58 protein-coding genes and 1 riboswitch (2 of these 59 running past the window's edge) are annotated in these 57671 nt (G+C 62.3%); of the genes, 34 read left to right on the forward strand and 24 right to left on the reverse strand.

Annotated elements, in window-relative coordinates:
• The 4 genes from GN300_RS03755 to GN300_RS03770 all read right to left on the reverse strand — a co-directional run.
• A protein-coding gene (locus tag GN300_RS03755; RefSeq protein ID WP_063315894.1) for an ABC transporter permease crosses the window boundary here: on the reverse strand, nt 1–799 show its 5' portion. The gene continues 11 nt to the left of window position 1, outside the view; 799 of the gene's 810 nt are visible here — the first part of the coding sequence; its start codon is at nt 797–799; its stop codon lies beyond the left edge, outside the window.
• Entirely contained in the window at nt 796–1605 is an 810-nt protein-coding gene (gene modA, locus GN300_RS03760) for a molybdate ABC transporter substrate-binding protein (protein WP_042451258.1), read from the reverse strand. Before modA ends, GN300_RS03755 begins: the two co-directional genes overlap by 4 nt.
• A 25-nt stretch (nt 1606–1630) precedes the next feature.
• The gene (locus GN300_RS03765; protein ID WP_003940157.1) at nt 1631–2026 is read right to left on the reverse strand and encodes a molybdopterin-binding protein; all 396 of its coding nucleotides are present in this window, start codon (nt 2024–2026) and stop codon (nt 1631–1633) included.
• 125 nt (nt 2027–2151) lie between these two features.
• Nucleotides 2152–2730 (reverse strand): carboxymuconolactone decarboxylase family protein, encoded by a 579-nt coding sequence (locus GN300_RS03770; protein ID WP_007733549.1) that lies wholly within the window; start codon nt 2728–2730, stop codon nt 2152–2154.
• Between the two features lie 135 nt (nt 2731–2865).
• On the opposite strand from GN300_RS03770, the gene GN300_RS03775 reads away from it, so the two are divergent.
• Both GN300_RS03775 and GN300_RS03780 read left to right on the forward strand, forming a co-directional pair.
• Nucleotides 2866–4056 carry a pyridoxal phosphate-dependent aminotransferase gene (locus GN300_RS03775; protein ID WP_003939670.1) on the forward strand — a complete coding sequence of 397 codons (1191 nt, stop codon included), beginning with the start codon at nt 2866–2868 and terminating at the stop codon, nt 4054–4056.
• A complete protein-coding gene (locus GN300_RS03780) occupies nt 4053–5063 on the forward strand; it encodes an AraC family transcriptional regulator (RefSeq protein WP_030535335.1) in 1011 nt (336 codons plus the stop codon). Before GN300_RS03775 ends, GN300_RS03780 begins: the two co-directional genes overlap by 4 nt.
• On the opposite strand, the gene GN300_RS03785 is transcribed toward GN300_RS03780, so the two are convergent.
• Together GN300_RS03785 and GN300_RS03790 are read right to left on the reverse strand one after the other, a co-directional pair.
• On the reverse strand, nt 5060–5485 hold the full coding sequence (locus GN300_RS03785; protein ID WP_003940409.1) for a VOC family protein: 426 nt from the start codon (nt 5483–5485) through the stop codon (nt 5060–5062). The two genes, GN300_RS03780 and GN300_RS03785, sit on opposite strands and share 4 nt — an antisense overlap.
• A gap of 57 nt (nt 5486–5542) precedes the next feature.
• Nucleotides 5543–5983 carry an Lrp/AsnC family transcriptional regulator gene (locus GN300_RS03790; protein ID WP_020970517.1) on the reverse strand — a complete coding sequence of 147 codons (441 nt, stop codon included), beginning with the start codon at nt 5981–5983 and terminating at the stop codon, nt 5543–5545.
• Between the two features lie 79 nt (nt 5984–6062).
• Between GN300_RS03790 and GN300_RS03795 the strand changes: the two genes are divergently transcribed.
• From GN300_RS03795 to GN300_RS03805, 3 genes are all read left to right on the forward strand, one after another.
• A complete protein-coding gene (locus GN300_RS03795) occupies nt 6063–6800 on the forward strand; it encodes an AzlC family ABC transporter permease (RefSeq protein WP_003940360.1) in 738 nt (245 codons plus the stop codon).
• On the forward strand, nt 6793–7122 hold the full coding sequence (locus GN300_RS03800; protein WP_003940007.1) for a branched-chain amino acid transporter permease: 330 nt from the start codon (nt 6793–6795) through the stop codon (nt 7120–7122). Before GN300_RS03795 ends, GN300_RS03800 begins: the two co-directional genes overlap by 8 nt.
• Before the next feature lie 140 nt (nt 7123–7262).
• A complete protein-coding gene (locus GN300_RS03805) occupies nt 7263–8408 on the forward strand; it encodes a HoxN/HupN/NixA family nickel/cobalt transporter (protein ID WP_007733551.1) in 1146 nt (381 codons plus the stop codon).
• A 22-nt stretch (nt 8409–8430) separates the two neighbouring features.
• Here the strand turns inward: GN300_RS03805 and GN300_RS03810 are convergent, their stop codons facing one another.
• Nucleotides 8431–8799, reverse strand: coding sequence for a hypothetical protein (locus tag GN300_RS03810; protein WP_050654738.1), 369 nt, complete (start codon nt 8797–8799; stop codon nt 8431–8433).
• A 136-nt stretch (nt 8800–8935) separates the two neighbouring features.
• Here GN300_RS03810 and GN300_RS03815 point away from each other — a divergent pair, with 136 nt between their 5' ends.
• Nucleotides 8936–9310, forward strand: coding sequence for a hypothetical protein (locus GN300_RS03815; protein ID WP_063315893.1), 375 nt, complete (start codon nt 8936–8938; stop codon nt 9308–9310).
• A gap of 53 nt (nt 9311–9363) precedes the next feature.
• Here the strand turns inward: GN300_RS03815 and GN300_RS03820 are convergent, their stop codons facing one another.
• Together GN300_RS03820 and GN300_RS03825 are read right to left on the reverse strand one after the other, a co-directional pair.
• Nucleotides 9364–9828 carry a hypothetical protein gene (locus GN300_RS03820; RefSeq protein ID WP_042921731.1) on the reverse strand — a complete coding sequence of 155 codons (465 nt, stop codon included), beginning with the start codon at nt 9826–9828 and terminating at the stop codon, nt 9364–9366.
• Nucleotides 9829–9911: 83 nt separating this feature from the next.
• A complete protein-coding gene (locus GN300_RS03825) occupies nt 9912–10703 on the reverse strand; it encodes a MerR family transcriptional regulator (protein ID WP_063315892.1) in 792 nt (263 codons plus the stop codon).
• Nucleotides 10704–10951: 248 nt separating this feature from the next.
• Here GN300_RS03825 and GN300_RS03830 point away from each other — a divergent pair, with 248 nt between their 5' ends.
• Nucleotides 10952–11179: a hypothetical protein gene (locus GN300_RS03830; protein WP_020970523.1), complete on the forward strand. Its 228-nt coding sequence runs from the start codon at nt 10952–10954 to the stop codon at nt 11177–11179.
• 94 nt (nt 11180–11273) lie between these two features.
• Here GN300_RS03830 and GN300_RS03835 read toward each other — a convergent pair whose 3' ends face one another.
• Nucleotides 11274–11690, reverse strand: a complete 417-nt coding sequence (locus GN300_RS03835) for a hypothetical protein (protein ID WP_007733561.1) — start codon at nt 11688–11690, stop codon at nt 11274–11276.
• A 147-nt stretch (nt 11691–11837) separates the two neighbouring features.
• Between GN300_RS03835 and GN300_RS03840 the strand changes: the two genes are divergently transcribed.
• The gene (locus tag GN300_RS03840) at nt 11838–12470 is read left to right on the forward strand and encodes an alpha-ketoglutarate-dependent dioxygenase AlkB (RefSeq protein WP_007733562.1); all 633 of its coding nucleotides are present in this window, start codon (nt 11838–11840) and stop codon (nt 12468–12470) included.
• Here GN300_RS03840 and GN300_RS03845 read toward each other — a convergent pair.
• Nucleotides 12463–14001 carry a class I adenylate-forming enzyme family protein gene (locus GN300_RS03845; RefSeq protein ID WP_063315891.1) on the reverse strand — a complete coding sequence of 513 codons (1539 nt, stop codon included), beginning with the start codon at nt 13999–14001 and terminating at the stop codon, nt 12463–12465. The two genes, GN300_RS03840 and GN300_RS03845, sit on opposite strands and share 8 nt — an antisense overlap.
• Nucleotides 13998–14825: a crotonase/enoyl-CoA hydratase family protein gene (locus GN300_RS03850; RefSeq protein WP_063315890.1), complete on the reverse strand. Its 828-nt coding sequence runs from the start codon at nt 14823–14825 to the stop codon at nt 13998–14000. The genes GN300_RS03845 and GN300_RS03850 overlap by 4 nt, the downstream gene beginning before the upstream one ends.
• A gap of 105 nt (nt 14826–14930) precedes the next feature.
• Between GN300_RS03850 and GN300_RS03855 the strand changes: the two genes are divergently transcribed.
• Nucleotides 14931–15704, forward strand: a complete 774-nt coding sequence (locus GN300_RS03855; protein WP_063315889.1) for a hypothetical protein — start codon at nt 14931–14933, stop codon at nt 15702–15704.
• Nucleotides 15705–15726: 22 nt separating this feature from the next.
• Here the strand turns inward: GN300_RS03855 and GN300_RS03860 are convergent, their stop codons facing one another.
• Nucleotides 15727–16419: an SDR family NAD(P)-dependent oxidoreductase gene (locus GN300_RS03860; protein WP_063316053.1), complete on the reverse strand. Its 693-nt coding sequence runs from the start codon at nt 16417–16419 to the stop codon at nt 15727–15729.
• A gap of 134 nt (nt 16420–16553) precedes the next feature.
• Between GN300_RS03860 and GN300_RS03865 the strand changes: the two genes are divergently transcribed.
• From GN300_RS03865 to GN300_RS03900, 8 genes are all read left to right on the forward strand, one after another.
• Nucleotides 16554–17471, forward strand: a complete 918-nt coding sequence (locus tag GN300_RS03865) for a LysR family transcriptional regulator (RefSeq protein WP_054831264.1) — start codon at nt 16554–16556, stop codon at nt 17469–17471.
• 139 nt (nt 17472–17610) lie between these two features.
• Entirely contained in the window at nt 17611–18987 is a 1377-nt protein-coding gene (locus GN300_RS03870) for an MFS transporter (protein WP_063315888.1), read from the forward strand.
• Nucleotides 18988–19050: 63 nt separating this feature from the next.
• Nucleotides 19051–19932 carry a shikimate dehydrogenase gene (locus tag GN300_RS03875; RefSeq protein ID WP_003939669.1) on the forward strand — a complete coding sequence of 294 codons (882 nt, stop codon included), beginning with the start codon at nt 19051–19053 and terminating at the stop codon, nt 19930–19932.
• A 44-nt stretch (nt 19933–19976) separates the two neighbouring features.
• The gene (locus tag GN300_RS03880) at nt 19977–21929 is read left to right on the forward strand and encodes an FAD-dependent oxidoreductase (protein WP_063315887.1); all 1953 of its coding nucleotides are present in this window, start codon (nt 19977–19979) and stop codon (nt 21927–21929) included.
• Nucleotides 21926–22750, forward strand: coding sequence for an aldo/keto reductase (locus GN300_RS03885; RefSeq protein WP_063315886.1), 825 nt, complete (start codon nt 21926–21928; stop codon nt 22748–22750). The genes GN300_RS03880 and GN300_RS03885 overlap by 4 nt, the downstream gene beginning before the upstream one ends.
• Nucleotides 22750–23844 carry a Gfo/Idh/MocA family protein gene (locus GN300_RS03890; protein WP_063315885.1) on the forward strand — a complete coding sequence of 365 codons (1095 nt, stop codon included), beginning with the start codon at nt 22750–22752 and terminating at the stop codon, nt 23842–23844. Before GN300_RS03885 ends, GN300_RS03890 begins: the two co-directional genes overlap by 1 nt.
• Nucleotides 23841–25568, forward strand: coding sequence for an FAD-dependent oxidoreductase (locus GN300_RS03895; RefSeq protein ID WP_063315884.1), 1728 nt, complete (start codon nt 23841–23843; stop codon nt 25566–25568). The genes GN300_RS03890 and GN300_RS03895 overlap by 4 nt, the downstream gene beginning before the upstream one ends.
• Nucleotides 25565–26368 (forward strand): sugar phosphate isomerase/epimerase, encoded by an 804-nt coding sequence (locus GN300_RS03900; protein WP_042921750.1) that lies wholly within the window; start codon nt 25565–25567, stop codon nt 26366–26368. Before GN300_RS03895 ends, GN300_RS03900 begins: the two co-directional genes overlap by 4 nt.
• Before the next feature lie 54 nt (nt 26369–26422).
• Here the strand turns inward: GN300_RS03900 and GN300_RS03905 are convergent, their stop codons facing one another.
• Entirely contained in the window at nt 26423–27511 is a 1089-nt protein-coding gene (locus GN300_RS03905) for a 3-deoxy-7-phosphoheptulonate synthase (protein ID WP_063315883.1), read from the reverse strand.
• A 355-nt stretch (nt 27512–27866) separates the two neighbouring features.
• Here GN300_RS03905 and GN300_RS03910 point away from each other — a divergent pair, with 355 nt between their 5' ends.
• The 3 genes from GN300_RS03910 (at nt 27867) to GN300_RS03920 (ending at nt 29888) form a co-directional block, all read left to right on the forward strand.
• Entirely contained in the window at nt 27867–28934 is a 1068-nt protein-coding gene (locus tag GN300_RS03910; protein WP_082845737.1) for an ABC transporter substrate-binding protein, read from the forward strand.
• 166 nt (nt 28935–29100) lie between these two features.
• Nucleotides 29101–29391: a CD225/dispanin family protein gene (locus GN300_RS03915; RefSeq protein WP_003940575.1), complete on the forward strand. Its 291-nt coding sequence runs from the start codon at nt 29101–29103 to the stop codon at nt 29389–29391.
• Nucleotides 29392–29441: 50 nt separating this feature from the next.
• The gene (locus tag GN300_RS03920; protein ID WP_054781706.1) at nt 29442–29888 is read left to right on the forward strand and encodes a DUF2752 domain-containing protein; all 447 of its coding nucleotides are present in this window, start codon (nt 29442–29444) and stop codon (nt 29886–29888) included.
• Nucleotides 29889–29899: 11 nt separating this feature from the next.
• Here the strand turns inward: GN300_RS03920 and GN300_RS03925 are convergent, their stop codons facing one another.
• From GN300_RS03925 to GN300_RS03935, 3 genes are read right to left on the reverse strand one after another with little or no spacing between them, the layout of a single operon-like run.
• Nucleotides 29900–31000, reverse strand: coding sequence for a hypothetical protein (locus GN300_RS03925; RefSeq protein WP_063315882.1), 1101 nt, complete (start codon nt 30998–31000; stop codon nt 29900–29902).
• The gene (locus GN300_RS03930) at nt 31000–31317 is read right to left on the reverse strand and encodes a nuclear transport factor 2 family protein (protein WP_007733586.1); all 318 of its coding nucleotides are present in this window, start codon (nt 31315–31317) and stop codon (nt 31000–31002) included. Before GN300_RS03930 ends, GN300_RS03925 begins: the two co-directional genes overlap by 1 nt.
• Entirely contained in the window at nt 31314–32984 is a 1671-nt protein-coding gene (locus GN300_RS03935; RefSeq protein WP_007733588.1) for a CdaR family transcriptional regulator, read from the reverse strand. The genes GN300_RS03930 and GN300_RS03935 overlap by 4 nt, the downstream gene beginning before the upstream one ends.
• 195 nt (nt 32985–33179) lie before the next feature.
• Between GN300_RS03935 and pruA the strand changes: the two genes are divergently transcribed.
• Both pruA and GN300_RS03945 read left to right on the forward strand, forming a co-directional pair.
• Nucleotides 33180–34841: an L-glutamate gamma-semialdehyde dehydrogenase gene (pruA, locus tag GN300_RS03940; RefSeq protein ID WP_030535314.1), complete on the forward strand. Its 1662-nt coding sequence runs from the start codon at nt 33180–33182 to the stop codon at nt 34839–34841.
• A complete protein-coding gene (locus GN300_RS03945) occupies nt 34841–35806 on the forward strand; it encodes a proline dehydrogenase family protein (protein ID WP_063315881.1) in 966 nt (321 codons plus the stop codon). The genes pruA and GN300_RS03945 overlap by 1 nt, the downstream gene beginning before the upstream one ends.
• Here GN300_RS03945 and GN300_RS03950 read toward each other — a convergent pair.
• A complete protein-coding gene (locus GN300_RS03950) occupies nt 35803–37101 on the reverse strand; it encodes an NtaA/DmoA family FMN-dependent monooxygenase (RefSeq protein ID WP_058226146.1) in 1299 nt (432 codons plus the stop codon). The genes GN300_RS03945 and GN300_RS03950 overlap by 4 nt on opposite strands.
• A 113-nt stretch (nt 37102–37214) precedes the next feature.
• Complete coding sequence (locus GN300_RS03955; RefSeq protein WP_003939872.1) at nt 37215–37760, reverse strand: CGNR zinc finger domain-containing protein; 546 nt, start codon at nt 37758–37760, stop codon at nt 37215–37217.
• A gap of 68 nt (nt 37761–37828) precedes the next feature.
• Here GN300_RS03955 and GN300_RS03960 point away from each other — a divergent pair, with 68 nt between their 5' ends.
• From GN300_RS03960 to metE, 7 genes are all read left to right on the forward strand, one after another.
• Nucleotides 37829–38776, forward strand: a complete 948-nt coding sequence (locus tag GN300_RS03960) for a DMT family transporter (RefSeq protein ID WP_063315880.1) — start codon at nt 37829–37831, stop codon at nt 38774–38776.
• Between the two features lie 45 nt (nt 38777–38821).
• On the forward strand, nt 38822–39778 hold the full coding sequence (locus GN300_RS03965; protein WP_003940598.1) for an ABC transporter ATP-binding protein: 957 nt from the start codon (nt 38822–38824) through the stop codon (nt 39776–39778).
• Nucleotides 39778–40572: an ABC transporter permease gene (locus tag GN300_RS03970; RefSeq protein WP_019745005.1), complete on the forward strand. Its 795-nt coding sequence runs from the start codon at nt 39778–39780 to the stop codon at nt 40570–40572. The genes GN300_RS03965 and GN300_RS03970 overlap by 1 nt, the downstream gene beginning before the upstream one ends.
• A complete protein-coding gene (locus tag GN300_RS03975; protein WP_063315879.1) occupies nt 40573–41697 on the forward strand; it encodes a sensor histidine kinase in 1125 nt (374 codons plus the stop codon). It begins immediately after the preceding gene.
• Nucleotides 41694–42323, forward strand: a complete 630-nt coding sequence (locus GN300_RS03980) for a response regulator transcription factor (protein WP_003940330.1) — start codon at nt 41694–41696, stop codon at nt 42321–42323. The genes GN300_RS03975 and GN300_RS03980 overlap by 4 nt, the downstream gene beginning before the upstream one ends.
• A gap of 219 nt (nt 42324–42542) precedes the next feature.
• Nucleotides 42543–42980: a helix-turn-helix domain-containing protein gene (locus tag GN300_RS03985; protein ID WP_030535308.1), complete on the forward strand. Its 438-nt coding sequence runs from the start codon at nt 42543–42545 to the stop codon at nt 42978–42980.
• A gap of 105 nt (nt 42981–43085) precedes the next feature.
• A riboswitch (cobalamin riboswitch) is annotated at nt 43086–43287 on the forward strand.
• Nucleotides 43288–43445: 158 nt separating this feature from the next.
• Nucleotides 43446–45710, forward strand: coding sequence for a 5-methyltetrahydropteroyltriglutamate--homocysteine S-methyltransferase (metE, locus tag GN300_RS03990; RefSeq protein ID WP_063316051.1), 2265 nt, complete (start codon nt 43446–43448; stop codon nt 45708–45710).
• Nucleotides 45711–45768: 58 nt separating this feature from the next.
• Here the strand turns inward: metE and GN300_RS03995 are convergent, their stop codons facing one another.
• Entirely contained in the window at nt 45769–47367 is a 1599-nt protein-coding gene (locus tag GN300_RS03995; RefSeq protein WP_063315878.1) for an ABC transporter substrate-binding protein, read from the reverse strand.
• 173 nt (nt 47368–47540) lie between these two features.
• Entirely contained in the window at nt 47541–48155 is a 615-nt protein-coding gene (locus GN300_RS04000; protein ID WP_063315877.1) for a TetR/AcrR family transcriptional regulator, read from the reverse strand.
• Between the two features lie 104 nt (nt 48156–48259).
• On the opposite strand from GN300_RS04000, the gene GN300_RS04005 reads away from it, so the two are divergent.
• From GN300_RS04005 to GN300_RS04025, 5 genes are all read left to right on the forward strand, one after another.
• Nucleotides 48260–48811: a MarR family winged helix-turn-helix transcriptional regulator gene (locus tag GN300_RS04005; RefSeq protein WP_003939926.1), complete on the forward strand. Its 552-nt coding sequence runs from the start codon at nt 48260–48262 to the stop codon at nt 48809–48811.
• 108 nt (nt 48812–48919) lie between these two features.
• Nucleotides 48920–50119: a homogentisate 1,2-dioxygenase gene (locus tag GN300_RS04010; protein ID WP_030535304.1), complete on the forward strand. Its 1200-nt coding sequence runs from the start codon at nt 48920–48922 to the stop codon at nt 50117–50119.
• Complete coding sequence (locus tag GN300_RS04015) at nt 50116–50985, forward strand: hypothetical protein (RefSeq protein WP_063315876.1); 870 nt, start codon at nt 50116–50118, stop codon at nt 50983–50985. Before GN300_RS04010 ends, GN300_RS04015 begins: the two co-directional genes overlap by 4 nt.
• Nucleotides 50982–52172: a fumarylacetoacetase gene (gene fahA, locus GN300_RS04020; protein ID WP_063315875.1), complete on the forward strand. Its 1191-nt coding sequence runs from the start codon at nt 50982–50984 to the stop codon at nt 52170–52172. The genes GN300_RS04015 and fahA overlap by 4 nt, the downstream gene beginning before the upstream one ends.
• A 176-nt stretch (nt 52173–52348) precedes the next feature.
• A complete protein-coding gene (locus GN300_RS04025) occupies nt 52349–54241 on the forward strand; it encodes an FAD/NAD(P)-binding domain-containing protein (RefSeq protein ID WP_233405568.1) in 1893 nt (630 codons plus the stop codon).
• Between the two features lie 50 nt (nt 54242–54291).
• On the opposite strand, the gene GN300_RS04030 is transcribed toward GN300_RS04025, so the two are convergent.
• The 3 genes from GN300_RS04030 to GN300_RS04040 all read right to left on the reverse strand — a co-directional run.
• Nucleotides 54292–56715, reverse strand: coding sequence for an ATP-dependent Clp protease ATP-binding subunit (locus tag GN300_RS04030; protein ID WP_063315873.1), 2424 nt, complete (start codon nt 56713–56715; stop codon nt 54292–54294).
• A 114-nt stretch (nt 56716–56829) separates the two neighbouring features.
• A complete protein-coding gene (locus GN300_RS04035) occupies nt 56830–57345 on the reverse strand; it encodes a hypothetical protein (RefSeq protein WP_037128543.1) in 516 nt (171 codons plus the stop codon).
• Between the two features lie 12 nt (nt 57346–57357).
• Nucleotides 57358–57671: the final stretch of an MFS transporter gene (locus GN300_RS04040; protein ID WP_063315872.1), read on the reverse strand. The gene runs 886 nt beyond the window's last position; 314 of the gene's 1200 nt are visible here — the last part of the coding sequence; the start codon falls outside the window, past its right edge; its stop codon occupies nt 57358–57360.

Genomic DNA, 57671 nt, shown 5'->3' on the forward strand with positions numbered 1-57671 from the left:
CCGCCGATCCTCGTCCACGCACCGCAACCACGATGACCACCGCGACTACGACCAACACCAGCGAAAGCGCTACCGCTGCATCCGGATCGGTCTCACGCTGGAGATAGATTTCCAACGGCAGGGTACGCGTGACCCCTTGCAGACTTCCCGCGAACGTCAGCGTTGCACCGAACTCCCCCAGTGCGCGAGCGAAAGCCAGCACTGCCCCTGACACCAGACCGGGAAGCACCAGCGGCAAAGTCACCCGGCGAAGCACGGTGGTCGGGCGGGCTCCGAGCGTCGAGGCTACGGCCTCGTATCGTGTGCCCGCAGTGCGTAGCGCACCTTCGAGGCTGACGACGAGGAACGGTAGCGCGACAAACGTCTGCGCCAGGACCACCGCGGTTGTCGAGAATGCTATCTGGATGCCGAGCACTTCCAACTGCTCACCGATCAACCCTTTGCGCCCGAACGTGTACAGCAACGCGATACCGCCCACCACGGGCGGCAGAACCAGCGGGAGCAGAATCAAGGATCGAAGAACGGACAGTCCCCGAAAATGACTGCGCGCCAACACCGCGGCCATCGGTACGCCGAACAGGATGCACAGCAGCGTGCTCATCGCTGCTGTCTTCAAACTCAGTTTCAACGCGGCAACCGACGATTCGGAAGTCACGAGTTCCCAGAACTGCGACCACTGCACGGTGGCCAGCATCGCGGCCAAGGGAGCGATGACAAACGCCCCGCCGATCAGCGCGGGAAGGTAAATCCATACCGGCAACTCGAGCGGAGCCCGGACCGCCGGTCTTAGGTGTGTCACGGGGCAGCGAATCCCGCGTCACCCAGAACTGCCAAGCCCTTGGGGCCCTTCACGAGATCGACGAACTTGGTTGCCGTTTCCGAATTCTTCGAATCCTTCAGCACCGCAATCTGGTACAGGTTGACCACCGTGGTGGCTTCCGGGAACGCGACGGTCTGAACCTTGTCACCAGCGGACTTCGCGTCGGTGACGTAAACGATGCCGGCATCGGCCTGCCCGGACGTCACCTTGTTGAGAACGTCGGTCACCGACGATTCTTCGCTGACGGGCGAGAGGGTCTCGCCTGTGGCCGTCTCGACCTTCTTCGTAGCCGCGCCACAAGGGACCTGCGGAGCGCAGATCACCAGTTGCGTCCCCTCCTTTGCCAGATCGGCGAACGACGCGATGCCCTTCGGATTGCCCGGCGGCACAACAATCGTCAAGGTGTTGCTCGCGAAGTCCGAGGGCGACCCCGCGACGACGCCGGCGTCGGTGGCCTTGGTCATGTTGGCGGCGTCAGCCGAGGCGAACACGTCAGCCGGTGCGCCCTGGGTGATCTGAGCGACGAGGTCCGAGGACCCGGCAAAGCTGAATGTGACCGATGAACCGGGGTTCTCGGACTCGAATTCCTTGCCGAGTTCGGTGAAGCTGTTCTTGAGTGACGCCGCTGCGAAGACGGTGATGCTTCCCGTGGCACTATCACTGGAAGTGGTTGTGGTCGGAGCGGCCGACGACGTCTCCGACGAAGAATTGTCGGAGGAACTACAACCGGTCACCAGGGCAAGCGAAAAGGCACCTGCTGCAACAAGTCCGACTACACGCTTCACGAATTTCCTCCAGTATGTTCAAAAACTACGGCGTTTCCACGATGACCGTGGTGGCCTTCACGATTGCGACTCCGATACTCCCGACCTCGAGTCCGAGCTCCCGAACCGCGTCGGTACTCATCAACGAGACGACAGTGAAGGGCCCACACTGCATTTCGACCTGAGCCATCACCTTGTCGGTGACGACCTTGGTGACGAGGCCGGCGAACCGGTTGCGGGCCGAACTCGCACCCGTGAGCGGATCGGCCGGTGCGGGTCCGGCGTTGGACCGGGCGAAGCCCGCCAACTCGGCACCGTCGATGACCTTGCGGCCGGAGTCGTCCGTCGTCGCGGTGAGAAGCCCACCGTCGACCCACCGCCGGACGGTGTCGTCACTGACACCGAGCAGGCCGGCAGCTTCGCGGATTCGAATGTTGGGCACCAGGTGATCGTAGGTCGCAAGTGCGGACCTAACAAGCCGAAATGCTCCGCAGATGCGTGAACTAGTCAATCATGATCACGTATCTGCGGAGCATTGTCGATAGTTGCCGTAGACGAATCAGCGCATCATTCTTCTGCCCAGGGCACACGGCAGGAGTCGGTGCTGAACCCCTGCTCGGTAATCCCCAACGCCGAATACATCCGGGCGCGCATGTTTTCGAGCCCGATCTGATAGGTCAGTTCCACGACGCCCGCTCGCCCGAACCTGCGCTCGAGATCCGCGACCTGTTCGTCCGTCACCCCGTTCTCCCCATGGGGGTCACCGGTCATGGCGTCGGCGTAGGCGATCGCGGCCCGCTCGTCTTCGCTGTACTTCGATGAATCCCGGTAGTTCGCGATCTCTTTCAACTTGTCGATGTCCAAACCGTCCAAGCGCGAGAGCATCGTCCCGAAGTCGACACACCACGAGCAGCCGACAGTCCAGGCGACGCGATAGACGGCCAGTTCACGAATGTTCGACGGCAGTACCTTCGACGCCTTCTGCACAGCCATTTCGTGGCGGGCAGCCGCTACGAACAATTTCCGATGGTTGGCCAGGACGGCAAAGGGCTCGGGGACTTCGTCGTACTGCCTGGCGGCGAATTTGTATGCCACTTTGATCAACGGACTGGCTTCTGACGGTGTCACTGCGGGAATGCGAGTCATGGCAAGCCTCCGTATGTTCTGGGGCACCGGATTCGATGCTCTCTACAGAGTTGGACGATGGCGGCGATTCAAACGTGACAAGCACCGCGTCCGAGCGGATGTGAGGATGCGGTGTCAGCCGACTAAGCTGCAAAGATGCCTTCGACGCCCCGCAACCGCACCGTCTCGCGTCTGCAGCCGTTCGCATCCACGATCTTCGCCGAGATGACAGCGTTGGCCACACTTCACGACGCGGTCAACCTCGGTCAGGGCTTTCCGGATACCGACGGTCCTGCGGCCATGCTCGAGGTAGCGCGCCGAGCCATCGCCGAGGGCGTCAATCAATACCCGCCCGGTCCGGGCATGCCCGTCTTGCGTCAGGCCATCGCGGAGGATCGGCGCATCCGCTACGGACTCGACAGTGATCCCGACTCCGAAGTTCTGGTCACCGTCGGCGCCACCGAGGCGATCAGTGCTGCGATTCTCGGACTGGTCGAACCCGGCGAAGAAGTAGTGCTGATCGAGCCGTACTACGACTCCTACGCTGCATCCGTCGCGTTGGCAGGCGCTGTACGTCGCACAGTTCCGTTGGTAACCGCGGGAGACGGATTTGCGGTCGATCTCGATGCATTGCGCGGCGCGATCACCGCCAAGACGAAGATGCTGATCGTCAACAGTCCTCACAACCCCACCGGCACCGTATTCACCGATCACGAACTTCGAGCGATCGCCGAACTCGCGTGCGAACGCGACCTGATCGTGTTGAGCGACGAGGTCTACGAGCACTTGGTCTTCGACGGCCTCACCCACACACCGATGGCGTCGCTCCCGGGCATGCGTGAGCGCACCGTCACGGTGTCTAGTGCCGCAAAGACTTTCAATGTCACCGGCTGGAAAACCGGCTGGGCGATCGGCCCGCGCGAACTCATCGACGGAGTCCGTGCCGCCAAGCAGTTCATGTCATTTGTTGCCGGTGCACCGTTCCAACCGGCCGTTGCCTACGCGCTCACCAACGAACAGCCGTGGGTCGTCGAACTTCGACAGAGCTTGCAAGGCAAACGCGACGTGCTCGGTAAAGCTCTGACCGAGGCCGGTTTCACGGTGCATTCCGGTGGCGGCACGTACTTCCTCCTTGCCGACATCAGACCGTTGGGCGAAACCGATGCGGGAGATTTCTGCCGCGCACTGCCCGAGCGGATCGGCGTCGCGGCCGTTCCGGTCGACGTGTTCGCGGACAACCGCGACGATTGGAAGCACCTGGTGCGCTTCGCCTTCTGCAAGCAGGACCACATTCTGTCCGAAGCTGCACGCCGTCTCCACCTGCTCCAAGGAGCAGCGCACCCATGACAGCGCGGACCATCCCGACCGCATTCGTCCACCGCTATCTCGCGTTCTCGCCGGACAACGACGTCGATTTGTCGGGTGCACTGCGCGCTGCCGGGATCGACCTCGAGACACTGTCCGACCCGCGCGCCCGACTGACCCCGACTCAGGTCACCACGTTCATCCAATCCACGTGGCAGATCACCGACGACGAATTGTTCGGCCTCGGATCCGCCCCGGTCCCCCGTGGCACTTTCCGATTGATCTGCCTGACGTTGATCCATTGCCCTGATCTCGGATCGGCCTTCGCTCGAATGTCCGACGTGATCCGTGCGCTACCGGCTCTGGCCCCACTGTCGATCGAGAAGGGCGAGGAAAGCACTCGGGTGAGTTTCGCTGTCCGAGCTCGCGAAGGCGTCGCCGAACCTGATGTCGCAGAACGTGTCACAACCGATTTCGTCCTGATCTTGCTGCACCGATTTTCCGCATGGTTGATCGGAAAGCGCGTCCGACTTCGGGCGGTCGAATTTCCGTACTCGGCACCGGATGCACGGTTGGCGCAGGACTACGACTACATCTTCGGAGCGCCGGTCACCTTCGGCGCGCAGCGCGCGGCACTGGAGTTCGACAACTCGGCCATGCGTGCACCGATCATCCAAACCGAGGAGACGTTGGAGGAGTACCTCCGAGAATCTCCGATTCAGCTCATGTCCGAACGTGATTACGACAGCACTGCGTCGGCGCAGGTACGACGGGTCCTGGAACTCGGGGTGAAGGGGCGAACCTCCACTGCCGAGGAGATCGCCGAGATGCTTTCGATCAGCGTTCCCCATCTGCGTCGACTGCTGCGGCGTGACGGAACATCACTCAATCAACTACGCGAGGAAGTGCTCCGCGACGTAGCCATCGCTGGTTTGCGGCGCGGAGAATCCGTCGAAGTACTCTCGGCGCGATTGGGGTTCTCCGAGCCCAGCGCCTTCCGTCGGGCCTTCAAACGATGGACCGGCGACACTCCGAGTTCGTACCGCTAGCTGACGCAGAACTCGTTTCCTTCGGGATCGGTCATCGTGATCCACACGCTCGGCCCCTGCGCTCCTCGGTGCAGGATCGTCGCCCCCACCGTCTCGAGGTGCGCTGCGACATCCTCGCGCTTGTCGCCCACTCGTATGTCGAAATGGAGCCGGTTCTTCACCGTCTTCGATTCCGGAACCAGTTGGAACAGAACGCGGGGACGTTCGGGATGCTCCGGATCGCTGATGGCCGCACCTTCGCGCCAGACGAGGACTCCCTCGAACGTCGTGGTGTCGGATTCCTTGGCGTGACCAGCGGCGACGAGGCCCCTGATGAAGTCTTCGTCGCTGGGCTCCGCTGCCCACCCGAGTGCTGCGGCCCACCACTTCGCCTGTTCGTGCGGATGTGCCGAATCTACTGTGACTTGAAATTCGTATCCCATGTTCCGACGTTAACGCCGACCACCGACACCTAGTGAAGGTTCAGCCGAGCCCGGGCATCAGTCGACACTCTTGATGGTCTTCATGGTGATCAGCGATGTCACCCGCGAGACAGCCGGAAGCCCGCTGAGCTTGGTGACCATAAAGTTCTCATACGTCGCGAGATCTTTCACCGCGACGCGAATGAAGTAGTCGGGAATTCCGAACAATCTCCGACATTCGATCACTTCGTCGAAGGCGGCGACCTGGGATTCGAAGTCCTCGATGGTGGCCTGGTCGTTGACTCCGATCTCGGCGGTGACGATCACCTGAAATCCTCGACCGAGCGCTTCCTGACTGACGATCGCCCGGTACCCGGTGATGATTCCGTCGGCTTCGAGCTTCTTCACCCGACGCAGGCAAGGTGAGGGTGTCAGACCCACCAGATCCGCCAACTCGGTGTTGGTCAAACTCGAGTCCTGGCGTAGGTGAAACAAAATTGCGTCATCCATGGCATCCATCGCACTATTATTGCGCACTGTTCAATATGTGGGCATTCTGAGCAATCGATCACCTCGATCTTTGTTATAGATTTGCGTCGTGATCGAACCAGCATCGTCGACGGCCGCACCGGCCGTCGAACTCCCACCGCGAACCCCGGCGTGGCGGCACGCCTTCCAGCTGTCGCTACCGGTTGGATTCGGCCTGCTCCCACTCGGGATCGCACTTGGCGTTCTTGTGGTCCAACAAGGGCTCAGCCCTTGGTGGGCAGTCGCTTTCACCTCGCTGATCTACGCAGGATCGCTGGAGTTTCTCGCGGTCGGAATGGTCGCGGCCATGACACCGCTGCCGTACGTCGCTCTGACCGCACTGCTGGTCAACTTTCGACATGTGTTCTACGCCTTGAGTTTTCCGCTGGAAAAGATTCGCAACCCCTTCGCCCGCTTCTACAGCATGTTCGCGCTGACCGACGAGGCCTATGCGATGTCGGTAACTGCCGATCCCAAGGCACTCACCGGACGCGTCATCGTCTACTCCCAGCTGTACCTGCACGGCTACTGGATCGGTGGCGCGATTCTGGGCGCGACGGCAGGACAGTGGATTCCGGACTCGATCGTCGGCCTCGACTTCGCCCTGACGGCGTTGTTCGTCGTCCTCTCGATCGAAGCGATTCGCGCACAAAACGGATTCGCGGTGCCGGTCGCCGCGGTCACCTGCGCTCTGGTCGCCCGGCTCGCCGCGCCGGACCACATGCTGCCAATTGCGATGGGCGCATTCGTGCTCTTCCTGATCGGGCGCTTTGTCTACGACTCACGAAAGGCGAAGATCGATGCCTGACACCTCGTACATCTTTGCGGCGGTCGCAGTCATGGCCGTGGTCACCTTCGCGCTGCGCGCAATCCCCTTCGCCGCGCTCATGCCGCTGCGCTCCTCCGCCCTGGTCGGCTACCTCGGCATCTACATGCCGGCAGGCGTCATGTTGATCCTCGTGATGTATTCACTCAAAGGGGTGTCGATCACCGCCCCTTCTCACGGCCTACCCGAACTGATTGCAGTGTGCGCCACAATCGCCGCGCACCTCTGGCGAAAGAATGCCGTCCTGAGCATCGTCGTCGGAACGACGATCTACGTTGCGCTGGTCAATACCGTGTTCGCCTGAGCAATTCCCATCCGGGAGCAAAGCAGCTTTACTCCCGGATGGGTGATTTGTAACCTCCAGGCGCTTATCTGAACAGTTGAACACTTATACGATTTCAGTAGCGTGGCCGCCGGCCGCGACTGAAAGATCGGTGAGGTTCGATGTCCACGACAATGACCACGACGGGCACTCGAATCGCCGGTGCTTGGCACAGTCTGGATCGAGGCCAGCGTCGAAGCATCATCGGGATGACCGTCACCGTCGTAGCGCTCAACGTCGTCGGGTGGGCAGTTCTTCTCGGCCTGGTTGTCCCCGGCCACTACACGATCGAAGGCAGTGTCTTCGGCGTCGGACTCGGTGTCACGGCGTACACGCTCGGCATGCGCCATGCTTTCGACGCCGATCACATCGCCGCTATCGACAACACCACTCGGAAGTTGGTGGCGGACGGCAAGAAACCGATGTCCGTCGGGTTCTGGTTTTCGCTCGGACACTCGACCATCGTCTTCGTACTCGTCGCCCTCTTGGCTTTGGGTGTGCGGCAACTGGCCACCAGCCTTTCCGACGACAACTCCGATCTGGAGAAGTGGACCGGCTTGTTCGGCACCACCATTTCCGGCACGTTCCTGATTTTGATCGGAATCTTGAACCTTGTCTCTCTCATCGGGATTCATCGGGTGTACACGAAGTACAAGGCCGGAACCTTCGACGAGGAACAACTCGAGAAGGAACTCGACAGCCGTGGCGCCCTGAACAAGATTCTGGGCCCGGTGATGAAGATGGTTCGCAAGCCCTGGCACATGTACCCGGTCGGCCTACTGTTCGGATTGGGATTCGACACCGTCACCGAAGTCGGGCTGTTGGTGATCGCCGGCGGCGCGGCGGCGACAGGGCTCCCGTGGTATTCGATCCTCGTTCTGCCGATCCTCTTCTGCGCCGGGATGTCGCTTTTCGACTCGATCGACGGATCGTTCATGAACTTCGCCTACGGTTGGGCATTTGCTCAGCCGGTCCGAAAGATCTACTACAACATGGTGATCACCGGACTCTCGGTGGCAGTCGCCCTGCTGATCGGGTCCCAGGAAATCATCTCGATTTTCACCGACAAACTCGACATTCACGACGGGTTTCTCGGCGCCATCGGGAACTTGGATCTCGGCGCGATGGGCTTCATCATCGTCGGACTCTTTGTCGCCACCTGGCTGATTGCTCTACTCGTGTGGCGGTACGGCCGCATCGAAGAACGGTGGCAGGCTCAGTCCGGTGCAGCAGTAGCACGACGAGCGACAGCAGACGAAGCGATGTGAGTTCGACTCGGTCTACGCAGAATCATGGGCCACCCGAAAGCGAATAGCTGATGTACGTCTCGCCCCATTTCAGGTACGCGCTCGACGTCGCCTGGCCGCGGATCTGGTCGTTCTGCCACTGGTAGACAGCGCGCCACGGAAATACGGAACTCACTTGTTCCAAGGTGTACTGCTCACGATGGCCCTGCGCGAATCGCTGTTCGAGATCTTCACGAGTGCGCGGCGGGAAATTGCTGATCAGGTAGGTCGGGCCGAGAGACTCGATGCGCCCTGGCGGCGCAAAGACATCAGCGCTGCGATAAGTGAAGGCCAGATAGAGGTAGGCCGCCACCACAATCGTTGCCAGCGCTACCGCGCCGGTCTTGAATGCACGTCGAAGCAGGGTCGGCATGGCTCACAGTACAATCCAATTCTCCTGTCGAGCACATTCAGTGCGTTTCCCACATTTATCGAAAGACGCATCCCGCGGAGTTGGCGAGATGCAATAGTGGAGTTCGAACGGGGTGAGCCCCGGCTAGGAGAAAACGGTGCGGATACGTCATGCGGTAGTGGGTGTGGCAATCACGGGACTTGTTCTTGCAGTGGCAGGCTGCGGTAGCGGCGACGGCGAAGCTGCCGAAGGACCAGGCATCGCCGTGGCGGCGGAAACCAAGCAAGTTCCCGACCGGGTGACCGTGCATCGACCTGGCCTCATCGACACCAGCATTTCCCCGTTCGACGTGCCTGCATGGCCAGGGCCGCACCCCTCCGAATTCCTCGAGCCCAACCCGCCGTCGGGTGAGAGCGGTGAGATCGCCGGCAACCGAGCTGCGACAACCTACGCGGCCTCGCTCGACAACCCCGATGCACTGTGGAATGTCGGCGGCACGGTGCAGTGGCTGGTTGTCGAGCCGTTTCCCTGAAGGTCTTCCATCGAGGTCTCCGCTCTGACCGACTCCAGACGATCTTTGCGAGTTCAGTCCCGCGACAACGCTGCACAGAATTCGCCGGGTTGATCGACATGCAACCGCAACCCACCGATCAGAGTGGAGCGAGATCCCTTCGACAGCCGTTTCGGGAGCGTGACCGAGAGCGGCCGATCGAAGTCTATGTCCACGACAGTGCCGTCGGGCCCCGGCAGAACCAAGCGATCGTCGACAATCACATTTGCTGTCTCACCGAACCTTCGGACCATGCTCGCCCGCGAAATCCGTGATCGGTCCACCTCGACTCGAATGCCCGTGCCGGAACGAAACACCACCGTTCGAGCCGAGACGAGATGCGGGTGCACGACGCGTCCGGCAAGCCAACCGCCAATCGCAATCAGCGACAACACCGTTGCAACGAGCAGCACGACGCGAAGCCACTGCCACGGCACCAGGAAGTGAATCGCCACGGCCTCGATCACACTCGCCGCAACAAATGCCACCGGTATCGACATTGTCCCCCTCGCGTAGCCGAAAGTCGCTGTATCACTGGAACCTCCGTCTCTCCGACCCGTCGAGAGCAACCACAGTGATCGGATCACGCCGTACCGCCTGACATGAGACGTGTTGCGACGCGCGCGACCACTTCACGTTGCGCTGAATCAGGCACCAGATCAGCGATCCCAACCGAGAATCCCACGCCTGCGGAGTCTCCGTCTGCGTACACATCGCCGAGCACCCCGTCCAGTGATTCCTCCAGTTCGTCCGACAAGTACGCGATCTCGTCTACAACCTCGGCTACCTCGCGCCCAGCCAGAGCGGCGAAACGACGGTACAGATCGACAATTCTCTTCCGGTCGCCCTCGTCGGACAGCAATCGCGCAGCCGTGGAGAACAGTTCGTGTGGCGCTGCTCCCGAGATCGCCACCAATTCCCACATGTCGCGTTCACGCTCGAACAGACGCCGAACCGAATCCGTCGGGGACGACGCGATCAACTCGTCGAACGCAGACAGCAACTCCACCGGAAGCGGCGAGACCACCCGGCCGGCGCCACGCGCCGAGAGCATTTCCTGGAGGCGCACTCGCTGGTCTGCGAGGACTCGTTGTTTCCGGTCTATCTCCGCGATCAAGGAGGAAAGATCTTCGGCGAAGTCGTCCGGTTCTCGTGCATCGATCGGCGTCGGTTCGATCATCGCGGCAATGGATCCGAGTGGAACGCCGGCGGCGGTGAGCCAACGAATGCGCATCAGCCTGACCAGATCGGGAAGTTCGTAAGTTCTGTAACCGTTGGACAGTCGTCTCGGCTCGGCCAGCAACCCCAGTCGGTGATAGTGCCGAACGGTCCGCGGAGTGGTGCCTGCCGCACTGGCCACGTCGCTGATTCGCATACGAACAGCATTAACTATGACGCTACGTCATAGTCAAGGCCCGGCATGTCGGGCCTTGAGGCATAAGGTCCTGTTCTTCCTGTGTGGAGTTTCGCAGACGAATTTCGCGGGTATTGATCACTTGCGGCGGCGATTTCCAGAGCGAGGGGTCAGCCGCGCAAGGTCTGCCCCCGGCTGTCACTCGCCGGGCGGCGGGCCGCCAAAACCAGCGGGCCGCCAGAAACTATCTGTGCCAGGCGATGATTTCGATGCAAACGACACGACTCGACACCATCCTGATTCTGATCGTCGGGACGGCAATCGGACTGAGCGTCTGGCTGGCTACGCAGGAACCATTCGCGTCGATCGGACTCGGAATCGCAACGGTAGTGATCTGCTGGATCTCTTGCTCGATGATCCATGGCTTCCCACACCGATCGACGAAGGACATGCGTCCGCGCGAGAACCAGGATCGCGAGTCACCGAAACGGCGCTGACGCCGCGTAGGGATGAGGCCAACCGTGGAGGCCCGGACACAGCGAAGTGAGTGGTTCACCTACCGCAGGTGAACCACTCACTTCGGTCAGAGGATCACACCTCGTCAGGTCGCCAGGTCGCGACGGCCCAGATCACAGCGACGTCGAGGGCGATGATCACGATCGACCACAGCGGGTAGTACGGCATCCACAGGAAATTCGCCACGATCGAAAGTGCCGCGATGACGAATGCCATCCCGCGGGCCCACGCCATGCCGACGAACAATCCCAGCGACACCGCGATGCCGATGATTCCGAGCACGATGTGGATCCAACCCCACGTCGTGACATCGAATTCGAAGGTGTAATTGACTCCGACGATCAGCAGATCGTTGTCCGCGAGAGCCGCGATGCCCTGCAGCAACGCGACGATTCCCGCGACGAAGAGCAGGCATGCTGCCGCCACCGTGGTCCCGATGGCAAAGCCTTGTCGGACAGGGTGGTTCGCATGAGATTGGTGCGGAGCAGTCATGACATCCCCTTCTTCGGCGAAATAGCGTGAGAACAGTATTCAAAGGTTCACGCCGCCGGACATCACCCAGCAAGGATGAACAGCCGTCCAGCACTGCAATCAAAATTCATGGGAACATATGTTCGATTTCGGTGTACGGTGGAGTCTATGACCGCCACGATGCAACCGTCTCTGTTCGACAACGGTGACCTGGGCGTCTCTTTGGGCGATCTCGAGGGCACGGTGCAGAGACGTATCCTCACCGCCGGCGCATGGGTCGACCATCGCCCGGCCTGGCTGACCGGATCGGAGGCCGTGTTCGACAATCTGGAAGCTACGGTGCCGTGGCGTTCCGAACGGCGTCAGATGTACGACCGCGTTGTCGACGTCCCTCGTCTGGTGTGTTTCTACGCAGAGAATCAACCACTGCCGGACGCACTTCTCACCGAAGCCAAAGACGCGCTGAGCAGTCACTACTTCGACGAACTCGGTGAACCATTCGCCACGTCGGGTCTGTGTTTCTATCGCGACGGTTCCGACAGCGTTGCCTGGCACGGGGACGATACGGGACGAAGTCGCACCGAGGACACGATGGTGGCCATCCTGTCTCTCGGTGCGGCTCGCCCGCTCCTATTGCGCCCTCGTGGGGGCGGCGAATCCATCCGCTTCAATCTCGGACACGGAGATCTACTCGTCATGGGCGGATCCTGCCAACGCACGTGGGAACACTGTGTCCCGAAGAGTGCGCGGGCCCTCGGGCCGAGAATCAGCGTTCAATTCCGCACTCGCGGAGTTAGATAGCGTCGCGAAGTTCGTCTCGCAGCGCCTTCCGATTGAGCTTGCCGACGGCCGTCTTCGGTATGGATTCTGCAAAAACAACCCGACGCGGCTTCTTGTACGACGCCAGTCGCTCGCCGACGTGCGCGACCAATGATGCTTGCAGTACGTCGTTTTCGACGGTCCCGTCCTCGAGTACCACCACAGCCGTGACCGCCTCCACCCACTTGGCGTCGGCGGTACCCACCACGGCGACCTCACGGACAGACGGATGCGTCAGGAGTGCATCCTCGACTTCACGGGGGTAGACGTTGTATCCGCCGCTGATGATCATGTCCGAAGCTCGGTCCTTCAAGAACAAGAATCCTTCGGCGTCGAACTGACCGATGTCACGGGTGTGAACCCAGCCGTCTTCGGTGAAGGTCTCCGCATTCAGTTCCGGCGCATTGAAGTATCCGGCGATCGCCGATGGCGAGCGGATCACGATTTCACCCGGTTCTCCCTGGGGCACTTCGTTTCCCTCACCGTCGAGCAGCCTGATCTCGACGTCGATGGCCGGCTGACCACAGGACAGCAGGCGATCTTCCGTGTGATCTTCGGGCCGTAAGACTGCAATACACAGCGGTGCCTCGGTCTGCCCGTAGTACTGGAGAAAACGGTGTTGCCCCCACGCCTGCATCGCCCGTTCGATGGTGGCCAGCGGCATCGGCGACGCACCGTAGATCACGGATTTCAGACTCGAGATGTCTGCGCTCGCAAGATCAGGGCGTTCGAGGAGCATCTGAATCATCGTCGGCACCAGATTGATTGCCGTAGCCCGATGCTCGGTTATCGAGTCCAAGAAGGTCGACGGGTCGAAACCGGGGAGGATGACGGTCTTACCGCCACGTAGCCAGAACGGAAGCACGAAGACACCGCTGGCGTGAATCAGTGATGCTGCGTGCAACATCGTGTCGTCCTGAGTCGCCGGAAGCAGATTGAGCAGAACATTGCGGCAGATTCCGGCGTAGCTGCGCTGAGTGTGCTGCGCGGCCTTCAGCGTTCCCGTGGTCCCGGAGGTGAACAGCGTCAGGATCACGTCGTCGGGATCTACCTCGACGTCCGGAGTGGCCGAAGACATGCCCTGTGCTCGATCCAACAGCGAAAGCTGCCCCTCCGCACCTGTTTCCAGCCCGACGAACATCCGATCCGGGAACCTGGCGGACAGTTCAGCAGCTCGGCCGGCAAGGTCAGTACCGAAAACGACGTGCGAGGTGTCGGTGTCCTCGAGCATTCTCGCGTGCTCGTCGAGCGAGAGACGCGAGTTGAGCGGAACCCTGTTGATGCCGGCTTTGACACACGCAAAATCGACAGGCACGCTGGCAAGAGAGTTGTTGACCAGCAACGCAACCCGTGCGCCACGCCCGATACCGAGCGCGATGAATGTATGCGCCAATCGGCTGCTGAGTTCGTCCACTTCCGTGAACGTCATCGATCGATCGCCGAAGACGACGGCTGTTCGCGGTCCGTGCTGTCGCGCACCACGGGCGATCAGATCTCGGGTTACGGGCATCATGGTTCAGTTTCCTCGTTCGAATTCGGGTTGTTCTCGAATCGGCCGTGCCGGCCGGCGCCCGCGGCGAACGCAGCAGCGCCGCGCACACCTTCGGCGATGACAATGGGATTTCCTGCGACACCCTCGGCGCGCAGTGCTTCGGCAAGTGGTAGATCAAAAGATCGGTAGGCCGATGCGCGATCCGCGAGCATGCAGAGTTGTGGGAAAGCGGACAACTGGTGCGCCAGCTCCTTGGCTACCTGGAGTGACTGCCCCACTGGAACAACACGATTGGCCAGTCCGAAGGCCAACGCCTCCGAAGCGTCGACCGGGCGACCGGTCAAGATCATGTCGAGCGCTCGCCCCTGCCCGACGATTCGCGGCAGTCGCACGGTCCCGCCGTCGATGAGAGGAACTCCCCAGCGCCGGCAGAAGACTCCGAACACGGAATCCTCCTCGCAGATCCTCAGGTCCGCGAGCAATGAAAGCTCGAGCCCTCCTGCAACCACGTATCCGCTGATGGCGGCGATCAATGGCTTGGACAACGCCAACCGACTCGGCCCCATCGGGCCGGTGCCGCCGCCTTCCGGATGCAACTCATGCACGCGGGCGGGGTCGGAGACCGCGGTCAAATCCGCACCGGCACAAAATGTGCCGCCCGCGCCCCACAGAATCGCCACCTTCTGACTCTCGTCCGATTCGAACTCCAGGAAGGCATCACGCAACTGCGCCGCCATCGGCCCGTCCACCGCATTCTTGCGATCAGGGCGATTCATCACGATGACGGTGACGCCACCGTCACGCTCCACATAGACATCGCCACCTGGTCGATCGGAGTCGGTCACGATATTTCCTCACTGCTCGCGGATAAGGTTTCCCGGTACCAACCATGCCACTTGTAACAGAATTTGTCAGGAGTTGTTCAAAAGTTGTTACAAACTGATCGAGGAATGTCCGCAACCCGAGTTGTGCTGGACCTCGCAACAGCGAGCCCGGACACCGAGTTCAGCACCGCTGTGCTGACCCGGGCCGGCGAGATCGTCGGCGTCAGCGCATCGAGCATTCGCGTGGCAACGGGCCGCCTGTGCCGAGAGAACAAACTGCGTCGTACCGCTCGTGGAACGTACGTCCTCAACCCGGACGGCATCCCCACCTACAGCGAGGTCGAGGGGTGGCGAACTCGTACCGATCGCATACGCCCCTGGGACGGCACCTGGATCGCCGTCGAGCACTCGGGGCTCAAACGAAGCGACCGCACTGCCGCCCGCCGGCACGATCAAGCGCTGCGACTGGCGGGCTACGAGGAGTGGAAGCCCACACTCGCAGTCCGTCCGAACAATCTCCTCGGCGGCACGGACAGCGCCCGCCGCACTCTCCACCGACTCGGCGCCGCCTCCGGATCGGCCGTCATGGAAATCGCTCACCTTGCCCCCGAGGATGATTCGACAATCCGCACACTCTGGAACTCCGAAGCGCTGTTGGCCGACATCGCGGAGGCCCGTGAAGCACTCACACAGGCGCAAACACGCCTGGCGACAATCAGTCGCGAGGAGGCGGCCCGCGAATCACTTGCTCTGGGCAGCGCGGTGATCGCGGTCATCGTGCGCAATCCGCTCCTTCCGGAAGAACTCGAACCGACGCAGCCACTGCGTGAACTGATCTCGCACATGCTCGAGTACCAGGACGCATCTCGCGAACTGTGGCAGTCACTGCTCGAGTTCTGATCGATTTCTCCCAGAAGGTAATTCAGTATGTTGCGCGGCCACCGCTGGCGTCGTACACGGCGCCGGTCGAGTAACTCACCGCCGACGACGACAGCCAGGAGATCAGTTCGGCGATTTCGTCCGCCGTCCCCATCCGTGCCATCGGCGTCAAAGACTGCGAACGGGCGAGGATGGCCGGATCGGTGCCGGCATTCATAGGACTTTCCACCGCCGCCGGAGCTATCGCGTTGACCAGCACACCGGTGGTGGCGACCTCTTTGCCGAGCGATTTCGTCAGCGCGACGACTGACGCTTTGGACGCGGAATATGCACTCTGATTCGGGTTTCCGTCCTTGGCCGCGATACTCGCGAGATTGACGACCCGTCCCCACCCCGACGCAACCATTCCCGGCACGAACGCCCGGCACATCAGGAAGGTCCCTTCGACGTTGATCCGGAACGTACGCTGCCAAGCCATAAGATCTACGTCGACGAGTGGCGCTGATGGTCCGACGATTCCCGCACTGTTGATCAAGATGTCGACTCTGCCGAGCCTGGTTCGAAGCGCATCGACTGCTGCCGGATCACTCACGTCGAGTTGTTCGTCCGCGCCTTCGGCAAGATCTGCCGTTACCACCCGAACTCCCCTCTCCGTCAACAGCTTTGCACTGGCGGCGCCGATTCCGCTCGCACCGCCGGTAACGAGCGCTGTGACACCCTCTGGGTAACCCTGCATCGCATTCACTCCTGAGTTTCTGTGCGCTACGCACTCAATTTATGTTGCAAACAGGCATAATTGCCGTCACACTGTGTAGAAATTCTGAATATATGGCGTTGGTTGTCAACGTCAAATACCTGGAGGCCTTGCCGATGGAAACCCGCTGGTTGCACGCGTTTGTCGCGGTTGCGGAAGAACTTCACTTCGGGCGGGCCGCATCACGGCTCCAGATGGCCCAGTCGCCGCTCAGCCAGATGATCCGAAAGCTCGAAAAGGACATCGGCGTCAAGTTGTTCGAACGAAGCACTCGCAGCGTCGCACTCACGTCCGGCGGACATGCCTTTCTCCCCCACGCCTATCGCGTCATCGAGAACATGGAGACGGCACGACACGCTACGCGTGCGTCGTCGGGAGGCGTCTACGGACGAGTCACGATCGGGTTCACCGGAGTGCTCAACTATCAAGCACTTCCGCCGCTCACCCGCGCGTTGCGTCAGCGCTATCCGGAAGTCGAACTGACACTCCTCGGCCGGATCATGACGCGCGACGCGGTCATCCAACTCGAGAGCGGCGCCCTCGATCTCGCCTTCGTCGGACTACCCGTGGAATCCGCATCACTGTCTACCCGGCTGATCCGACGGGAGGCATTCGGCGCTGTGCTTCCGATCGACCATCCCCTCGCAGAGAGGGACGCGATCGACCTCCGCGAATTGGCCGACGACGGATTCGTGACCACCCCGCTCTCGGCCGGCTCGGCCCTCCAGGAAACCGCGATGCGCGCCTGCATGAACGCAGACTTCAGGCCTCGCGTCGTCCAGGAGATCACCGATCCGTACATGATCCTCATGCTCGTTGCCGCTGGCGTCGGTGTAGCGCTGATGACGTCCGGCATGGCTGCTATCACCCCACCTGGCAGTGTGTTCGTCCCACTCACCGGCGAGCCGACGTTCATGAATCACGGAATTGCCTGGTCACCCCGGCATATGACCGATGCACTCGCCGTCGCACTGGAGACGTCCGAGGAGATTCTGCCGACGCCGGACATTGAGACCAAAAACGTCATTATCTGAGACTCATTTAGTGTTGGACGCGCCATAGTCCTTCGTGGCACTGTCGTCTCAGCCGCCGAAAGGTGAGGGACGTCACCGATGCGTGGTGCATCACCAAACGTGCCGCCACGGCCGGCCCATCGGGACGAAAGGACTTCACATGGCACCACCGATCACCTCCACCGGTTCCACGCACTCCACTGCGGAGCACCCGAATTCGAATGCGCGCCGCGCCGCCGTTTCGGGCTTCCTCGGCAGCACCCTCGAGTACTACGACTTCTTCATCTACGGCTCCGCAGCCGCGCTCGTGTTCCCCAAGATCTTCTTTCCTGGCGGCGGCTCGACGGCAACGCTGCTCTCGATCAGCACTCTGGGCGTGGCCTACGTCGCCCGCCCACTCGGCGCGGTGCTGTGGGGACACCTCGGCGATCGGTACGGACGCAAGAACGCGCTTCTCGCCTGCCTGCTCCTCATGGGTGTTGCGACGGTCATCGTCGGTTGCCTGCCGACCTACGACCAGATCGGCATCGCCGCGCCGATCATTCTCGTCTTGCTTCGCCTACTTCAAGGGCTCTCTGCCGGCGGTGAATCACCCGGATCTTCCGCACTGACGCTCGAACACGCGCCGGATCACCGTCGTTCGTTCTTCACCTCGTTCACCATGAGCGGGATCATGTTCGGCATCGTCGTCTCCAGCCTGGTATTCATCCCAGTGGCGAGCCTGCCCGACGAAGACCTCTACTCGTGGGGTTGGCGAGTTCCCTTCTGGCTCAGCATCATCGTGACCGTCGTCGCGCTGTGGCTACGTCGCGCCCTGGATGAACCCGAGGTATTCGAAGAACTCAAGGAACAGGACGAGACGGCCGGAATTCCCGTCGTCGAGATGTTCCGCTCGCACTGGCGCACCGTGATCCGTATCAGCATGAGCTCGACCTTCGCGATGATCAACACCATCGTCAACGTCTTCGCCCTGGCGTACGCCGTCGAATCCGGCTTCGAACGCTCCACGATGCTGTGGGCTATCGCGACCGCCAATTTTGTTGCCGTACTGACTCAGCCGCTGTTCGGCATCCTCTCGGATCGCTACGGACGCAAGCCCATCTTCGTCGTCGGCGCGATCGGAGCCGGCCTGATGATCTTCGTCTTCTTCCATTCGATCGGAACCCAAAGCGTCCCCATGGTCTTCGCTTCGGGAATCGTCATGATCGGAATCTTCTACGCGATGCCCAACGGCACGTACCCGGCGTACTTCCCGGAGCAGTTCCCCGCGAAGGTCCGATACACCGGAATGGCCGTCAGCCTCATGCTCGGACTCCTTGTTGCCGGCTTCACACCGGCTATCGCTCAGGCGATTTCAGCCGGAGACAAGAGCAACTGGACACCGGTTGCCTGGATGTGCCTGGGCTTCGCCGTCGTCTCCGCCATCGCGGCAATGACCGGACCGGAAACGTACCGCACGCCCACAGCTGATCTGGGCCAACCGAAGCCGAGCCTGCCGATCAAGCAGGACTCAGAGCTCACCAGCAACAACGCTTGACCGGACCGGCCCCTCGCGCTGAATTGCCGCGAGGGGCCGTCCCCACTTATGCAGGAGAATGTCATGACTACCGAATTCACACGTCACCGAATCGGCCTTGTCGGAGCCGGGATCTCGACTTCCCTCTCGCCCGCGTTGCACGCACACGAAGCAGCAGCACTCGGACTCGACGATTACAGCTACGAACTGGTAGACCTCGAGAACCTGACGGTCTCGGTCGAAAAGACCGGCGAGGTGGTTCGGAGCGCCGTCGCAGCCGGCTTCACCGGACTGAACATCACCCATCCGTGCAAGCAGGTTGTCGTGGACGCACTCGACGAACTGTCCGACAATGCCCGACTGCTCGGTGCTGTCAACACGATTGTCGTCCACAACGGCCTTCTGATCGGCCACAACACCGATCACAGTGGATTCCTCACAGCACTGCAGCGCGGTTTGCCCGACGCCGCCTTGGACCGAGTGGTGCTTGCCGGGGCAGGAGGGGCGGGTTCCGCTGTGGCGTACGCACTCGCCGCCGCCGGCACCACGGATCTTCGCATCGCAGATATTGATCCCGATCGCGCTGCCGATGTGTGTTCTCGCGTCGCCTCGGCCTTTCCTGCCACGCGCACAACGGCTTTGGCGATCGATGAGATCGCCGTCAACCTGACGACGTGCGACGGCGTCGTCAACGCATCTCCGATCGGCATGGTGGGTCACCCCGGAACTCCCTTCGACCCTGCGGCGTTGCATTCCGGATTGTGGGTCGCTGACATCGTTTATCGACCGATGCGCACCGAATTGCTCGACGCTGCAGCTACTCTCGGATGCGCAGTTCTCGACGGTGGGCAGATGCTGGTGGCTCAAGCCTCTGACACCTTCACACTCCTGACTGGTGTCGAAGCCGATACGGATCGCATGCGCAGCCATCTGAGCGAGCTGCTCTCCGAGACGGCATGCGCATGAGCACAACCGAACACCTACTTTCTCGCGAAGTACCAGGAGCACTGATGAATGTGACTGCACCTTTCGCCGAACCTCTCGACATGGGCAGCGTCCGCCTCCGGAACCGGTTCGTGTCCGCCCCGATGGAACGCAACTACTGCGAAGTCGACGGCACCATGACGGACGAGTACATCGCGTACCTCGCCCGCCGCGCCGAAGGTGGTGCTGCACTGATCTTCACCGAAGCGAGCTACGTGCGTGCCGACGGCAAGGGACGCATCCGGCAGATGGGCGTCGACGTCGACGAACGGATTCCCGGCATCAAGAAGATGGCCGACGCGATCCACGCTCACGGCGCCCTCGTCGGAGTCGAACTCAACCACGGTGGTCGCACGGCGCAAGGTTCTGTCAGCGGGTTTGTTCCCGTTGCCCCGACACCGATTCCGTGTTTGGTTGTCGGCGGCGAGATGCCAGAACAACTCGACGGCGACGACATCGAGCACATCATCGAGTGTTTCGGTGAAGCCGCGGCACGCTGCCAGCAGGCCGGCGTCGACGTCATCTCCCTGCACGGCGGCCACGGGTATCTGATCCACCAGTTCCTCTCCCCTGCTTACAATCACCGCGACGACGAGTGGGCCGACCCCACCTTGTTCGTCAACAAGGTCATCGCCTCCGTCCACGAGCACGCACCGGGAATCACTCTGGGACTCCGATTCTCAGCCTTCGAAGGCATCGACGGCGGACTCGACGCCGAGATGACTCGCGCTCGCATCGGCGCCATCGACACCGACCGACTCGATTTCCTCGACGTCTCGGCCGGCAACTACGAAGCGGGACAGTGGATCATCCAGCCCGGTGAATGGTCCCGTGGACTCCTCGCGCCGTACTCCGAGCAGTACCAGCGCGACTTCGACATCCCGGTTGGTGTGGCCGGACGCATCACGTCGCCGGAGATCGCCGCGCAGATCATCGAATCCGGGCAGGCGAACTTCGTCAGCATGGCTCGTACGCTGCACGCAGATCCGGACTTCCCGAATCGCGCCATCGACGGTGGCCGGTACCGCCCTTGCATTGCCTGCAACTACTGCATCGACAGCCTGGCCGCCGGCCCCATTCCCTGCTCCGTCAACCCGTGGGTCGGCCGCGAATTGGATCAGCCTACCAAGCCGGCTGATGCCACCGTGCGGGTCGCCGTCATCGGTGCCGGGCCGTCGGGAATGGCCGCTGCCCGCGACCTCGCACTTGCCGGTCACCGCGTCGACCTGTACGACGAGCGACCCAGCCTCGGTGGCGACTTCGCTCTGGCATCGAAGCTGCACGAGTATCCCGAATATGGACGGATCGTGGACTGGTACGCCGCGGAACTGGCTGAACTCGGGGTCCACTGCCACACCTCGACCCGGGCAGATGCTGCTTTGCTCTCCGGTGTCGATTTCGACGCCATAGTTCTTGCCGCCGGCGGCGTCGGCCCCGTGGTCGATCTCCCCGGAGCAGCTACCCGTACCGTTCGCGACGTCCGCGAATTCCTCGTCTCCGGCAATCCAGCTCCTGCCGCTGTCACCATCTTCGGCGCCGACCGTGAGGCTGCGGCCGTCGCCGACGATCTCCTTCAGAAGGGCACCCAGGTCGTGATGATCGGCCCGCAGGAAACCATCGCGCACGACGTCGGACGCCGCGGAAAGATCGTGCTGCTGCCGCGCCTGGCCGCAAGTGAGAACCTCACGACCTACCTCAGCTCGATCGTCACCACAGTCGCCGCTGACCGCGTCACGATTTCGACGGCCGGTGTGCTGAGCGAGGTCGATGCTCCGGGCGAACTGCTGATCTCGCAAGGCGTCGAGCCGCGTTCGGAACTTCTTGCCGAACTCCGTTCACTGGCACCACGACTCGGAGTACATACCGTCGGCGACGCGAGCGGTGACGGCGGGTCCATCCATGCCGCACTCGTGACCGCAGCCGACGTTGCCGTCGCGATCACCGCCGCCGCTGCGGCACGTCAGGAGGTTCACGCATGACCACACAGGCAGCCACACCCGTGGCAACTGCATTGCCGCCCATTGGACTCGGAACCTGGCCCCTGGTCGGTGCCGACGCCACGAACTCGGTTCTCTCCGGCATCGAGGCCGGGTACCGCCTCATCGACACCGCCGCGATCTACGGCAACGAGGGCGCCGTCGGTGTGGCGCTGGCGGAATCAGGTGTGCCGCGAGAAGAACTGTTCGTCACCACCAAACTTCGTGGCAACGACCAGGTTTCCGGCGACATTCGGGGCGCCCTCGAGCAGAGTCTGGAACTACTGGGACTCGACCAGCTGGATCTGTTCCTGATCCACTGGCCACTCCCGCGAATCGATCGCTATGTCGCGTCGTTCGAGTCGATGCTGGCCTGCCGCGACGCCGGACTGGTTCGGTACGTGGGTGTGTCGAACTTCCTGGAGCTCCACCTGCGCCGCGTCGTCGCCGAAACCGGCGAGGCACCGGCAGTCAACCAGATTCAGATGGACCCGTCGCTCGCTCGGATCCCGGTTCGCCGCGCAAACGACGAACTTGGCATCTTCACTCAGTCGTGGAGTCCGCTCGGCCGGGGTGACGTGCTCGACAACGCCGTGGTCGGGGAGATCGCCGGTCGAATCGGTTGCACACCAGCTCAAGTGGTGCTCGCATGGCACGTCGCGCAGGGTGTGGTTCCGGTCGCGCGATCAGCGAACCCGACGCGTCAGGCCGAGAACCTGGCAGCACTCGACGTCACCCTATCCGGCGAGGACATCGAAGCACTGAACAGTCTCGACCGCGGCGAATCTGCGGCGCGGGACGTCGAAGCAGAGGAACATTTCTGATGACGTTGAAAGTCGGAATCGTCGGCTGCGGCAAGATCGCCGGCAACCATGCCCGCGCGCTGCAACAAGTCCCCGGTGTCGAGGTAATCGGCTGCTGCGATCCCGATCTCGGACGCGCCCAGGAGTTCGCTGCGCTCCACAGCATTCCCTCCGCCGTACGTTCCGTTGACGAACTGCTTGCTCTAGGCCTCGACGCCTGCACCGTTTGCACACCGCACCCGGTACACGAAGAGGTAGTCGTGGCCGCTGCCGAAGCGGGTGTACATGTGTTGTGCGAGAAGCCCATCGCAGTCGATGTTGCTGCCGCCGACCGCATGATCGGAGCCGCCGACCGCGCCGGTATCACGTTCGGGGTGCTCTTCCAACGCCGATTCTGGCCGGCCGCACGTCGGATCCGCGACGCCATCGACGACGGGCGGATCGGACTACCCATGCTCGGTGAGGCGTCGGTGATCCTGCACCGCCCGTCTAGTTACTACTCGGCCGATGCGTGGCGCGGACGCTGGGACACCGACGGCGGTGGCGTGCTCATGACTCAGGCCGTGCACCAGATCGACATGCTGGCCTGGTTCATGGGCGAGGCCGTCTCGGTCAGCGGCTTCATCCGCACTCACACGCACGGCGACCACATCGAGACGGAAGACAGCGCGTCAGCAGTGATTTCGTTTGCTTCAGGCGGCACCGCAACCGTCACAGCGACAACGGGTGCCAATCACAACCTGGGCAACCGCGTCACGGTGATCGGGCGCACCGGTGCCATCGCCAGTGTCCTCGAGTTCCCCGAAGGGCACGAGGGTGTCAACGAAATCTGGACGGTGCCGGGCGAAGTGGAGTTCCGGTCGCCGTACTCTGCCGACATCGACGCGAATCTCGATGTGGGCGCGGTCAATGCGGCACTGACCGACTTCCACACCCTGCAGGTGCAAGACTTCGCCGACGCCGTCCTGACCGGGCGTGAACCCGCCGTCACCGGCCGGGACGCCCGCGCATCACTTGCCATCATCGCCGCAATCTACGAATCGTCACGAACGGGCAAGGTTGTCGAGCTGACATCGACACCGACCCTCGCAACAACTGCCAAGGAGCAGAAATGAGTAGCAGTACCCCCCTCACCTACGACGTGGTTGTCGTGGGCTCCGGCGCAGGCGGGCTTTCCACAGCAATTGCCGCAGCACATGGCGGCGCGTCGGTACTCGTTGTCGAGAAGGCCGACACCTGCGGCGGCGCAACGGCCTGGTCGGGCGGGTGGATGTGGACCCCACGCAACATGTTTGCCATCGCCGACGGGGTTGTCGAGGATCGCTCGGCACCGCGGACATATCTGGAAAACCGACTCGGCGGCAACTTCGACGCCGCCAAGGTTGATGCTCTTCTCGACGGTGCACCGGAGATGGTCGAGTTCTTCGAACGCAAGACTGCTCTGAAGTTCGTGCCCGGAGCCAAGATCGCCGATATTCACGGTGACACACCGGGCGCCGGCACGGGTCACCGTTCCGTCGGACCGAAACCGGTGAGTCTGCGAAAGCTCGGACCCGACGTCGCGGCGCTGCTACGTCGACAGTTGTACGAGACGTCATTCCTCGGCATGGGCATCATGGCCGGCCCCGACCTGCAGGCTTTCCTGCACTCGACTCGATCGCCGAAAGCATTTGTGCACTGTGGTGTTCGCGTGACAAAGCACATGTTCGATCTCGCCACCAAGCGTCGTGGTCAGCAACTCGTCAACGGCACCGCGCTTGTCGGCATGATGCTGCGCTCGGCACTCGATCTGGGCGTCGAGATTCGGGTGAAAACGTCGGCAACATCGCTGCAGACTGACGATGACGGTCGCGTTGTCGGTGTCCGCCTCGAAGGTCCGGATGGCGCGTACTCGGTAACTGCCACGCGCGGCGTCGTACTGGCCACCGGCGGCTTCGCCCAGGACATCGACCGCCGACGTGAACTGTTCCCCCGTACCCCCACCGGAAACGAGCACTGGTCACTCACTCCGAAGACAACCACCGGCGACGGCATCACCCTCGGCGAATCCGTGGGCGGCCGACTCGACCGCACCCTCGCCTCCCCCGTCGCGTACTGCCCCGTCTCCATCGTTCGCTACCGCAACGGCAAGGAAGGTGTGTTCCCGCACATCCTCGATCGCGGAAAGCCCGGTGTCATCGGAGTTCTCGCGAACGGCAAGCGGTTTGTCAACGAAGCACTCGGCTATCACGACTACACACTCGCGATGGTCGAGCAGGTTCCCGAGGGCGAAGAGGTGTGCTCGTGGTTGATTGCCGATCAACAGTATGTGCGATACCTCCCGCTGGGCATGGCGAAGCCCTTGCCGATCCCGATCCAGCCGTACCTGCGCTCGGGGTACCTCACGCGTGGGCGCACTCTTCGGGACTTGGCCGAGAAGATCGGCGTCGACCCCGTGCAGTTGGAGAAAACCGTCGCAGCTTTCAATATCGGGGCCGTGGCCGGTGAAGACCCCGAGTTCGGTCGCGGTACAACACCGTTCAACCGAGGTTCCGGAGATGCTTCCAATCCGTGGCCGAACCCGTCGCTCGCGCCCTTGCAGAAGGGCCCGTACTACGCGGTGAAAGTCGTGCCAGGGAGTTTCGGCACCTTCGCCGGACTGGTCACGGACTCGTCGTCGCATGTGCTCGACGACAACGACCGCCCCATCGAGGGGTTGCTCGCCGTCGGCGTCGATCAGGCGAGCGTGATGGGCGGGCACTACCCGTCCGGGGGCATCAACCTCGGACCGGCCATGACATTCGGTTACCTGGCCGGCCGGGAACTGGCCGGAGCCAAGACAGTTGGAGCGCACGCATGACACTCTCACTCGGACTGGCAGCCCTCACAGTGCTCGACACCGCACCGATGCAGCACGTCGCCTTGGCTGAAAAGCACGGCTTCGACACCATCGGTATCCGTCTGATGCCCGCGGCACCAGGTACGACGGCCTACCCTCTGCACGAGGACAAGCAGTCGTTGGACGAACTGGTGCGTCGACTGGGCGATTCACCGGTCGAGGTATTCGACCTCGAAATCATCCGTCTTGCAGCCGACTTCGACCCCACCGACTACGTTCCGCTGCTCGAAGCCGGAGCACAGCTCGGAGCCAAAGCCGTTCTGGTGGGCGGCGACGACCGCGACCGCGCTCGGCTCACGGACTCCTATGCCCGCCTCGCTGAACTGTGCGCGAACTACGGCATCGTCGCTTCGCTCGAATTCATGCCGTGGACTGCGGTGCCCGATGCGCGTGCGGCCATCGAGATCGTCTCGGCGGCAGACGGTCCGGCTCGCAGTGTCCTCGTCGACGCATTGCACACCGACCGCTCGGCGACAACGCTCGAGGATCTTGCGTCCATCCCGCGCGAGTGGTTGCACTACGCCCAGATGTGCGACGGTTCGACCCCCGCTCCCACTGGGGACGCGGAGCTGATCCGTCAGGCCCGCGAGGAGCGTCTGGTGCCCGGCACCGGCGGCATAGCCCTGGCCGACATCTGGTCGACTTTGCCTGCCGGACTGCCGGTCAGCATCGAACTGCCCAACGAGCCACTGCGTCAGGCCGTCGGCACGGATGCCTGGCTGGAACGCCTGGTCGAGGCCACGCGAGAAGTGTTGGCCTAGCGGCCCTGTGCGCCTTTTTGGTAGTTGGCGCTACCAAAAAGGCGCACGGGGGCGTCAGCCCCTCCGAGCCGCAACGGCCTGCGCCAGACGGTCCAACTGCGCTGCGGTGGTGGACCAGTCGATGCACGCGTCGGTGATCGACTGGCCGTAGGTGAGCTCGTCCGCCTTGCCCAAGGTCAGGTCCTGACGGCCGGCCTCGATGAAACTCTCCAACATGACGCCCGCGATTCCCTGCTCGCCCTCGGTCAGACGTCGGGCAATGTCGTCGAGCACGATGACCTGACGCTCATGGTCCTTGCTGCTGTTACCGTGGCTCGCGTCGATGACCACGCGCTCGGGCAGGTTCGACTTACGCAGGCGGGCAAGGGTGTCCGCGACGGTCTCGGCATCGTAGTTCGGTCCGTCGCTACCGCCACGAAGAATGACATGGCAGTCAGGGTTGCCCGCGGTACGGATCAAGGCAGCCTGGCCGTCGAGGTCCGTTCCGGGGAACACGTGGCTCGCTGCCGCGGCGCGGGTGCCGTCGACGGCTACCTGTACGTCGCCTTCGGTGGAGTTCTTGATACCGACGGGCATGGACAGCGCGCTGCACAGCTGACGGTGAACCTGACTGGCGGCGGTCCGGGCGCCGATCGCACCGTAGCTGACCAGGTCGGCAATGTACTGAGGCATGATCGGATCAAGGAACTCGCAGCCGACAGGCAGGCCCAGGCTCGACACGTCGAGAAGCAACTTGCGGCCGATACCGAGCCCGGTGTTGATGTCGAACGTGCCGTCGAGGTGGGGGTCGTTGAGCAGGCCCTTCCACCCGAGTGTGGTGCGCGGCTTTTCGAAGTAGACGCGCATGACGATGTGCAGATCGTCCCGCAGTTCGTCGGCCTTGGCGGCCAACCGGCGGGCGTAGTCCATCGCCGCTTCCGGATCGTGCACAGAGCACGGACCGACTACGACGATCAAACGATCGTCGTCACCGTTGAGGATGTTGATGGTGTCGGCCCGACCGGTGCGCACAGTGGCGGCGGCGACCTCGTCCGGAGCGTGCTGAGCACGAACAGTCGCCGGTGACACGAGCGGGCTGATACTCACAGTGCGCTGATCGTCGAGGCTGTCCGAAGCTGCGGTGGTGTCGATGGTGACAGTCATGGGGTTTTCGGTTTCCTGTTCTCAGGCCGACCCCAGAGATGAAGAGAAACTCCAGCGAGCCGGTCTGTAGTCCGGCTCTTGGGTGGAGGTTGTCAGCGCGTGGTTACGCCGGCAGGCCCACCCGGGGCCGGCCTGCTAAACCAGAAATAGACGCGCTGCATGTCGGCCACGATACCTCGAGTTCGGATCAGATGGGCGCGCCCCTCCACAACGAGCCGAATCCGAGGGGAGAGTCCCGTGGCACGAGCCCGTGACGAATGGCCAAATCCGCTGAGCGATTGGCGCTTTCGAGCAAGGCTGCGGCTACGGAATTCGAATACGTTGGTCAGGCACCTGCCAATGCCCGGAACATCAGATGGAGCTGCGCCTTCTCATGCCTGTGATCGAATCGACCGAAACCTTCCACCCGACGGTGTCCCCTTTTGCGACCGATACCCCCTTGCAGTCGACAAGAGATGTGGACGGCGAGTTCACCCGTCTGATCGATTCCTTGACACGACGCGGATTCCTGGCCGGTGCGGCGGCGCTCGGTACACTAGGCGCACTCTCTGCATGTTCGGGCGAATCCAGCGGCACCGAAGCCTCCGACGAGTGGGTCGACATCGTCGTCGCGGACCAGGCCTACCGCCTCCCGCGGGACCCCAAGCGCGTCGTGGTGCTCGAAGCTCGAGGCGCCCTCGATTTTGCACTACTTGCCGAGTACCCGATCGTCGCGACCAATTGGGATCCGAAGTCTCAACTCATGCGCCAGGTACCCGCCGGCGCGGCTCGCCTCGGTGGGACGAACAACGAACCGAATGCCGAATCGATACTGAGCCACGACCCCGATCTTTTGGTCGTCGGGAAAGGCTGGTGGAATTACTACCAGGACAAGGGCCTGCTCGGCACTGACATCGCACCGGTGCTCGTCGTCGACGAGGGCACGACGGGCCCGTCGTGGAAGCAGGCCATGACCGCGCAGCTCACGGCTCTCGATCGCCGCGAAGTCGCCGAACGCGTCATCGCCCGATACAACGCCGAACTTGCACAAGCGCGGGCCAAGATCGGTGGTCTCCTCGAAGGCAAGTCGATTGCGATCGCCGGCGCCGACAGCGGTCAGATCTGGCTGCAGAACAACACGTTCGCCGTCTCGGTTGCGCAGGACCTCGGCTTGAACGTCTTGACCGACGCTGCCCATGCCGCACCTGATCGGAAGGATTCGACTTTCTACAGCCTCGAGGAGCTTGCGATCTTCGACCAGGCCGACTTCGTCTTGCTACAGAACCCCGACGCTGTGGAAGCCGAGTCGCCCACGTGGAAACGAGTCCGCGCTGTCCAGGACGGCCATGTCGGGCATCTGCGATACGACCTCAACAACGGCCTCGCTCTGACTGCGATGGCCCTGGCCGCTGACATCGCCGAGCAGGTACAGGTCATGCGCTGACGTCTTCGGGATCGCCTTCCGAATCAGAAATCAACCGGATTCTCTGTCATACGAACAGTCGATACTGACTCAATCGGAAACGGATTATGTTGTCACCTGCCCGTGCTCTTCGCACGTCAGAGGGTGTTTCTCCGAACGCCCTGTTTCTCCGAACGCTAGGTGACCAATGACGCAGAACCCGTACTACGGCCAGCAACAACCGGTCGGCCCTCCGCCGGACAACAATCTGGTCTGGGCGATTCTCGTGACAGTGTTCTGCTGCCTCCCGCTCGGCATCGTCTCGATCGTCAAATCAAGCCAGGTCAACACTTTGTGGGCGCAAGGTCAGTTCGACGCTGCGCGAAAATCAGCTGACGATGCCAAGAAGTTCGCCTTGTGGTCAGTCGGCGCAGGTGTTGCCGTCGCTGTTCTGTACTTCCTTTTTGTCGTCGTCCTAGCCGGATCGAGTTCCCTGTGACCGCCGACGCCGACCGGCGACACTGATCGACGGCCAAACACCGAACTGCAATGACACCGAATTGTGGTGACACCGAGAACGATGACATATCACGACTCGCCGCACTGAAGGCGCCAGCGGCAGTTGCGTTCACGGCAATTGCGCTGTGCGCCTTCATCTCCTGGAGTGACCCCATCACACCTGGTGGGGTCATTCCCGTTTGTCCGACCAAAGCGCTGTTCAACGTCAATTGTCCCGGTTGCGGTAGCACTCGGATGGTGTACAGCCTCATCCACGGCGATTTCGGTGCAGCGATGCGTTTCAATGCCTTTGGCCTCGTGATGCTGCTTGCACTGGCGTTCACGTACGTCTCGTGGACGACCGCCCGCACCCGTGGAAGACCCGTCGTGCTCTGGCATCAGTTGCGCTGGTCACCGGCTGTGATCTTGACACTCGTGTTGATCTGGACGACGGTCCGCATAGCCCCGATCCCGATATTTGCCGGTCTCCGCGTCTAGGCCGGATCTCCTCACGCGTCCAAACGGAATACACCTCGCACCTGGCGTACGCCGTTGATCTGCACCTCGACGGCATGTTCGCCGGCGTAGTACTTCCGGGTGCTGATCGGTTTGAAGGAATGCCTCTTCGCGATACGGGCCGGCACCCCGGGTTCCAGCGTTCGTGTTGTCAGTTTGAAGACCTTGGGCGTCGTCTGCCCGTTGGCCTTCACGTGGTGGACGATGTAATCGATCACGACGGTGACGGACTCGCTGCCATTGTTCGTGACGGCGAAGTCGAAGGTGAGTTCTCCACCCGCATCAACTGTTTCGCGGTCGATGACGAACCCCTCGACCACGACGTCGGTGGGCGGCGAGAACCCCAAGAGGGACAGAGCATCTGGATCGCCGGCCTTGATCAACGTCCGCAATGCATGTTTGACGATTTTCAGTGTGTTGGCATCCGGTGTCTGCAGCCAACGCTTCGCAGTCGATACTGCGAGCGCAGCGTCAGCACGACTGAGATCGTTGAGATGGTTTGCGACCGAACGTCGTACATATTCCGAATCATCCCGATACAGCTCGTCGAGAATGACGATTGTCGACTCGGGACGCGCCGTCAATTCTTTCACTCGTCTTCCCCAGGGCAAACGAGTACGAGTGCCTTCGGTCGCCAAGCGCCGGACGTGTTCGTCTTCATGGCCGGTCCAGGTGAGTGCGATCGCCAGCGAACGGTCAAGGTTCGTTTCGAGAAATGAGCGAATTGCGAATTCGGCCGACAGACGCGACGTCAACTCGGCAAGCAGAGCCATTCCCTCGTCGAAATCCGACTCGGAGCCACTTCGTGTCGCCGTGACGGCGACGGCTTCGGTCACCGGCCAGATCATCCAACCGGTGAAGGTCTCTTCTGAAAGCGCACGGCGGATGATCTCGGCGAAGGCCGGAAGATCCTGAGGCAGTTCGGCAGTCATCGCGTCCCGCACAACGCGCGTACGTTCGCCGAGACTCATACCGTCGAATTCGGATGTACTACCCCGAACGAGGGCGAGGCGTGTGTGACCGGAGGCTCGCTCTAGACAGCCTGCCAGATCGGCGACGACGGATTTCCCGAGCAGTTCGTCAGCGGTGGGCATCAGGGGCACACCGTGAGAGCGGAAATCCGATCACCGTCGAGAGTGAAATGGTGATGTAACTGGACGGGGCTTCCGGGAAAATCACCCTCGACCTTCACCGACACGACAACGGCCGAGCCTGGGGTGTTGACCGACTCGATCTTCTGGGTGAAGGTGAACGCCGTCGACACGGCGGACTTCCACGCCACGATTTCTTCGATCCCGACATACGTCCGGCCGTCGTCACGAACCACTGCGTCTTCGGTGAAAACGCCGCGGACGTCGCCGCCGTCGAAATACGCGCGCGCTGCGCCTGGCACCTTCGCTGAGTCGATCATTCGCGAAGAGTACTGCTGGGGTCCGACAGGTTCGGCGAACTCACTGCCCGAGCAGACGCCGCCAACTGAATCTCCATCAACAGCCTGGCCGACGGCTCGGAGAGGTCGGTATCCGTGATCTCCTCGACCCTCTTGATCCGATACCTGAGGGTGTTCGGGTGAATCCGAAGCTGCTCGGATGCACGTCGGACATCGCCCGAATGTGCGAGGTAAACGGAGATGCTTTCGCGCATGTTCGACCCGTTGCGTCTGTCGTAGACGTCCAGGGCGTCGACTCTCGGATCGTGCAGTTGCTCGTCGGCCGCAATGGTGTCCATGATTTCGCCCAGCAGCACCGGTGTGCGCGAGTCCGCGAGGGTGGTCACACGAACATCCCCCGACGTTCCGTCCAAGACCCGATCCACTTCGGCCCGAGCCTGGGCCACCTCCGCAAGCGTCGAAACCGGCGACGAGACCGCGGCCCGTAGCCCCGAAGGCGACACCTTGTCCAAACGCGCGACAACTTCGCGGGTCCACGAGACTGTGGATTTCACGGATTGAGTTCGCGGAAACAGCACATAGATCCGGGTGCCGACGGCACTCACCAGCGATTCACGCTGAAAGGCGCTGGCGTGCAGTCGCAAAGACGACACGAGTTCGCCCGAAGACGGCAGCCCACCGTTTCCGATACTCGCCACTCCGACCACCATCGCCGGTCCGGACATCGGGATGGTCAACGAGGCCGCGAGCGAAGGAACGTCGACACCGCCGCCGCGAACCCCGAGCAACCGCTGAATCTGTATCGCCTCGTTACTCGGCGCGTCTCGGATGCGCGAAATCAGCCGAGCAGCAACGGCCGCGGCACCGCGGAGCACGCTGTCGGCATCGCCGGCAATGGGAACCGGGCCTTCCTGCACCCAGATCGTGCCGAGAAGATCAGAGCTGAAACCGCTCTCCCCCTTGACATTGTCGGATATTCTCCGAATCGGAACCACCAACCGTCGCCTGATCGCGAGGTCGTCGTGAGCGGGCACCTCCACTACGTCGTCGCTTCGCCGCAGGCTTTCGAAGACGCCCCACTCCTGTAGCTTTCGGAGGTATTCGCGAGGTCCTTCGCGGCCGAGGATTGATTGCCGACGTAGCTCGTCCGCAGCATCTCCCGATGCCGAATAGGCCAAGACGTGGGAATGCTCGTCCTCGATGCTGACCATCCCCCGCGTGATTGCGGCGACGTTCTGCGCCAGCTCGAACAAGTCTGTGTCACTACCGAATACGATGTCGTCCGAATCCTGTCGGGACACCGAATGATCGAGCACGCCCCGGATGGTCGTGAACAATCGATCCCAACGAGCATCCGGATGGACCGCTATCAAGGCGATCCCGGCGCGCTGTGCCGCCGCACGCACCGACGTGTCCGAGGCCTCCTTCGACATGACGGCCCGAGGCGCTGATCCCTTCTGATCGAGGCGGTTCAGCCAGGCCGCCAATTCGGCTGCGCCGATACCGACAGCGAGCCAGACCTCAGAGGATTCGACGGCCGCGGTTCTGGGGCGCGTGAGGTCCCCGACCTCTGCGAACACCACGGAGTCGACGAAGACGTCATCACCTGACGGCGCGAGGACGAGCTCGACAAAGGCTCCGCCCAGCGCCCGAAGGACCGCGTCGAGCCTGACCCCACGGATAGACACGTACCACCCACTCTCCGGACCGTCGCAACGCCTCAACTTCGAGAATAGTGCATTTTCCTGCGAAAACGGTTCAGCCGATCGGACAAACACGGACACCGATGTTTGGCCGCTCAGCGGATTACTCGCCGACGTCTTTCGACTTGACTGGTTCACGACACGACAACTGCCCACTCCTGAGTCTGCCGAAGGATCGTCATGGACGCCGTTACCAATGTCCCCCACCCAGCCAACGAACCGGTGAACAATTACGCGCCGGGAAGCCCGGAACGATCGCGCCTTCGTACGAAACTGACCGAACTGGCCGAATCGCCGACCGACATCAGGCAGGTCATCGGCGGCATCCACCGAACTGCGGAAGGTAAGCGAGAGAGCGTTGTTCAACCACACCGTCACAGTTCGGTGCTCGGATCGTATGCGGGCGCAACCCACTCGGACGTTCGTGATGCCATCGACGCCGCCACACTCGCCGCCCCGGCCTGGCGCGACCTCTCGTTCGACGACCGCGCTGCGGTCTTCCTCCGCGCCGCCGATCTACTTTCCGGCCCGTGGCGCGAAACCATCGCCGCCGCAACAATGCTCGGCCAGTCGAAGACCGCATACCAGGCCGAGATCGACGCGCCCTGCGAACTGATCGACTTCTGGCGTTTCAACGTCGCGTTCGCACGTCAGATACTCGCCGACCAACCCGTTTCCGCTCCGGGAGTGTGGAATCGCGTCGAATACCGTCCACTCGAAGGTTTCGTCTACGCGATCACTCCCTTCAATTTCACCGCCATCGCCGGAAATCTCCCCACAGCACCGGCCCTGATGGGCAACACCGTGATCTGGAAGCCGTCACCCACGCAGGCCGTCGCGGCGTACCTGACAATGCAACTGCTCGAAGCTGCCGGCCTCCCGCCCGGGGTGATCAATCTTGTTCTCGGCGACGGCCCCTTGGTGTCCGAGGTCGCGCTTGCCGACCCCCGACTGGCGGGTATCCACTTCACCGGATCCACCGCAACGTTCCAGCGTTTGTGGCGTGAGGTCGGAGCCAACATCTCGAACTACCGGACGTATCCGCGTCTCGTCGGCGAAACCGGCGGCAAGGATTTTGTACTCGCACACAGTTCCGCTGACCCGGACGTACTCACGACGGCATTGATTCGCGGGGCCTTCGACTACCAGGGCCAGAAATGTTCGGCCGCATCACGGGCGTTCATCCCGAAGTCGGTGTGGGCCAAGATGGGCGACACGTTCATCGACACTGTGTCGACGCTGAAGTACGGAGACGTCACCGACCTGACGAACTTCGGCGGCGCCGTCATCGACCAACGTTCGTTCGACCGAAACGCCGCCGCGATCGTCCGCGCCAAGTCGACCAGCAGCCTCACCATCGCAGCAGGCGGCGACTACGACGACCGTGAAGGATTCTTCATCTCACCGACGGTCCTACTCGGTGACGACCCGAGCGACGAAGCCTTCAGCACCGAGTACTTCGGTCCCATCCTTTCGCTTCACGTCTACGACGACTCCGCACCCAATGCCTACGCCGACATCCTCGCGCGCGTCGACAGCGGATCCGCTTACGCCCTGACCGGCGCCGTGATCGCCACCGACCGTGCGGCCGTCGATCAAGCTCATCATGGTCTGCGGTTCGCCGCCGGAAACTTCTACGTCAACGACAAGCCGACGGGAGCGGTTGTCGGACAACAACCCTTCGGAGGTGCGCGGGCTTCGGGTACCAACGACAAGGCCGGTTCGCCGCAGAATCTGCTCCGTTGGGCGTCGACACGCACCGTCAAGGAAACCTTCGTTCCTCCCACCGATCATCGTTACCCCCACCAGGACGTCGATCCAGCCGAGAGCGAGAACCGTTGATGAGTGCCGTCTCGCTGAGCAACCCACTGCGCCCGGTGCTCCTCGCGGCGGCACGCTCGTCGCGACTGGAGAAGACAGTCTCCGGGATGACCTTGACCCGCAAGCTTGTAGACAGGTTCGTCGCCGGGGACGCGGAACCCGCAGCGATGTCAGCGGTGCGCAACATCCTCACCAGTGGCCGGTTCGTGACGGTCGACTACCTCGGCGAGGACACCACCGATCCGGCTCAGGCAACAGCTACCGTCGACGCCTATCTCTCCCTTCTCCGCTCGTACGCAACGCTTTCCGAGATTGCCGGGACGCAACACTCCCTGGAGGTTTCGCTCAAGCTCTCCGCGTTGGGGCAGTCACTTCCCGGTGACGGCGAGAAGATCGCCCTGGCGAACGCTCACCGAATCGTCACAGCGGCAGACGAAGTGGGCGCGTGGGTCACCGTCGATGCGGAGGATCACACCACCACCGACTCGACACTGTCCATCGTCGAAGAGTTGCGCCGCGACTTCCCGACGCTCGGCACGGTCCTGCAGGCGTATCTACACCGCACCGAGGCCGACTGCCGGCACTTCTCCGGATCAGGTTCACGAATTCGGCTGTGCAAGGGTGCATACAAGGAACCGGCCGTCGTCGCGTTCCAAAAGGCCGGCGAAGTCGACGCGTCGTACCTGCGTTGCCTGAAGGTCTTGATGGAAGGTGACGGGTACCCGATGGTCGCCTCCCACGATCCCACCATGATCGACGCCGCCCTCGAACTCGCCACACTGACCGAGCGGACAGCCGAGGATTTCGAGTTCCAGATGCTCTTCGGCATCCGCGACGGCGAACAACGCAGATTGGTAGCCGAAGGCAATCACCTGCGGGTCTACGTTCCCTACGGCAGCCAGTGGTACGGCTACTTCATGCGTCGCCTGGCGGAAAGACCGGCCAACCTCATGTTCTTCATGCGCTCACTCGCTTCCAACAACTAGACACCGGAAACCGGTGGCAGCGGTGGCAACTCGAGGTTTTCGCGAAAGGTACCGCCGACGTAGTCGGATCCCACGATTCCGCGCTTGCGCAGCTCCGGCAGCAGCCCGTTCGTGACGAAATCGCGTGTACGCGGATCGGCAAGGTCACCGAGCGTGATGACGTCGAGTACGCCCGCGTCGTATCGTTCCTCGATCGCGTCCGCGAGCTGTTCCGGGGTGCCCGCCGCTGCCCAGTGGCCGGTGTCCTTGGACGCGATGATCAACTCACGCAGAGTCTTTCCTTGTGATGCGAGCTTGCCGAAGATCTCGACCCGGCCCCGTCGTCGATTCACCGACGACGGGTCCGGCAACAACGACTCCGGGATCGGCCGATCCAGCGGCAATTCCGAGAAATCCACGTCACCGCCGAACATGTCGGCAAGCCTGGTGCGTCCGGCGTCGAAGTCCGTCGATTCCTCGGCTTCTCTGACCAATCGTTCGACTTCGGCTTCGGTAGCGCCGTACGTTGCGTGGAACGAGCTGAAAATCAGTGGCAGTTCGTCCCCACGCCCCAACTCTGCCGCCCTGGCGCGGATCGTCTTCGTGTAGGTGACCGCGTCCTCGAAGGTTGCGAGAGAAGTGAATACGACCTCGGCGAAGCGAGCACCCAGTTCGATACCTCCGGCAGATTGGCCTGCCTGGAATTGGACCGGACGACGCTGCGGCAGGGATGGAATGTTCAACGGCCCCTGCACGGTGAAGTACTTGCCTCGGTGCTCGATGGGGACCACCCTCGACGGATCCAGCACCGCAGAGCCCTCTCCCCGGATCAAGGCGCCGGGCTTCCAGCTGTCGAAGAGCGCGTTGACCACCTCGAGCGATTCGGCCGCTCGGGCGTACCGCTCCTCCGGACTCGGCAGGTCCAGGTCGCTGTAGTTCTCTTCTCCGAGTGAGGAAGTGACGGCATTCCATGCGGCTCGACCATTGCTGACGTGGTCCAGGGTGCCGAACAACCGTGCCAGGTTGAATGGGTGATGAAACGTCGTCGTGACGGTGGCGATGAGCCCCACATGGGTGGTGACCGCACTCAGCGCGGCAAGGAAGATCAACGGCTCCTGCGCACCGATCGCGCCCTGCGCACCGAAACTCAGCAGGTCGGCGGCAAACAGTCCGTCGATCTTGTTCGCCTCGGCCGTCTTTGCGACGTCGATCGCGGACGCGACCGTCGAAGTCGTCGGATCGATCGCGGCGTCGTAGATACTCACCGCCCCGCTGACACCGGTCACCGTCTTGAGTGGACGCCTACGATCGGCCACCGACCATCCTCCTGGCTTCGCGAAATCTGTTCCGAATTCACAACGCTAGACCGATCCTGGCTCCCGACAAGGTATTCACTCAGCCTGGTTCTATCCCTCCGAACGCCGCTTGGTCACGCCCCGGATTTACGGGCACGATAGGCGGCGACGTGCGCCCTGTTCCCACAGTTCCCGGTGTCGCAGTATCGCTTCGAACGATTGCGCGACAAATCCACGAAGACCGCTTCGCAGTCCGGGGCCTCGCACCATCGCAACCTCGAGAATTCGTCGGTTCGGATCAGATCGAGCACACCCATCGCCGCTTCTGCGGCCATCCGGTCCACCAGTGGCGAATCGTCAGCGGTGACGTGCAGGTGCCAGCCGAGGTCGTCGTGCCTGGTGAGCCGCGGCCTCGCGCCCGATTCGAGTAGCAGTGTGTTCACCACCTCGACGGCGTCGTCCACTCCCGCGGCTTCCCAGAACTTTCGCAGTCGTGGACGCAGCGCACGAACCGCCGTCAATTCCTCCGGTGTGCCGTCCCGCCTGCCGGTCCAGCGATCCGCGTCGAGAAACCGTGTCAGCTCCTCTTGATCCGGAAGCAGTTCGGCCCCGCCGCGGGCCGTGTTGACCAACGACGCGGCGAAGACGAGCGCCGATTCCGTGTCACCAGCAAAATGCACTTTGACTCCTGAGCCGTATCAACCTAATGTCAGCATCGTAATCGCTTTTACTCCTGACGGGTGACGACGTGAACTCTCGCAACGGCTTGATCTTCGCTCTGCTGTCCGCGGCAACGTTCGGCGTATCGGGCCCGTTCGCGAAATCTCTCATCGAATCAGGGTGGTCCCCCGGCGGCGCAGTGTTCGCGCGCGTTGCCGGCGGCGCACTGGTGATGATGGTGATCGCCTTAGCCACCCAATGGCCTCGCCTACGACAGGTGAGCACCCACACGCGAACGGTACTGCTGTACGGGGTCTTCGCGATCTCGGGCGTTCAACTGTGCTTCTTCAATGCCGTGCAACATCTTTCGGTCGGCGTCGCATTGCTTCTCGAGTACCTTGCACCGATCATCGTCATCGGGTGGGTGTGGATGACCAAGGGCGCGCGTCCGAGCGTGCAGACGCTTCTCGGTGCGGCGGTGGCCTTGATCGGCGCCGCCGTGGTGATCGACGTCTTCGGATCGGCAGAGATCAGTGCCGTCGGAGTCGCCTGGGGACTGGCCGCCGCGGCATGCCTTGCAGTCTATTTCGTCATTTCCGAACGTGCGGACGGTGATCTCCATCCTGTTGTGCTCGCGGCATCGGGGCTCACGGTCAGTGCAGTGGTCATCGGCGCGCTCGGACTCGTAGGCGTCCTCCCCCTCCATTTCTCGGCCTCGAACGCCGTCGTGGCAGACCATTCGGTGAACGTGTGGCTGCCGGTGGTGGCCCTGGTCCTGGTCAGCACTGTCATTGCCTATCTCACCGGCATCGCCGCGATCACGCTGCTGGGGCCGACAATCGGGTCTCTGGTAGCGCTGACCGAAGTGCTGTGCGCGGTCGTCGCCGCGTGGATCCTGGTCGGGGAATCCGTCACCGCACTCCAAGCTGTAGGTGGCGCAGCAATCATCGCGGGGTTGGTCCTCGCGCGCCTCGGCCAGGTTGCACCGAAACAGATACCGGCCGACCCGATGACAAATGTCATGGCAGAAGAATGACGGACGGACGAGGGATCACGACCTCGAAGCGAGCAGATTCTATGTATGACCTCAACACAGGCACGGCATTCACCACAGGCACTGCACACACTCACTGAAGGATCGGCACACGACGCCGTCCGGTTGACCGGACTTCGCAAGAGTTTCGGAACCGTCGACGCCGTCAAAGGTATCGACCTGAGCATCCGCCCCGGCGAGATCGTCGCGTTCCTCGGCCCGAACGGCGCAGGCAAGACGACAACCATCGACATGATCCTCGGCCTGTCCCGGCCGACGTCAGGCGAGGTGAGCGTCTTCGGAATGTCACCTCGATCGGCGATTGCCCGCGGACTCGTCTCGGCAGTCATGCAGACCGGCGGACTACTGAAAGAGCTGACGGTGGCCGAGACTGTGCAGCTGACCGCCAGCCTGTACTCCCAATCCCGTCCGGTCGACGAAGTGCTGGGGAGAGCCGGAATCCTCGACATCTCCGATCGCCTGGTCAGCAAATGCTCAGGCGGACAACAACAGCGGTTGCGATTTGCGATGGCGTTGCTGTCGAACCCGCAATTGCTCATTCTCGACGAGCCCACCACCGGTATGGACGTCGAAGGGCGTCGGGACTTTTGGTCCGCCATCCGCGCCGACGCAGATCACGGTCGCACTGTGCTTTTTGCGACGCACTACCTCGAAGAGGCCGATGTCTACGCCGACCGCATCATCCTGGTCAGGCAAGGCACCGTGGTCGCAGACGGGACCACCGCCGAGGTCAAGGCGATGGCGTCCGGACGCACCCTGCGCGCGACTGTTCCAGGCATCACCGACGAACTCCTGCGAGCCATACCGAACTCCGACGCCGTCGAGGTGCGCGGTGAGTCGCTGCTCGTGCACTCGGGTGACACCGATGCCGTTGCACGGTTCCTGTTGACCAATACGCAGGCTCGCGATCTCGAAATCGTCTCGCGTGGCCTCGAAGACGCATTCATCGCACTCACGTCGAACAACTCCGAAGGACAGAAGTGATGACCACTGCAACCGAAGCGAACACCTACGGAGCCGAGCGAACCGTCGTACCTCTCGGCGGATTCAACACGACGCTACTGCGACTGGAATTTCGTCGCCTGACTCGCAACCGGCGCACGATGATCTTCACGCTCGTCATGCCGGTTGTCTTCTTCCTCGTCTTCGGTCTCGGTCAAGGCGACGACGACCACGGGATCGGGCACGGCAATGTCGCCGCGTACATCATGATCAGCATGGCTCTCTACGGCGCGATGCTGGCCACCACCAGCGGCGGCGCGATGGTCTCGATCGAACGAGCGTCCGGGTGGAGCCGACAACTTCGGCTGACTCCCCTGACCCCGGTCGCCTACATCGCCGTCAAACTGATCATGGCGATGCTGCTCGGTCTCGTCTCGATTCTCGTGGTCTACGTCGTCGGCGCGTTCACCTCGGCGCAGATGGACGGATCACTCTGGTTCACAACGGCATTGATCGCCTGGCTGGGATCGTCGATCTTCGCGGCCTTCGGCCTGTTCATGGGGTACCTACTCCCCAGTGAGAACGTCATGCAGTTGCTCGGACCGGGACTGGCTCTGCTCGCATTCGGCGGCGGACTCTTCGTACCACTCACCGACGGTTCCGTATGGGCGACCATCGCACAGTTCACCCCGATGTTCGGCATCAACGCCCTCGCCCACGCACCGTTGACGGGCAATAGCATTCACTGGACCTGGATCGTCAATATCCTGGTGTGGTTCGCCATCTTCGCCGGCGGAGCGATCTGGCGGTTCCAACGAGATACGGAGCGTGTGTAGTTGTCGCAAACGACTGACCGAGAAGATTCCGTCGCGCTCCCGCGGCGGAATCGTTTCGGCGTTCTCTTCGCGGCGGTCTGGATGGTATTTCTCGGCGGGCCGCTGATCGAGGGATGGAATCTGCGCGACGAACTGCGCGGCTGGACAGGGATTCTCGCGACGGTCGCCTTCAGTGCGCTCTATCTCTACACGTTCGCCACAACGCAGCAGCGGCGTCGAATGACAATGACTCGGCCGACGATTCGCGAAGCTGCACTGGCTTTGGCCGCCTTGACCGCGTTGGCCGCCGTGATGATCGTGAGCGTCGGGCCGACAGGTTTGGCAGCAGCACCGTACCTCGCGGTGACAGCGGTGACACTGTTGCCGACCGTCGCCGGCGGCATTCTCGCCTTGGTGTTCGCGGCCTCCGTGGAGATAGTCAGCCTCTCGTCCGGATGGGGGAACTACTCCGGACTCTCACTCGGAGTCTGCGCGGCCGCGTTCGCGACCTGGGGAATCATGTCCCTGATCAGCCGCAACTTCGCCATACTCCATGAACGCGAAGAGCAGGAGCAGCGGGCAATCATGGAGGAGCGAACGAGGATGGCGCGCGATCTGCACGACATCCTCGGGCACTCGCTGACCGTCATCACGATCAAAGCCGAACTGGCCAATCGCCTACTCGATGTCGATATCGAACGTGCACGCAGCGAACTCGACGACCTCGAAAGGCTCTCTCGAGACGCGCTGGCGGACGTGCGCTCGGCCGTCGAAGGATTTCGTGGGATTTCTCTTCCCGTCGAGATAGCCCGAGCGCGAGAGGCATTGCGTGCGGCTGGTATCGAAGACGAGGTGCCGAGCAGTACCGACATGGTTCCCACGCGTCTTCGGGAACTCTTTGCATGGACGATCCGTGAGGGCGTCACCAACGTCGTTCGACACAGCGGTGCGACCCACTGCCGGATCACGGTCGACGAAAATAGTGCGTCGGTCGTCGACGACGGACGAGGGGCCGAGTCGACGTCTTCCGGAAACGGTCTGATCGGATTGCGCGAGCGCGCCGGAGCGTCGGGCGCACGAGTGATCATCACTCATCCCCTGCCGCAGGGGTTTGCACTTCAGGTAGTCGAACAGGAGACAGAGTGAACAGCCAGGGCGATCGAGCAACCATACGGCTGCTCTTGGCGGACGATCAGGCGCTCGTGCGAGGAGCTTTGGCCGCGCTGCTCGATCTGGAATCCGACCTGTCCGTGGTGGCCGAGGTCGGTCGCGGCGACGAGGTGGTGTCCGCCGTTCTCGAACACCGCCCGGACGTCGCGCTTCTGGACGTCGAGATGCCCGGCATGGACGGAATCGCCGCGACGGCGGCCCTTCGCGAGGCAGCACCCGACACCCGGGTTCTGATCGTCACCACGTTCGGCCGTCCCGGATTTCTTCGTAAAGCCCTGCACGCCGGGGCCGGCGGGTTCGTCGTCAAGGACACCCCCGCCAGGCAGCTTGCCGACGCGGTCAGGCGTGTCCACGCCGGACTGCGCGTCGTCGATCCCACCCTTGCGGCCGACAGCCTCGTCAGCGGCGAGTCGCCCCTGACGGAGCGTGAGACCCAAGTACTGCGCGCCGCTCACGACGGCGCACCCGTGGCAGCCATCGCAGGGGCGCTCTTCCTGTCTGCCGGGACAGTTCGAAATCATCTGTCATCCGCGATGGGTAAGACGGGTGCGTCGACGCGCGCGGAAGCCGTCAGAATCGCCGAGTCGAACGGCTGGCTCTGATCCGCGCGTCTGGAATAGCCTTCCCCGGCAAATAGTTCGCCGTTCGATTCGTGATGGCGATTTGTCCAGATCACTCAAAGTAGGGACCTTCTACCCTAGGGATTTTCCCTGCAAACGACCGCTTCGCGAGAATCCGAAACAGCTAATCGTTCGATACCTGGCTATGATGCAGTTAATTGAATCGACGGAGCCTGTGCGTAGCGGGGGAAGGGACGTCTCATGTCGAACCAGTTCAACGATCGCTTGAACTCGCTGTTCGAGACTGCCGACTTTCACGTCACCAACGCGATGGTCGTTCGCGGCATGACCGAGTTCGGCTGCCGTATCTCCACGCCGTACCTGTCGCAACTGCGCACCGGCGTCCGAACCAATCCGTCACCCGAAGTGGTTGCCGCCCTCGCCCACTTCTTCAACGTCCATCCGGACTACTTCTACGCCCCGTCCGATCACACTCCGCCCGCGATCTCAGGTGGCGAGGCAGACCTCTCCCTCCTCGAACAGCTGCACAACGTGCGCCTGCGGAACCTCACCTCCCGTGTCGTCGACCTCTCACCGTCTTCACAGGATCTGCTTGTCGAAATGGCGGAGAATCTACGTTCCTCCGAAAATCTTCCGCGTGTACCACCGGACTCGAATTCCTACATGTCACGCGCATAGCGCCCTTCGCCGACTCTCCTTGACTGCTCAGGGAGGGTTGGCCTTATGCTGGTCGATGCAGCTGGTTCGCCCGGCACGGTCATGAGGAGCCCCGAAGACCGGTCCCGGCGTCGAAGCTCCGTCAGCGCAAGCTGTCGGGGTGAGAGGGAACCCGGTGAAAATCCGGGACTGTCCCGCAGCGGTAAGCAGGAACGACCGCCGTTCATGTGCACTGGGCATCCGCCTGGGAAGCGACGGCCAGTAGGTTCGATCCAACTCGATCGAGTGCCCGCGAGTCCGAAGACCTGCCGACTGTGTCGGGCACGCCGTGCCCGACGGTCCACCGCCTCGTGGAATGGGCGTGTAGATCTCCATCGGACCTCGCGTGCGGTGCGGGCAGTGCTGCCCGCTGAAACTCGGGGTCTCGTGAGGTATACCCGTCTGCCGGCAGTGGCCATCAGTGCATTGGCAATCTGGAGAAACTCCGTGACAACAACATTCACTTCGACCGTGCTGGGCTCACCGCGCATCGGTCCTCATCGAGAACTCAAGCGGGCAACCGAAAGCTACTGGGCAGGGCGCATCGACGCCGACGCCCTGCAGGCTGTCGCCCGTGACCTCCGTCGGCAGGGCTTGGCCGACCTCCGTGACCTGGGCCTCGACTCCGTCCCGGTCAATACCTTCTCCTTCTACGACCAGATGCTCGACACCGCAGTTCTTCTCGGCGCGCTGCCCGACCGCGTCGCGTCGGTCGCCGATCCGTTGGACCGCTACTTTGCCGCTGCCCGTGGGACGGACACCATCGCGCCGCTCGAAATGACGAAGTGGTTCGACACCAACTACCACTACCTGGTGCCGGAGATCTCGCCGTCCACCACGTTCGCACTCGACCCGTCCAAGGTCTTGTCCGAACTGGCAGAAGCACTTTCCGACGGCATTGCAGCCCGCCCGGTCGTCATCGGACCGGTCACCTTCCTGCTGCTCTCGAAGGCTGTCGGCACTGACGAGCCGCTGCTCTCGCGACTCGAAGAACTACTCCCCCTCTACGCGGATCTACTCGGCCGGCTCGCGAAGGCCGGTGCGAGCTGGGTTCAGCTCGACGAACCGGCCCTCGTGGGCGATCGCACCGACGAGGAAATCGAAGCGGCACGCGCTGCGTACGAACAGCTTTCAGCGCTGTCCGAGCGGCCGTCGATCCTGTTGGCGTCGTACTTCGGTTCGCTGCGTGAGGCGCTGCCCGCGCTTGCGTCCACCGACGTCGAAGGATTTGCCGTCGACCTGGTGGCCGGTCAGGATTCGATCGGCTCCGTCCCCGAACTCGCCCGCAAACTGGTCGTCGCCGGTGTGGTCGACGGACGAAACATCTGGCGGTCGGATCTGGATTCGGCACTGAGCACGTTGGGTGCTCTGTTGGGCAGCGTGGATACTCTTGCCGTCTCCACATCGTGCTCCCTGCTGCATGTTCCGTACACTCTCGACGCAGAGGCCGATGTCGACAAGGCCCTGCGCTCGTGGCTCGCGTTCGGCACCGAGAAGGTCAAGGAAGTAGTAACTCTCGCAACCGCTCTCACACAGGGCCGAGAGTCGGTGGAGGACGAGTTCGCTCTGGCACGAGCGGCCGCGTCGACCCGCAAGGACGATCGCAGACTCAATGATGCGAGTGTTCGGGGACGCCTGGCCGCCGTGCTGAACTCGGCGACCGGTCGCGCGCCCGCCGCCGAACGTCGCGCTGCCCAGGACGAACTGCTTTCTCTGCCGCCGCTGCCCACGACGACAATCGGTTCGTACCCGCAAACCTCGAAGATCCGCATCGCTCGCGCAGCACTGCGCACGGGCGAGATCGACGAAGCCGAGTACGTCAACCGTATGCGCGCCGAAATTGCCGAAGTTGTTGCGCTCCAGGAAAAGCTGGACCTGGACGTTCTTGTTCACGGTGAGCCGGAACGCAACGACATGGTCCAGTACTTCGCGGAGCAGTTGGACGGATTCTTCGCCACCGCCAACGGTTGGGTCCAGTCGTACGGCACCCGCTGCGTGCGTCCGCCGATTCTGTACGGCGACGTCTCCCGCCCGAAACAGATGACCGTCGACTGGATCACGTACGCGCAGTCCCTGACCGACAAGCCGGTCAAGGGCATGCTCACCGGACCCGTCACCATTCTGGCCTGGTCGTTCGTCCGCGACGACCAACCCCTCGCCGACTCGGCAAATCAAGTCGCACTGGCCATTCGAGACGAGACCGTCGACCTGCAGGCCGCCGGAATCGGAATCATCCAGGTTGACGAACCGGCTCTACGAGAACTACTCCCACTGCGTGCCGAGGATCAGCGCGCCTACCTGGACTGGTCGGTCGGCGCCTTCCGGTTGGCTACCTCGGGCGTCGCGGATTCCACCGCGATCCACACGCACCTGTGCTACTCCGAGTTCGGAGCGGTGATCGGCGCCATCGCCGGCCTCGACGCGGACGTCACGTCCATCGAGGCGGCGCGCTCACACATGGAGGTCCTCGACGATCTCAGTTCGGTCGGGTTCGATCTCGGCGTCGGCCCGGGTGTCTACGACATCCACTCGCCGCGGGTGCCGAGCGTCGACGAGATTGCCGAATCCCTGCGTGAGGCACTCAAAGCTGTTCCTGTCGAGCGGTTGTGGGTCAACCCGGACTGCGGTTTGAAGACCCGCGGTTCCGTCGAGGTCGAGGCGTCACTGCGTAACCTCGTCGAAGCCGCGAAGTTGGTACGAGCGGAGCTATAGGGGCAAAGCCCCTGTGCGCCTTTTTGGTAGTGGGCACTACCAAAAAGGCGCACGGGGGTCAGCTCAACCACGTATTGCCGAAGAGCAGAATCCCGTCCGCACTCGGGGTCACTCCGTGGACGTTCTCGCGCCACGGGATGAAGACCTTGCCGGAGTTGACCACGGCCATCGGCGCCGTCTCGTTGACCACGGTCTGAATATCGTCGATGACGGCTCGCCGCTCATCCTCGCCCGACGCCGTTTGCAGCTTGCCGAGCAACTCGTCCATCCGAGCGTTCTTGTAACCGAGAATGTTCGACGGCGATTCGCTGAACAGGTTGCCGTACATACGCACGAACGGTGACTCTTCCAGCACGTTGAACGCGAAGTAGGACACGTCGTAGTCATGCTTTGCGTACAGCATGGAAATCAGATCGTTGATGCTGGTTGCGTAGGTGATGTCGACCGTGAAACCCACTGCCTGCAAGAGCGACTGAAACGTCAGTGCGCTGCGCTGCGTCGCCGGATCGTTCATCCCGACGTACGTCAGTTTTCCGTCGTAACCGTCCGCCTTCGCCTCGGCGAGATACTTCTTGGCCGCCTCGGGGTCGAAGCCGTTCCCGGCCACCGATCCGTGCCACTGCGACCACGACGCGAACATGTCGGTGCCGGGTTCGCCGAAGCCGCCCTGAACTCGCTCGTTGAACGTATTCGGGTCCACCGCAGCGACAATCGCCTTACGCACGCGCTCGTCCTTCGCTGCCCGATCGTCGCGCTGATTGATTGCCAGAACTCCGGCCATGCTGGCCGAGTACACAAATCCGGGATCACCGGCTTCGAAAGCCTCGTGAATGAAGTCGGGAGACTTCAGATAGGCAACCTGGATTCCGTCGGTGTGCAATCCTTCCAGTTTGCTCTTCTCGTTGACGATTGCGGGAAAGCGCAACTTCTCGAGGTACGGCGCCCCGTCCCAGTACGTCGGACGGGCAGCGAGCACCAATTCGTCCTGGGAGGCGAACTTCTCGACGGTGAACGGGCCTGCCCCGATCGGGGTGAACGTGCCGGTAGCCATCGACGAGGGCGCGACGATCATGCCGGGACCGGTGGTGAACATGATCGGGAACTCGTCCCACGGCTGCGCCAATGTAAAGACGACCGTACTCGGATCCGGTGAATTCGTCTCGCGCACAGCGGTCTTCCACACCAGCGCGTGAGTTCCCTTCTTCTGCAGATAGTGATCGATGCTCCACAGGACTGCCGCACTGTCCATCGGAGTGCCGTCGCTGAAGGTGACGCCGTCGCGCAATTTCAGTGTCCACACCGTGTTGTCGCCGTTGGCCGACAACGACTGAGCCAAGTGGGGAACATACTCGCCCGCCGACGTATCGAAGCGCATGAGAAGGTCGTAGATGGCTGCCATTTCGCTACCACCGGTAGCGCCGCCGTCCTGACGGTCAGCCGGATCGAGACTGCTGATCCCGTTGTAGGTGGCAAACGACACGGTGCCACCCGATCGCGGCTCTCCCCCGTTGTTCTGGTCACCGACAACTCCGACCGTCACGTCCGATGCATCCGTGGTCGTACCTTGGCTGCTACCGGCGCACCCCGTCACCACCAGCGTCGCCGACGCCAGGACAACCATCCAGATTCGAGCGCGGACTCGGTACGAGCGCTTCATTGCGACTCACTTTCACAGTTCACGGATACGTCGATCCCTGGATCGGACACCCGACATATTTGTAAGTGAATTCTAGGTAAGGTCTCGTCCTGCGTCTTCGTTTTCACGAAGCCGAAGCGATAATTCGCGTTCATGACAGCAGAAACAAGAACTGAATTCTAGGTTGCAACCGTTCAGCGAATTACCATTCCGATGACGTCTTCGACGTTCCGCTGGGCCTCTGCGAATCCGATCCGGCCACTGGTCCACAGCGCAAGGGCCGTCAACATCGTGCCGCCTATTGCCACGGCCGCAACCCTCGCCGTCTCGGCCGGGACGCCGTCCATCAACTCGAACAGCATTCTCCGATGTGCCGCTGCGCGCAGATCCAACGACTCGATCACGAACTGATCCGAGGACGAATGGAGTTCGATCTCCAACCGAGCGAAGTAGGGCCTACGCTCGAATGCCTTCATCTCGCGGCGATGAAGTGCCAGAACCCGCTCGTACGCGTTGTTCTCGCCACCGTCTGCCCGCAACTTCTCAGGACGACGGACCGATTCGAGACCGCTCCACGCCGTCATCGCCGCAGCCAGAAGTTGCTGTTTGGTCGGAAAGTAGCGATACAGCGTTCCGAGTGCGACGCCTGAACGCTCCGAGACGTCTTTCATCTGGATTCGATCCGACGGCATCTCGGCCAGCATCTCGACCACCGCCGTGGTCAGTCGTCCTCTCCGCTCGAGTTGCCCCACCGACATGAGGTCGACGTCCAAGGGAAACTCGTCGCTGCGCGCAGTCACGCGCGTCACGATAGTTCAGAATCCTGACCGCAGTGCCGGGTTGCGAAGTTTCATCGTAACCCCGATATCTAATACACGGATTAATCAACTGCAGATCGCGCTAGGGTTAGTCCATGACTGACCGGACAACCGATGACCAGCCAACCGTCGGCGTGCTGAACTTCTGGTCGTTCATCGAACTGGCCAACAAGCGACTGGCCACCGAACACGGCTTTCGCGACCAGCTGGCCACCGAGGTACTACTGACACTCAATCGGGCTTCCAACGTGGTCACCTACGATCTCGAGTCGTCGATCCACCGCCCTCGCGGCTGGTCATGGTCCTCCTTCAGGCTGTTGTTCGTCACCTGGCTGGCCGGTCCGATCGAGCCGAAGGCTGCCGCCGAGCTCACCGGCATGAGTAGGGCAGCGGTCTCCAATCTGTCCAAGTCGCTGCTGGCAGACGGATTGATCGATCGTCGGCCCACCGAGAACGACGGCCGTTCCGTCCAGCTGTACCTGACCGACAAGGGCCGAGAAGCCATGGTCGAAGCCTTTCGCGAGCAGAACGAACGCGAACACGCCTGGGTAAGCGTCCTGAGCGAGGCCGAACAACGAATTCTTGTCATGCTCCTGGACAAACTGATCACCAACCGCAGCCAGTTCGACGTACGCGGACGTAACTGACATAGACCCGAACCCCTTGGAGGGTTGCGCCCATCACATCATTTTAGTTAATGTGTTTACTATCTGGTGGAGGTGAGCCAGGCAGAACAGCACAGAAGGAGCCCCGTCATGGCGTTCTATCGACAACTCGGCAACATCCCACCGAAGCGTCACACCCAACACCGTGACGAGTCCGGCAACCTCTACTACGAAGAGCTGATGGGAGAGGAAGGTTTCTCCTCGGATTCTTCGTTGCTGTACCACCGCGAGATCCCGTCGGCCATCGTCGACGCAACGGTCTGGGAACTGCGCGATCAGAGCACAACCCCCAACCATCCCCTCAAACCGCGCCATCTGAAACTCCACACGCTGTTTCCCGAAAGCACCTGGAACGAGACCGACGTGGTAACCGGCCGTCGTCTCATCCTCGGAAATGCCGACGTGCGATTGTCCTACGTCGTTGCGGCAGCGCCATCTCCCCTGTATCGCAACGCAATCGGCGACGAGATGGTCTACATCGAATCTGGCGAGGCGACCGTCGAGACCGTCTTCGGTGCACTCGAGGCCAGTGAAGGTGACTACGTCCTGATCCCGATGTCCACAACGCATCGATGGATCCCCAAGGGTGACAAGCCACTTCGTGCCTACGCCATCGAGGCGAACAGTCACATCGTCCCGCCCAAGCGCTATCTTTCCCGCTTCGGCCAGCTGCTCGAGAACGCACCGTTCTGTGAACGAGACCTGCACGGACCGATCGCGCCCATGATCGCCGAAGGAACCGACGTCGAGGTACTGGTCAAGCACCGAACGTCGGCGGGCATCGTCGGCACCCGAATGGTTTATCCCACGCACCCTTTCGATGTCGTCGGCTGGGACGGCTGCCTGTACCCGTACACCTTCAACATCTCCGACTACGAGCCGATCACGGGCCGTGTTCACCAACCGCCGCCGGCCCACCAGGCGTTCGAGGGAAACAACTTCGTGATCTGCAACTTCGTTCCGCGCAAGGTCGACTACCACCCCCTGTCGATCCCGGTGCCGTACTACCACTCGAACGTCGACTCGGACGAGATCATGTTCTACTGCGGCGGTGACTACGAGGCGCGCAAGGGTTCCGGCATCGGTCAGGGTTCGATATCGATTCATCCCGGCGGCCACGCCCACGGACCACAACCCGGCGCCTACGAGCGGAGCATCGGCGCCGAGTTCTTCGACGAGCTCGCCGTGATGGTCGATACGTTCCGGCCCCTCGAATTGGGTGAGGGAGCCCTTGCCTGCGAGGACGAAGCGTACGCCTGGAGTTGGGCAGGGCGGGGGCCTCGGCAATGACGATCATCTCCCCACTCCTGCGCGGCCTGTGCGACGACGCAGCACTTTTCCCACCCGGCAATGCTCCTCTCGCCGAAGCAATTCCGGCCCACGCCGCCTACCTGCAGGCGGATTACGACGCACTGGTCGGGCCTTTCGTTTTTCCCGCACCGCGACTGGGCGAACTGGCTGCGTACGTTTCAGCGGACAGCCCGGTGACGCTGAGCCTGACCGTGCCGGCCGGCCCATCCGATACGGCGGCCGCACTCTCGAACGCGCTCGCCATCCCTGGTGTTCACGTCGCCGCCGTCGAGGTGGGAATTCCAGACGGGTTGGACGCCGATGCGGCCTTCGAGGAAATCGCTCGTGTCCATGCCGCTCATCCCGACGTCGACATTTTTGTCGAGGTGCCTCGAGGTGATCGGCGCGCGGGCTATCTGGCAGCTCTCGAAACTGCCGGGCATTCCGCAAAGTTTCGCACCGGCGGGATTGTCGCCGAGGCGTACCCGAACGAGGAAGAGCTCGCCGATGCGGTGATATCCGTTGTCCGAGCCAATATCCCGTTCAAGGCGACTGCGGGACTGCACCACGGCGTGCGCAACACCGATCCGGAAACAGGCTTCGAGCAACACGGCTTCCTCAACATCATGGTGGCCGTCGACGCGGCGAGGCGGGGCGCCGATCGTTCGGAAATTGTTGCTGCACTGTCTCAGCGCGATGGAAAATCGATCGCGCAAGCCCTGGCCGACCTCACCGAGGACGAGGCCGGCGAGGTGCGTCGCCGATTCCTCTCGTTCGGTACCTGCAGCATCTCGGACCCTCTGACCGAGCTGGAAGGCCTCGGGTTGATCGTCCGCTCCGACAAAACCGAAGGAACTCTCGTATGACTGTCACGACCATCGACATTCCCGCCGACTCACTGTTCGGTCTCGACAATCTGCCGTACGGGGTCTTCTCCCCCGCGGGAGGGTTACCGCGTGTCGGTGTGCGCGTCGCCGAATCGGTGGTCGATCTCGCAGCGACACTGGGTGATTCCGTCTTCTCCGAACCGACTTTGAACGCGTTCATGGCTCAGGGACGAGATCAGTGGGTATCGGTGCGAAACCGGATCACGGAGCTCGTGACTAGCGAAATAGACTCGAATGCAGTGTTTTCCGTTGATTCGGTGACAATGCATTTGCCGATCGCAGTGGCCGATTACGTCGACTTCTACGCCTCGGAGAATCACGCAACCAACCTCGGGCGGTTGTTCCGCCCGGACGCAGCCCCCTTGATGCCGAACTGGAAGCATCTTCCCGTCGGATACCACGGGCGCTCGAGCACCGTCGTCGTCTCCGGCACCGACATCGTTCGTCCCTGCGGACAGCGGAAGGCACCCGATCAGGAAAGCCCGGACTTCGGACCGTCCCGGCGCCTCGACATCGAAGCCGAGATGGGATTCATCGTCGGAACTCCCTCGAAGATGGGCGATTCCATCACCCCGGACGAATTTGCCGAGCACGTCTTCGGCGCCGTCGTCGTGAACGACTGGTCTGCCCGAGACATCCAGGCGTGGGAGTACGTGCCCCTCGGTCCGAACCTGGGGAAGAGTTTCGCGACCTCCATCTCACCGTGGGTCGTTCCCTTGCTCGCTCTCGAAGCAGCCCGAATCGACACTCCGGTGCAGGATCCCGAACCGCTTTCCTATCTGCGTGGTGAAGAGAAGTGGGGGCTGGACATCGAGCTGGCCGTCGAATGGAACGGTCACGTCGTCTCCCGGCCGCCCTACGCCCAGATGTACTGGTCGCCTGCGCAGATGCTCGCGCACACCACCATCAACGGCGCAGCAGCGAGCACCGGCGATCTCTTCGCGTCCGGAACCATTTCCGGACCGGACAAAGATCAGCGCGGCGCCTTCATCGAGTTGACGTGGGGCGGCAAGGAACCCGTAGCTGTGGGCTCCGAGACCCGTACCTTTCTCGAAGACGGCGACACCATCGCCATCTCAGCCACCGCTCCCGGCGTCGGCGGATCACGAATCGGCTTCGGGGATGTTCACGCTCGGATCCTGCCTGCAACGCAAACCGAAAGATAGTGATTGACAACTGTTTGATTCACGCTGATCTGATGTCCGGAATTCCTTGCCTCACGATTCTCCGAAGATAAGCTGGACTAACCATCCAGAGCGATCGAGAGTCCTGGCTCCGTGACGTCGCAGCAACCCCCTCTGCTGAGGTGCGGGTGCTTTCTGCCAGGTCCGATGGAGGACTCGTGCCAGGCGATCGACCCCGTACCTCAGTGGGGACAGCAGCTGTCATCGTGATCGTGGGTGGTGGACCCCGCGGAACCGGCGTACTCGAGCGGATCCTCGCTCACGAATCGGTGAACGCCGATCCCACACCGATCGACATTCACGTTGTCGACCCGTATCCGGCAGGCGCCGGCCGTATTTGGCGAGGCAGCCAGGCGCCGCTTCTGTGGATGAATTCGACAACCGCGGACGTCACGATGTTCACCGACGAGACCACCGCCGTGATCGGCCCGGTGCTGCCGGGTCCGACCCTCGCGGAATGGGTCGCCGAGCGCTCGGCTGAGCTTGCCGAATTCCCAGAAATCGCAGCAGAAGTTCCGACGCTCACCCCGTCGTCGTTTGCATCGAGGTCACTGCAGAGCCGATACCTGAACTGGGTGTTCGAGACTGCAGTCGACTCCGCGCCAGCGCACGTCGACGTTCGAGTTCATCGACGATCCGTGGTCGACATCGTGAACGTCGGCGAGACACAGACGGTTCATCTGGACGACGGAGCTGTCATCGACGCGACGACCGTCCTTCTCGCACAAGGGCACCCCGATGCGTTGCCTGCCCCACGCGAAACCGCGCTGACCAGCTTCGCGTCCGATCACGGGTTGACGTATGTGGGTCCGGGCTACACTGCCGATCTCGACGCCGATGTCATTCCCGAAGGCGAACCGGTTCTGATCGCCGGACTCGGGCTGGCTTTCATCGACTGGATGGTTCTCCTCGCCGAGAGCCGTGGCGGCATCTTCGAACGCGGTGAAGACGGCGTCCTCACTTACGCTCCCTCGGGTCGGGAACCCCTGTTGTATGCCGGATCTCGTCGCGGAGTGCCGTATCATTCCAAGATTTCGTACTCGATCGCTGACGCGCGGCCACCGCTACCGCGGTTCTTCACCGCTGATCTCGTTCCCGGCGACGGACCGTTGGATTTCCGAAACGACATCTGGCCCTTGGCGTCGAAAGAACTGGCAGGCGCCCACTATTACGAGCTGTTCGCATCTCACCCGGATCGGACAGTGGGCACCTGGGAGGAGTTCGACGCCGAATTCGCCTCGCTGGCTTGGGGATCGCCTCGATTGCAGGAACTGGTCGAGAACGCAGTCCCGAAGCCGGAAGACCGTATCGATCTCGAGCGGCTGAACCGCCCACTCGGCGGTGAGCGCTACGACGGGCTTGCCGAGGTCCAGTCCCGGATCACCGAATACATCTCGGCGGATGTCGCGCGGAGGTCGGACCCGTATTTCAGCGCCGACGCGGCTGTCTTCTCAGCGCTGCTGTCGACGTACATGACCGTCGGAGAATTGTTGCGGCGCGGCAGAATCCCGGCCGAATCCGTCGCCAAGGACGTCGAGGGTTGGCTTCATTCGTTCTTCAGCTTCATCGCCAGTGGTCCGCCGCCCGAGCGTTTGGAACAGTTGATCGCCCTCAACGAGGCGGGCATCGTCCAATTCCTCGGGCCGGATTCAGCGTTCTCCACCGAGATCGACCCGGCAACGGGGGCTGGGATCTTTGTCGCTCGCAGTGCGTCGCACACCGACATCGTGGCCGCGAACACCCTCGTCGAAGCACGCTTGCCGGTTGCGTCCATCAGCGCGAGCGGTGACTCGCTCCTGCGGACGCTTCACGGTCGGGGTGAGGCAGTCGAACTTCGTGCGACCGTGGACAGTTCGGCGAAGCTCGCCGTCGACGGTACTTCACGAATTCTCGACCAGAACAACACAGCTCATCCTCGCCGCTTCGCGGCCGGGCCGTGGGTTGCAGGCCACAACTGGTCGGCGGCTTTCCCTCGTCCCCGTACCAATGCGGGGTTTTTCCGGCACAACGACGCCCTGGCGGCGGAGATTTTGGGCGCTACGCGCGTGTGAGCGGTTAGGGAGTCCTGGGACTCCCTAACCGCTCACAGGGGGCTGTGCCCCTAGCTGAACACCAACTCACCCTCGTCAACCGCGACGGTGATACTGCCGCCCTCTTCGAGGAGATCGTCGAGCAGCATGTCGGCGATCTTGTCGTCGACCACACGCTGAATCGAACGACGCAACGGGCGAGCCCCGAACTCGGGCTGATGCCCGTGCTCGGCGATCCAGTCCACCGCGTCGGCAGTGAACTCGATCTCGATGCCCTTGGACTGCAGCCGCTTCCGGCTGTCGTCGAGCAGCAGATCAGTAATCCGGTGCAGTTGCTCGGTGTCGAGCTTGCGGAAGATCACGATCTCGTCGATACGGTTGAGGAACTCCGGCCGCATCGATTCGCGCAACCTGGCCATCACGCGGTCGCGCAGTGGCTTCTCCGCCGACTCTGCATCACCCGTGGTGAAGCCGAGTCCACCGGACTTGCTCGAGATGATGTCCGAGCCGAGATTGCTGGTCATGATCACGACGGTGTTCTTGAAGTCCACCGTCCGACCCTGACCGTCGGTCAGACGCCCGTCGTCGAGCACCTGGAGCAAGGTGTTGAACACGTCCGGGTGTGCCTTTTCGATCTCGTCGAGCAGGATCACCGAGTACGGGTTACGACGCACCTGTTCCGTGAGCTGTCCGGCCTCGCCGTAGCCGACGTATCCGGGAGGAGCACCGACCAATCGGCTGACCGTGTGCCTCTCACCGAACTCACTCATGTCGAAGCGCAGCATCTTGTTCTCATCTCCGAAGAGTGTGGCAGCCAGAGCTTTTGCGAGCTCCGTCTTGCCGACGCCAGTGGGTCCGAGGAACAGGAAGCTACCGACGGGACGATCCGGATCGCTCATACCGGTACGGCTACGACGCACGGCACGCGCGATTGCGCGAACGGCGTCATCTTGCCCGATGACACGACCGTGCAGTTCCTCTTCCAGACGGCGCAGGCGATCTTTCTCTGCCTGAGTCATCTGGCTTGCCGGAATACCCGTTGCGCGAGCGACAACTTCGGCGATTTGTTCAGCGGTCACGTCCGGCGTTTCCTCGGAAGGAACCGAGGATCCTGCCTTCTCGAGACGCTTTGCGACGCCGTTGATCTCGTCACGCAGGGTCGACGCCTTCTCGTACAACTCGTCGGCGACGGCTTTTTCCTTGTCGCTCTCGAGCTGCTCGAGACGCTGCTGCAGCGCAGCGGTGTCTACCGTGGCCGTCTTCAAGCGAAGCCTGGCGCCGGCCTGGTCGATCAGGTCGATTGCCTTGTCCGGCAAGAACCTGTCGCCGATGTAACGTGCCGACAGCTCTACCGCAGCGGTGATCGCCTCGTCGGTGTAATGGACCTTGTGGTGATCCTCGTACCGACTGCGCAGGCCGCTCAAGATGGCGATCGCGTCCTCGATCGACGGCTCTCCGACCTGTACGGGCTGGAAGCGCCGCTCGAGCGCGGGATCCTTCTCGATGTTCCTACGGTATTCGTCGAGCGTGGTGGCGCCGACGATGTGCAGTTCACCGCGAGCGAGCTTGGGCTTGAGGATGTTTCCGGCATCCATCGCACCGTCTGCGCCGCCTCCGGCACCGGCGATGGTGTGCATCTCGTCGATGAAGACGATCAGCTCGTCCTTGTGTGCGGTGATCTCGTCGATCACCTTGGTCAGCCGTTCCTCGAAGTCTCCGCGGTAACGGGTACCCGAGACCATGCTCGAGAGTTCGAGCTGGACGATCTTCTTGCCCACCAACGATTCCGGGACATCCCCGTCGACGATGCGCTGGGCCAGTCCTTCGACGATGGCAGTCTTGCCGACGCCGGCCTCACCCACCAGGACCGGGTTGTTCTTGGTGCGGCGGGAGAGGATCTCGATGGTCTGTTCGATCTCGTCGGCGCGGCCGATCACCGGATCGACGCCGCCGTTGCGGGCGCGATCGGTGAGATCGACGCCGTACTTGTCGAGCGTCGGTGTGGTGGACTCGTCTTCGACTGGACCGGCTGCAGGGTTCTGAACCGCTGCCTGCAGCTTCTCCGGCGTGATGCCGGCCGAAGCGAGCAGACGACCCGGAACATGATCGGGGTCACCGGCCAGGGCGATGAAGAGATGTTCGGGGTCGATGTACGTCGATCCCAGGGCTCGGGCCAGTTGATGAGCCTCGAGTAGAGCGGTTTTCACGGCACTGCTGAGCGCAGGAGCAGAGTAGGCCCCCTGCTCACGGCCTTGTGGCAGCCGCAGGTCGACGGCGTCGACCACGGATTTCGGGTCGGCTCCGGCGCGCTGCATGAGCGTGCGGACCGGATCCTGCTCCGCCATGACGCGGAGAACGTGCAGTGCATCGAGATCCGAATCACCGCGAGCAGCCGCTACACGTGCAGCGTCAGCCATGAGTTGCTGGGTGGCCCTGCTCATGAGCCGGGAAATATCGATGCGACCGGGACCCTCGGGCCCGAAGAATGCTGGCATTCCGAAGCCTCCTTGCAGAAAGTTGAGCGTTACTGACTCAATTAACGTGCATGGGGCTCGATCAATTCCCGCGGCCTCAGATTTGTTTCAACACCATCCAGTCGCCGATCGTTCTCAACTACCGAAAGATCCGGTAGACCGACCGACCGGGTACGCCTCGACGCGCATGATCACCGATCCCGCGCAGGGACCACTCTTGATGTCGGTACGCCACGAACCTTTCAGACTGCCATCGGGCTGAGGTGTGTAATACGCCTCGGAGTGCGCCGGTGCCCACACCTTGGGCACGCCCTCCCCCTGGTAGCAATCCCACTCCCAGTCATAGGGGTGCACCCAACTGGTTCCGTCCCAGGTGTATCGAGCAGGCTGCGGCAACGTCGGATTGGCGGGAGCCGGACCGCCGACCACTGTGGCGATACAGACTCCGCTCGAGCAATCCGTCTCGAACGTGTATGTATCGGAGAAATCCGGCTCCCACTGGCTGGCGGCCAGACTTGTGCCCGTCTTGGTCGCGGCGAAACGCTTGAGCGAGTAATCACCGGACCAATTCGCATCCGCAGCCCCCGCGGGCATCGCTCCGGCGACAAACCACGTAGCAACGAGAGCAACCACCAACAATGACTTCCGCATGCGTGAAGTGAATCACAAGCTATGTCCGAATTGTCGGATACTGGCCACAAGAACACCGACGACGATCAGCACCAGCGAAACCAACGGCAACGCTCCCGCACCCCTGTCCGCCAAGATCAGCCCGCCCACGACGCCGCCCGCTGCGATCGCCGCATTGAAGATCGTCACGAAAACCGATTGCGCCGTGTCCACAGCGTCGCCCGTCGTATCCGCGAGCGCCGTCTGAAGGAGAGTGGGAGCGCCTCCAAATGCCACGCCCCATACCGCAACGCTGAGTGCGATCACTGCGAAGCTGTCACCGCCGACGCCCAACGCCGTCAAAGCTG

Source organism: Rhodococcus sp. Ni2 (assembly GCF_021352185.1).
GTDB classification, from domain to species: Bacteria; Actinomycetota; Actinomycetes; order Mycobacteriales; family Mycobacteriaceae; genus Rhodococcus_F; species Rhodococcus_F qingshengii.

Coding starts and splice junctions, on each gene's coding strand:
- GN300_RS03770 (WP_007733549.1), bottom strand. CDS start 2,730: ATGACTCGCATTCCCGCAGTGACACCGTCAGAAGCCAGTCCGTTGATC.
- GN300_RS03775 (WP_003939670.1), top strand. CDS start 2,866: ATGCCTTCGACGCCCCGCAACCGCACCGTCTCGCGTCTGCAGCCGTTC.
- GN300_RS03780 (WP_030535335.1), top strand. CDS start 4,053: ATGACAGCGCGGACCATCCCGACCGCATTCGTCCACCGCTATCTCGCG.
- GN300_RS03785 (WP_003940409.1), bottom strand. CDS start 5,485: ATGGGATACGAATTTCAAGTCACAGTAGATTCGGCACATCCGCACGAA.
- GN300_RS03790 (WP_020970517.1), bottom strand. CDS start 5,983: ATGGATGCCATGGATGACGCAATTTTGTTTCACCTACGCCAGGACTCG.
- GN300_RS03800 (WP_003940007.1), top strand. CDS start 6,793: ATGCCTGACACCTCGTACATCTTTGCGGCGGTCGCAGTCATGGCCGTG.
- GN300_RS03805 (WP_007733551.1), top strand. CDS start 7,263: ATGTCCACGACAATGACCACGACGGGCACTCGAATCGCCGGTGCTTGG.
- GN300_RS03810 (WP_050654738.1), bottom strand. CDS start 8,799: ATGCCGACCCTGCTTCGACGTGCATTCAAGACCGGCGCGGTAGCGCTG.
- GN300_RS03820 (WP_042921731.1), bottom strand. CDS start 9,828: ATGTCGATACCGGTGGCATTTGTTGCGGCGAGTGTGATCGAGGCCGTG.
- GN300_RS03825 (WP_063315892.1), bottom strand. CDS start 10,703: ATGCGAATCAGCGACGTGGCCAGTGCGGCAGGCACCACTCCGCGGACC.
- GN300_RS03830 (WP_020970523.1), top strand. CDS start 10,952: ATGCAAACGACACGACTCGACACCATCCTGATTCTGATCGTCGGGACG.
- GN300_RS03835 (WP_007733561.1), bottom strand. CDS start 11,690: ATGACTGCTCCGCACCAATCTCATGCGAACCACCCTGTCCGACAAGGC.
- GN300_RS03840 (WP_007733562.1), top strand. CDS start 11,838: ATGACCGCCACGATGCAACCGTCTCTGTTCGACAACGGTGACCTGGGC.
- GN300_RS03845 (WP_063315891.1), bottom strand. CDS start 14,001: ATGATGCCCGTAACCCGAGATCTGATCGCCCGTGGTGCGCGACAGCAC.
- GN300_RS03855 (WP_063315889.1), top strand. CDS start 14,931: ATGTCCGCAACCCGAGTTGTGCTGGACCTCGCAACAGCGAGCCCGGAC.
- GN300_RS03860 (WP_063316053.1), bottom strand. CDS start 16,419: ATGCAGGGTTACCCAGAGGGTGTCACAGCGCTCGTTACCGGCGGTGCG.
- GN300_RS03865 (WP_054831264.1), top strand. CDS start 16,554: ATGGAAACCCGCTGGTTGCACGCGTTTGTCGCGGTTGCGGAAGAACTT.
- GN300_RS03870 (WP_063315888.1), top strand. CDS start 17,611: ATGGCACCACCGATCACCTCCACCGGTTCCACGCACTCCACTGCGGAG.
- GN300_RS03875 (WP_003939669.1), top strand. CDS start 19,051: ATGACTACCGAATTCACACGTCACCGAATCGGCCTTGTCGGAGCCGGG.
- GN300_RS03880 (WP_063315887.1), top strand. CDS start 19,977: ATGAATGTGACTGCACCTTTCGCCGAACCTCTCGACATGGGCAGCGTC.
- GN300_RS03885 (WP_063315886.1), top strand. CDS start 21,926: ATGACCACACAGGCAGCCACACCCGTGGCAACTGCATTGCCGCCCATT.
- GN300_RS03890 (WP_063315885.1), top strand. CDS start 22,750: ATGACGTTGAAAGTCGGAATCGTCGGCTGCGGCAAGATCGCCGGCAAC.
- GN300_RS03895 (WP_063315884.1), top strand. CDS start 23,841: ATGAGTAGCAGTACCCCCCTCACCTACGACGTGGTTGTCGTGGGCTCC.
- GN300_RS03900 (WP_042921750.1), top strand. CDS start 25,565: ATGACACTCTCACTCGGACTGGCAGCCCTCACAGTGCTCGACACCGCA.
- GN300_RS03905 (WP_063315883.1), bottom strand. CDS start 27,511: ATGACTGTCACCATCGACACCACCGCAGCTTCGGACAGCCTCGACGAT.
- GN300_RS03910 (WP_082845737.1), top strand. CDS start 27,867: ATGGAGCTGCGCCTTCTCATGCCTGTGATCGAATCGACCGAAACCTTC.
- GN300_RS03915 (WP_003940575.1), top strand. CDS start 29,101: ATGACGCAGAACCCGTACTACGGCCAGCAACAACCGGTCGGCCCTCCG.
- GN300_RS03920 (WP_054781706.1), top strand. CDS start 29,442: ATGACACCGAATTGTGGTGACACCGAGAACGATGACATATCACGACTC.
- GN300_RS03925 (WP_063315882.1), bottom strand. CDS start 31,000: ATGCCCACCGCTGACGAACTGCTCGGGAAATCCGTCGTCGCCGATCTG.
- GN300_RS03930 (WP_007733586.1), bottom strand. CDS start 31,317: ATGATCGACTCAGCGAAGGTGCCAGGCGCAGCGCGCGCGTATTTCGAC.
- pruA (WP_030535314.1), top strand. CDS start 33,180: ATGGACGCCGTTACCAATGTCCCCCACCCAGCCAACGAACCGGTGAAC.
- GN300_RS03945 (WP_063315881.1), top strand. CDS start 34,841: ATGAGTGCCGTCTCGCTGAGCAACCCACTGCGCCCGGTGCTCCTCGCG.
- GN300_RS03965 (WP_003940598.1), top strand. CDS start 38,822: ATGACCTCAACACAGGCACGGCATTCACCACAGGCACTGCACACACTC.
- GN300_RS03970 (WP_019745005.1), top strand. CDS start 39,778: ATGACCACTGCAACCGAAGCGAACACCTACGGAGCCGAGCGAACCGTC.
- GN300_RS03985 (WP_030535308.1), top strand. CDS start 42,543: ATGTCGAACCAGTTCAACGATCGCTTGAACTCGCTGTTCGAGACTGCC.
- GN300_RS03995 (WP_063315878.1), bottom strand. CDS start 47,367: ATGAAGCGCTCGTACCGAGTCCGCGCTCGAATCTGGATGGTTGTCCTG.
- GN300_RS04005 (WP_003939926.1), top strand. CDS start 48,260: ATGACTGACCGGACAACCGATGACCAGCCAACCGTCGGCGTGCTGAAC.
- GN300_RS04010 (WP_030535304.1), top strand. CDS start 48,920: ATGGCGTTCTATCGACAACTCGGCAACATCCCACCGAAGCGTCACACC.
- GN300_RS04015 (WP_063315876.1), top strand. CDS start 50,116: ATGACGATCATCTCCCCACTCCTGCGCGGCCTGTGCGACGACGCAGCA.
- fahA (WP_063315875.1), top strand. CDS start 50,982: ATGACTGTCACGACCATCGACATTCCCGCCGACTCACTGTTCGGTCTC.
- GN300_RS04030 (WP_063315873.1), bottom strand. CDS start 56,715: ATGCCAGCATTCTTCGGGCCCGAGGGTCCCGGTCGCATCGATATTTCC.
- GN300_RS04035 (WP_037128543.1), bottom strand. CDS start 57,345: ATGCGGAAGTCATTGTTGGTGGTTGCTCTCGTTGCTACGTGGTTTGTC.